The organism is Phenylobacterium sp., assembly GCF_031360265.1.
GTDB lineage: Bacteria > Pseudomonadota > Alphaproteobacteria > Caulobacterales > Caulobacteraceae > Phenylobacterium.
In genome coordinates, this window is record NZ_JANMBF010000142.1 from 1 (window position 1) to 57,671 (window position 57,671).

Here is a 57,671-nt window from a genome sequence, read left to right on the forward strand (position 1 = left end):
ATACTCGATCACCTGATCCAGCCGGCCCACGTCCTCGCGGAAGCGCCGCTCACGGATGTAGAGCAGGAGCCGACCGCCGGCCGGCGTCGGGCGGTCGAGAACCGGCACGGCGGGATTGGCCGGGCCGGGCCGGCGCATCACCTCGAGCAGCGGCAAGTGAAAAGCGGCCAGCCCGCCAGGACGCAGGTGTCGGGCTGCGGTGGCGAAGGTGTTCTTCCAGGCCGCGCCCCCCGGCACATGAGCCAGGGTGAAATAGGGACAGACGACCAGGTCGAAAACCTGCTTCAGGTCGATCGCCGTCATGTCGCCGCGGCGCAGGACCACCCGGCGGGCGACGTCGTCGGGAACCTCGCCTCGGCGGGCCTCGGCCTGCGCCAGCATGGCCGGGGCGATCTCGACCCCGGTGACCTGGTGACCGAGTGCGGCCAGGGCATAGGCGACGCGACCGGTTCCGGCGCCGAGTTCGAGGATGGCCCCCCCGGCCGGCGCCAGGCCCGCATAGATCTCGATATCGCCGGCCAGACGCTCGTCGGCCCCGGTCACCGTATCGTAGAACGCCGCGCTCAACCCCCTGTCGGCATAGTAGGGTCGCACCTGTCCCATCGAGGAACCTCCGCCGCCTAACAGAACTGTCATGCTGGGCGACATTGCGTTGGATCGACGCCGGGGCCAAATAGCGGCCACACCAAGCTCGACTTCGAGCCCTTGGGGCAGCCAGACTCACGTGACCATCGTCAAGAAGCGCTTCGCGCGCGTCGCCCTGATCCTGCTCGCGCCGCTGATCGTCGCCGGCTGCGGCGTCAACACCATCCCGACTAAGGAAGAAGCCGCCAAGGCCCAGTGGGCGGAGGTGCAGAACCAGTACCAGCGCCGCAGCGACCTGATCCCCAACCTGGTGTCGACCGTAAAGGGCTACGCCGCCCAGGAGAGCAAGGTGCTGATCGGGGTCTCCGAGGCCCGGTCCGGCGCCATGGCGGTGAAGTCGGACGCCTCGATCACCACCGACCCGGCGGCCTTCCAGCGCTACCAGTCGGCGCAGAACGGCGTGACCATGGCGCTGGCCCCGTTCCGGGTGCTGCAGGAAAACTATCCGGAGCTGAAGTCCAATACCAACTTCATGGCGCTGCAAAGCCAGCTCGAAGGCACGGAGAACCGGATCGCCATCGCGCGCCGCGACTACAACCTGAGCGTCCAGGATTTCAACACCACCCTGCGGACCTTCCCGCAGGTCTTCTACGCCAAGACTATGTACGCCAGCTCCAAGCCGATGGTGCTGTTCTCGGCCGCGCCACAGGCCCAGAACGCGCCCACGGTCAGCTTTGACGCGCCCGCCGCCCCGGCCGCGGCCGCCCTGCCGCCGGGCCAGGCGCCGGCGACCAAGTGACCCCTGCAGGCCTCAGCCCGCCCCGCCGTCGGGGAGGGTTCGCGGCGCTGATCGTGGCCTTAGTGGCGCTGGCCGGCGCCGCCCTGGCCGCGCCGAAGTTCCCGGCGCTGAGCGGGCGGGTGGTCGATGACGCTCACCTGCTGTCGCCGGCGACGGTGGAAAAACTGGACGGCGAACTCGCGGCGCTTGAGGCTCGGAGCGGCCATCAGGTCGTGGTCGCCACCGTGCCCGACCTGCAGGGCTATGCGATCGAGGACTACGGCTATCAGCTGGGCCGGGCCTGGGCGCTGGGCCGCAAGGGCGTCAATGACGGCGCGATCCTCCTGGTGGCGCCCAAGGAGCGCAAGGTGCGCATCGAGGTGGGCTACGGGTTGGAGCCGGTGCTGACCGACGCGCTGACCAGCGTCATCCTGCAGGAAAAGGTGCTGCCGAAGTTCAAGCAGGGCCGCATGGAAGACGGCGTCGTGGCTGGCGCGGAGGCGCTGATCGGCCAGCTTGGCCTGCCCGACGATCAGGCCAAGGCCAACGTCGCCCAGGCGGCCGCCCAACCGCAGGCCCACCCTGGCCGCAGCGCAGGTCCGCATGTCCCGGTCTTCCTGATCATCCTGGTGGTTTTTTGGGTCATCTCCGGTCTGCTTCGCGCCGCTGGCGGCGGCGGGCGCGGCCGGGGCCTTGGCGGTCTTTGGTGGCTTCCGTTCCTGTTCCTCGGTGGAGGACGTGGCGGCGGTGGCGGCGGTGGCGGCTGGGGCGGCGGCGGCGGCGGATTCTCCGGCGGCGGCGGCTCGTTCGGCGGCGGCGGATCTTCGGGGAGCTGGTGATGAAAACCCTGTCGCCAGCTGACCTGGCCGCCATCGAGGCCGCGGTGCGCGAGGCCGAGACCCGCACCACCGGTGAGATCTATTGCGTGGTCGCCGAGGCAAGCTCGACCTACGGCGAGACCCCGCTGGCCTGGGCCGCCGGTATCGCCCTGCTGGCGCCGGCGCTGCTGTTGCTCGGCGGCGTGCAGGTGACCATTTCCGACATCTTCTCCAGCTGGAGCGCGGCGCAGGTGGGGGCGGCCGTGGAAGGCTCGGTGCGCCGGGCGCTGGTCGGGACCATCGTCCTGCAAGGCGTTCTGTTCGCCGCCGCCGCGCTGGTCGTGGCGATCCCGGCGGTGCGCCGCGCCCTGACCCCGCGCGGACTGAAGCGCGACCGGGTGCGCAGGCGCGCGGCCGAACAGTTCCTGGGCAAGAACCTGCACCTGACCCGCGAGCGGACCGGGGTGCTGCTCTTCGTCTCTCTGGGCGAGCGTATGGCCGAGCTGATCGCCGACGAGGGGATCGCCGCCCGGGTGGACGCCCACGTCTGGGATCGCGCCATGGGGGCCCTGACAGACGGCCTTAAGCGAGGCGATCCGGGTGTGGGGTTCGCGGACGCGGTCCGGCTCTGCGCGGAGGTTCTGGCGAGAGATTTCCCGCCACGACCCGGAGACAATCCCAACGAATTGCCCGACGCGGTGGTGCTGCTGCCACGACCCTGAATCGCCGCCCGCTCGCGCCTTGAGGCGATTCGCCGCACACGGTACGCGAACTCTTAACGATACATCTTCTGGTATTGCGACGCTTGGCAAGCCGCGACAGATTGCGACCCGGTAGTGGCGGACGTGCGAAACCCGGTGAACCCTTCGGTTGAAATTCCGGGCGCTGAGGACCCCATCGTGCGCCCTTCGGCCGACGCGACGGCGCTGGGGATGGCCTTCGTCAGCGAGAGCCGACCGGACGGTTCGCGACGCTTCATCTTCGCGGGTCCGCGCTGCCTGGGCGTGAACGGCGTCGAGGGCGAGGCGGTGATGCGCGACGCCGCCCTGCTCTACGACATGATCCTGCCGGGACATCGCGCCGCCTTCGCCGCCGCCGAGGCCGATGCGCTGGCGAATATGCGCCCCTTCGACATAGAAGTCGCCATGCGCCGGCCCGACGGCGAGGTGCGCTGGCACCGCTTCGCCTCGCTGCCGCGGCCACAGCCCGACGGCAGCGTGCTGTGGGACGGACTGCAGATCGACGTCACCGACCGCCGGCGCATGGCCGCCGAACTGATTGAGCAGCGACGTCGCCTGGAAGTTGCTGCGGACGCGACGGGCCTGGGCTTCTGGGAGTGGGACGTGGAGGCCGACCGCGTCGTCTGGTCAGACCGTAACAAGCACCTGCACGGCCTGCCGGCCGACGCCGAGGTGACGGTCGAAAGCTATGTCGCGCTGGTCCATCCCGATGACGTCGCCGTCGTGCGGAACGCCTTCGAGGCGGCCCGGGACAGGCCTAGCGGCGGCGACTATTCGATTGAACACCGGATCGTCGCGCCGGACGGCGAGACCCGCTGGCTCTCGTCGCACGCCCGCGTCTCAAACGCCGCGGATGGCCAAGCGCGGCTTGTGGTCGGCACCACCCTGGACATTACCGAACGCAGGGCGGCCGAGGAACGGCGGGTTCTGGTGCTGGGTGAACTGGCGCACCGCGCCCGGAATTTCATGGCCGTGATCATGGCCATCGTCGGTCAGAGCGCCCGCGGCCAGCCCACGGTCGAGAGCTTTCGTCAGGTGCTGACCGCCCGGCTGCAGGCGATGGCTACGTCGCAGGATCTGGTCACCGCTGCCGGCGGCCAACCGGTGGTGCTGGCCGAGGTGATCGCGCGGTCTGTCACGGTCTTCGGCCTTGGCCGCTTCGATCTTGACGGGGCTCTCGCCGAGGTCACGGTGCGGGGCGACATGGCGGTGGGCATGGGCTTGCTGCTGCATGAACTGGGGACCAACGCGGTGAAGTACGGCGCACTCTCCAACGACACGGGTCGCGTGGCGGTGGCTCTGAAGCCGGCGGACGCGGGGCGGGCGGCTTTCGAATGGCGCGAGGCGGGCGGGCCGGCGGTGACGCCCTCGACCCGCCAGGGATTCGGCACGCGACTGTTGCAGCAGGCGCTGCGAAACCAAGGCGGCAAGGTTACGTTCGACTTCTCGCCGCGCGGCTTCAGCGCGCGCGTGGATTTCCCGGTCGCGCCCTGAAGCCTTTCCCTCGGCAGGGGGCGCTTGTGAGAAGGCCGCCGCCGCCTTACCCTTGGCGCACCACGAGGGAGCGGCGCCATGACCTTCAGGCTCAACGTCAACGGCAAGGTCCGCGAGGTGGATGTCGATCCGGACACCCCGCTGCTCTGGACCCTGCGCGATACGCTGGGGATCACCGGTCCCAAGTTCGGCTGCGGCGTGGGGGCCTGCGGGGCCTGCACCGTGCACATCGACGGTCAGGCGCGGCGCAGCTGCACCCTGCCGGTGTCCCGCGTCGGCGACGCCAGGATCACCACCATCGAGGCCATCGCCGGCGATCCCATCGGCAAGCGTGTGCAGGCCGCCTGGATGGAGCTGGACGTGGCCCAGTGCGGCTACTGCCAGCCAGGCCAGATCATGTCGGCCACCGCGCTTCTGGCCAAGACGCCAAAGCCCACCGACGCCGACATCGACGCGGCGATGAGCGGCAACCTCTGCCGCTGCGCCACCTACACGCGCATCCGCGCGGCGATCAAACAAGCCTCCGGCCAGAAGGCGTAGCGCCATGACCCTGCACCTGACCGGCGCTTCGCGCCGCGACCTCCTGAAGGCTTCCGTTGTCGGCGGCGGCCTGGTCCTTTCCTTCCGCATCGCCGCCAAGGCGGAGGCCGCCGAGACGGCCGGCGCTCAGGCGCTGAACGCCTATGTGCGCGTGGCGCCCAGCGGCATCGTCACCATCATGTCCAAGAACCCGGAGATCGGTCAGGGGGTGAAGACCTCGCTGCCGATGATGATCGCCGAAGAGCTGGACGTGGCCTGGGAGAACGTCCGCATCGAGCAGGCGGACAACGATCCCAAGCTCTATTCGCGCCAGTTCGCCGGCGGATCCCTGGCCACGCCGATGAACTACGAAGACCTGCGCCGGGTGGGCGCGGTGGCGCGCGCCATGCTGGTCAACGCCGCGGCTCTGGCCTGGAACTGCACCGCCGGCGACTGCAAGACGACCGAGGGCCAGGTGATCCACGTCGCGACGGGCCGCAAGGCGAGCTACGGCGCCCTGGCCGGCCAATGCGCGGGCCTGCCCACGCCCGACCCGAAGACCATCCCGCTGAAGGACCCCAAGACCTACAGGATCATCGGCCATCCCAAGGCCCAGTACGACGTCGCCAGGATCGTCACGGGCGAGCCGTTGTTCGGCATCGACGTGCGGGTTCCCGGGTTGCTCTATGCGACCTTCGAAAAGGCGCCCGTGTTCGGGGCCAAGGTGGCCAGCGCCGACCTGGACGCCGCCCGCGCCGTCAAGGGCGTCCGGAAGGCGTTTGTCGTCGACGGCGGGAGCGACCTTTCCGGCCTGTTGCCGGGCGTGGCGGTGGTCGCCGACAGCTGGTGGGCGGCGCGCAAGGGCCGCAATGCGCTGAAGACCCAGTGGGCGGACCATCCGACCGCCAGGCAGAGCACAGCCGGATTCGACAGGCGCGCCGCCGAACTGGCCGCCGGGACGCCGATGACCACCCTGCGCAACGACGGCGACGTGGCCGCCGCGCTGAAGGGCTCAGCCCATGTGGTCGAGGCGGCCTATGCCTATCCGTTCCTGGCGCACACGCCGCTGGAGCCGCAGAACACCACCGCCCATTTCAAGGACGGCAAGCTGGAGATCTGGGCGCCCAGCCAGAACCCTGAGCCCGGCCGCCAGCTGGTGGCTAAGACCCTGGGCTTGAAGCCGGACGACATCACCGTGCACATGACCCGCTGCGGCGGCGGGTTCGGGCGCCGGCTGTCCAACGACTACATGGTCGAGGCCGCCTGGATCGCGCGCGAAGCCGGCGTGCCGGTGAAGCTGCTGTGGACGCGCGAAGACGACATGCGTCACGACTTCTACCGCCCCGCCGGCTATCACTATCTGAAGGGCGGGGTGGACGCGGCGGGCAATATCAGCGCCTGGCACGACCACTTCGTGACCTTCGGCGAGGGCGCCCAGGTGGCGTCCAGCGCCGGCATGGGCGGCAACGAATTCCCCAGCCGCTTCCTGGCCAACTTCCGCGCCGACCAGTCGACCATGCCGGCCGGCGTGCCGATGGGGCCGTTGCGGGCGCCGGGCTCGAACGCCCTGGCCTTCGTCAACCAGAGCTTCATCGACGAACTGGCCCACGCGGCCGGCGCCGATCCGCTGGCCTTCCGCATGAAGCTCCTGGGCGACACCCCGGTGGTCGGCGACAAGAGCGCCGGCTACAACGCCGCGCGGATGAAGGGCGTGCTGGCCGCCGTCGAGAAGATGAGCGGCTGGAAGGATCGCGGCAAGCTGCCCAAGGGCTCGGGCCTGGGCGTGGCCTTCCACTACAGCCACATGGGCTATTTCGCCGAGGTGGTGAAGGCCAGCGTCGACGCCATGGGCGCGGTCAAGGTCCACAAGGTGTGGATCGCCGCCGACGTGGGTCGCCAGATCGTCAATCCCCTGGGGGCCATCAACCAGGTCCAGGGGGCGGCGATCGAGGGGCTCAGCCACGCGCTCTATCAGAAGATCACCATCGAGAACGGCGCAACCCGGCAGGGCAACTTCGGTGACTATCCGTTGATCCGCATGAAGGACTCTCCGCCGGTGGAGGTGAAGTTCGTGATCACCGACTATCCGCCGACAGGCCTGGGCGAACCGGCCCTGCCGCCGGTGATCCCGGCGCTGACCAACGCCATCTTCGCGGCGTGCGGAAAACGCGTCCGCGCGCTGCCGATCGATACGAGCCAGCTGAAAACGTGATCCGGAACCCTCCCTCCTTGCGGCGTCGGTGTTCGCCCATCTCGCAAGGACGCCTGGGATCCGCCGGCCGGCGGTAGCCTACCGCTCGATGTCCGCGCCGCGCATTTCCTTCAGGAACAGCAGGCCGACCACGAAGGTCACGGCGGCGACGGTCACCGGATACCAGAGGCCGTAGTAGATGTTGCCCGTGGCGGCGACCATGGCAAAGGCGGTGGTGGGCAGGAAGCCGCCGAACCAGCCGTTGCCCACGTGATAGGGCAGGCTCATCGAGGTGTAGCGGATCCTGGCCGGGAACATCTCCACCAGGGCCGCAGCGATCGGGCCATAGACCATGGTAACATAGACCACCAGCAGCCAGAGCAGGCCCACCAGCAGGGGCTTGTTCATCTTCGCCGCGTCGGCCTTGGCGGGGTAGCCGGCGGCCTTCAGCGCCGCGCCCAGGGTCTTGGTCCAGGCGGCCTTCTTCGCCTTCAGGTCGGCGGCCGCCAGCGCCTCACCCCGGAAGCTCGTGACCTCGACGGCCCCAATGCGCACCACCGCCAAGGCGCCGGCCGGCGCGGCCTGGTTCGCGTAGCTGACGCCGGCGTTGGCCAGCGCCGACTTGGCCAGGTCGCATGACGAAGCAAAAACCTGCTTGCCCACCGGGTCGAACTGGAAATTGCAGCCGGCGGGGTCGGCCACGACGGTCACCGGCGCCGAGGCGCTGGCCGCGGCCAGCTGCGGATTGGCCGCCACGGTGATGCCCTTGAAGATCGGAAAGTAGGTCAGGACCGCCAGCAGGCATCCGGCCAGGATGATCGGTTTGCGCCCGATCTTGTCCGACAGCCAGCCGAACACCACGAAGAACGGCGTCGCCAGCAACAGCGCCACCGCCACCAGCTCGTTGGTCAGGACGCCGTCCACCTTGAGCATCTTTTCGAGGAAGAACAGGCTGTAGAACTGGCCGGTGTACCAGACCACCGCCTGGCCGGCGGTAAGGCCGGCAAGGGCCAGGAGCACCAGTCTCAGGTTCGGCCAGCGCGCGAAGCTCTCGGTGAGCGGCGCCTTGGAGGTCGTGCCCTCGTCGACCATCTTCTGGAACACCGGGCTCTCGTTCAGCCGCAGGCGGATCCACAGCGAGACGATCAGCAGCAGGGCGGAGGCCAGGAATGGGATGCGCCAGCCCCAGGCCTTGAACGCGTCCTCGCCCAGCCGTGTGCGCACGACGATGATCACGATCAGACTGAGGAACAGGCCCAGGGTGGCCGTGGTCTGGATCCAGCTGGTGTAGAGTCCCCGCTTGCCGGGGGGCGCATGTTCGGCGACGTAGGTGGCCGCTCCGCCATATTCGCCGCCCAGCGCCAGGCCCTGGATCAGCCGCATGACGATCAGCGCCACGGGCGCAGCCACCCCGATCCGATCGTAGCCGGGCAGGAGGCCGACGACGAAAGTCGCCAGGCCCATCAGAGTCATGGTGACGAGGAAGGTGTTCTTGCGGCCCCAGAGATCCCCCAGGCGCCCAAAGACGATGGCCCCGAACGGGCGGACCGCGAAGCCCGCGGCGAAGGCCAGGAGCGCGAAAATGTAGCCAGTGGTGGCGTTGACGCCGGAGAAGAAGTGCTCGGTGATGAACCCGGCCAGCGAGCCGTAGAGATAGAAGTCGTACCACTCGAAAACCGTGCCGGCCGAGGCCCCGGCGATCACCCGCCGGTCCGACCCACGCGTCCGCGCCTCAGCGCCCGTCGCCGCCGTCATTGCTTCGCTCCCCGCCCTTGGTCTTGGGACGAGCCTAGGGCCAAGCCCCGCGCGCGCCTAGTGCAGGGACCGGTGGTCGGGATTCTTCCGCCAGAGTTCCTCGGTGAGCACGTTGGCGAAGCCGATCCAGCCCACATACGGCGCAACCATGTTGGCGGCGGGCGGATCGACCCGGCGGGCGCGCCAGACATAGGCGGCCGAGGCGCCGAGCGAGGCGATGGCGGCGGAGAGCTGGCCGCCAAGCCGGTTGGGACCCAGCGCCATCCAGATCGCGTTCAGCGCCTGCACCGCGCCCCACAGGGTCAGGGCCTGGGTGCGTTCAGCGCTTTTTGGCGCGTTCCAGACCCGAAGGCCCGACATGGTCAGCGCCATGAACAGCGGTGGCCAGACCAGGGCGAACACCCTGGGCGGCGGCTTGAAGGGTGGCTGAACCAGCTCCTCATAGTCGGAATAGACTTCCCAGTTGTCCTCCACCGGGGCGTTCATCCGCGCGATCAGGGCCGACAAAGCCACCGCGCCGACGGTCAGGCCGACACCGACGGCGATGTGCTGCGACGTGCGGCCGCGACTGTTGGCCAAGCGATCAATGGCGCCGCGGACGGGGTTTGCTGACATGGACGGGCCTCCCACGATCTGATGCAAATCCACGAAAGCCCGTGCAGGTTCCTGGCTGGGCCCGCGTGACGCTCATGCTCTGTGGCACAGTCGGCGGCCGGGCTGAAGTCTCCCCGAGCGAGATCCCGCTTCCGCGGCCCTTCGTCTTCGTGGCGCGGCGATGTATGAGCCGGCGATGGCCCCGCCGCTCTGCCGCCTCTACCTGATCACCCCGCCACGGCTCGACGACCTGGCGGGCTTTGGCCGCACGCTGGCCGACGCGCTGGACGCCGGTGACGTGGCGGCCCTGCAGGTCCGACTGAAGAATGTCCCCGACGCGGTGATCGCCGCGGCTGTCGATGTTGTGATGCCGATCGCCCAGGCGCGGGGCGTCGCGGTGATCCTCAACGACCGGCCGGACCTGGCGCGGACGCTGGGCTGCGACGGCGCGCATATCGGCCAGGGTGACATGCCGCTGGCCCAGGCGCGGGCGATCCTGGGCCAGGACGCGATGATCGGCGTCACCTGCCACGACAGCCTGCACCTGGCCATGGAAGCGGCCGAGGGCGGAGCCGACTATGTGGCCTTCGGAGCCTTCTTCCCGACCGCCACCAAGGACGCGCCGACGCGCGCAAACCCGGAGATCCTGCGCGGCTGGCAGGCCGACATGGTGATCCCCTGCGTGGCGATCGGCGGGATCACGGTCGAGACGGCGGCCGGCCTCGCCATGGCGGGCGCCGACTTCCTGGCGGTCTCGGCCGGCGTGTGGAGCTACGCCGACGGCGCCCCTGCGGCGGTCGCCGCCCTCGGCGCCGAGATCGCCAAGGGCCTGGCCGCCCGTCACTCCGGCGGAGGTCCCTCGTAGACCGGGATGCCCCGCGGCGAGGTCACGAAGGGGTGGCCGGTCCCGGTGTGCGTCATCCGGTGCGGGCCCGGCAGCGTCGGATCGGCGAAGGCGCCGCCCGCCACGCCAATGATGGGCTCGTCGTCGTCCAGTTCCCACAGCAGGCTGGACCCGCAGCGCGGGCAGAACTGGAAGATGGTCGAACCCGGGCGGTGGAACGTCGAGGCGGCCCCCTCGCGCCGCACCAGCTGCGCCGGCCGGAAATAGACCGTCACCCCGAAGAAGCTCCCCGTCCGCCGCTGACAGCGCGTGCAGCAGCAGGCTGAGACCAGGATCGGCTCGCCTTCCAGCGTCAACCGGAAGTCGCCGCACGCACAAGCCGCCTCTCGCATCGTCATGACCCTCTCCTTGCCTTCAAACCTATGGGCGACTAGGTATCGCGCCCTCTTCCCGCGACCGAGATCTTTCCCACCGTGAGCACCCAATCGGCCCTCCTGAAGGTCATGACCGACGCCGCGCGCAAGGCCGCGCGGGGTCTGAATCGCGACTTCGGCGAGCTCGCTGAGTTGCAGGTGGCCAAGAAGGCGCCGGCCGACTTCGTCTCGGCCGCCGATCTGAGGGCCGAGCAGACCATCTTCGAGATCCTGTCCAAGGCTCGCCCCGGCTACGGCTTTCTCGGCGAAGAGCGCGGGATGATCGAGGGCACCGACAAGACCCACACCTGGATCGTCGATCCCTTGGACGGCACCACCAACTTCCTGCACGCGATCCCGCACTTCGCCATCAACATCGCCCTGCAGCGCGAGGGGGCGGTGGTGGCGGCCCTAACCCTGAATCCCGTCGCCAACGAGCTGTTCTGGGCGGAAAAGGGCAAGGGCGCCTTCGTCAACGACAAGCGCCTGCGGGTGGCGGCGCGGACCAGGCTGGACGAGAGCGTGATCGCCACCGGTATCCCGTTCCTGGGCCACGGCCAGCACGCGACGTTCCTGAAGGAGCTGCATCAGATCAGCCAGCGGGTGGCCGGCGTTCGCCGGTTCGGCGCCGCGGCGCTGGACCTCGCCTGGGTCGCGGCCGGCCGCTACGACGGCTATTGGGAGCGCGACCTGAAGCCCTGGGACCTGGCCGCGGGCCTGCTGCTGGTGACAGAGGCCGGTGGGCGGGCGACCACCGCCGAGGGTGAGGACGACGTGCTGGCGGCGGGCTCGGTCTGCGCCGGCAACCTGGAGATCCAGCCGCAGATCCTCGAACGCCTGCGCCAGGCGGCGAAGTAGGACCTCCATTGGCTTGGTCCGCGAAACGGCGAGTCGGTCTTGGCGGTCAATTTTCACACTGACTGCCGCAGGGCTGTGCGGTTGACCTGCGCTATGACGGGTGACTGACTGTCATCAACGATGGGTAGGGGGAGGATCATGGACATCACACGCCGAACGCTCGCGACCACGGCCGGCGCGGCCGCCGCACTGGCCGCCCTGCCCGCCACCGCCCAGTTCAAGAAAAGACCGCTGATCATCGCCCACCGCGGCGCCAGCGGCGAGCGGCCGGAGAGCACCCTGATGGCCTTCCGTCTGGCCATTGCCGAGGGGGCCGACTTCATCGAGCCGGACCTGGTCTCGACCAAGGACGGCCACTTGGTGGTGCGCCACGAGAACAACGTCACCGAGACCACCGACGTCGCCGCCCGGCCGGAGTTCGCCACGCGCAAGGCCACCAAGGTGATCGACGGCGAGAGTCTCACCGGCTGGTTCAGCGAGGATTTCACCCTGGCCGAAATCAAGACCTTGCGCGCCCGCGAGCGGCTGCCGAGGCTGCGCCCCGGCAGCGCGAAATTCGACGGCCGCGAGGCCATCGCCACCTACCAGGAGGTCATCGACCTGGCCAGGGCCGAGAGTGCGCGCCTGCGGCGCACCATCGGCACCTATCCGGAGATGAAGCACCCGACCTATTTCGCCGGCCTGGGCCTGGCCCCGGAACGCCGGCTGGCCGATATGCTGAAGCGCAATGGCCTGGACAGCCCGACCGCGCCGGTCTTCGTCCAGTGCTTCGAAGTCGGGCCGCTGAAGACCTTCAAGACGCTCAGCCGGGCGCCGCGGATCCAGCTGGTCTCGGCCGAGGGCGGCCCCGCGGATGCAGCCCTGACCTACCGGGACATGGTCTCGGCGTCGGGCCTGAAGGCCGTCGCGGCCTACGCCAACGGGATCGGCCCCGACTGGTCGATGGTGATTCCGACGGTCGATGGGGGCCTGGGCCCTGCCACCCCCCTGGTGGCCGATGCGCACGCGGCGGGTCTGGCTGTGCATCCCTGGACGGTCCGCGCCGAGAACGTTTTCCTGCCGCCGAAGCTGCGCAAGGGGTCCAACCCGGCCGATTTCGGTGACGTGGACGCGGTCTATCGGGCGCTGTTCGCCGCCGGCGTCGATGGCCTGTTCAGCGATTTCCCGGCGCTGGCGGTCAAGGCCAGAGGTTACGCCGCCGCGCCGAACTGCAGAGCCGCCAGGCGGGCGTAAAGGCCATTCCTGGCCACCAGTTCGGGGTGCGTGCCCTGCTCGACCACGCGGCCCTCGTCCATGACCATGATGCGGTCGGCCTTGAGCACGGTGGCCAGGCGGTGGGCGATGACCAGCGTCGTGCGGCCGACCATGGCCGCGTCGAGCGCGCGCTGAACCAGCCGTTCGTTCTCGGCGTCGAGGGCGCTGGTGGCCTCGTCGAGCAGCAGGATCGGCGCGGAACGGACCAGGGCCCGCGCAATCGCCAGCCGCTGGCGCTGGCCGCCGGAGAGGCTGCGGGCGCGTTCGCCGATCTGGGTGTCGAGGCCCTGCGGCAGGGCGGCAAGGAAGCCCTCGGCCTGGGCGGCCCGGACGGCGGCCTGCACGTCCTCGAGGCTGGCGTCCTCGCGACCGAAGCGCACATTGTCCAGCGCCGAGCCGGAGAACAGCGGCGAGTCCTGAGCGACCAGGGCCATGCGGGCGCGAACCTGCACCGGATCTGCGTCCCGCACGTCGATCCCGTCCAGCAGCACCCGGCCCTCCTGTGGATCGTAGAAGCGCAGCAGCAGGCGGAACACCGTGCTCTTGCCGGCGCCTGACGGGCCGACCAGGGCCACCCGCTCGCCTGGCTTCACGCGGAGGGACAGGCCGCGGACCGCCGGCATGTCCGGGCGGCCGGGGTAGGCGAAGGTGACGTTCTCCAGCGACAGCTCGCCGCGCGGCGGCGCGGGCAGCGGACGCGGATGGGCCGGCGCGGCGATGCCGGGCCGGGCGTTGAGGATCTCGGAGACCCGCTCCATGGCGCCGGCGGCCTTCTGCACGTCGCCCCAGGTCTCGCCCAGCGCGCCCACGGAGCCGGCCGACATCACCGCCAGGACGCCGAACTGGATGAAGGTGCCCCAGCTCAGGTGACCGGCCAGGACGGCGTTGACCCCCAGCCACATGATCCAGACCACCCCCCCGAAGATCAGACCGATGGCCGCGCCGGTCATCATCGCCCGCGCGCGCATCCGGCGCAGGGACGTGCGGAAGGCGTTCTCCACCGCCTCGCCGAACCGCCGCGCGCCGGAGGCTTCGCGACCGAACGCCTGGACGATTTCCAGGGCATCCAGGGTCTCGCCGGCGTGGCCGACCGCCGAGGCGAACTGGTCCTGGGTCGAGGTTGTCAGCCTGCGCACCTGGCGGCCGAACAGGAACAGCGGGGCGATCACGAAGGGAAACGTCAGGAGGATCAGGCCGGTGAGCCTGGGGCTGACCACCAGCATGTAGGCCACGCCGCCCACCAGCATCAGCAGGTTGCGCAGCGCCATCGAGATCGAGGTGGTCAGCAGGTTCTCGACGATCTGGATGTCGGTGGTCAGGCGCGACAGCACTTCGCCCGTGCGGGTCATCAGGAAGAACGCCGGGTCCAGCGACAGGATATGGGCGTAGGTCGCCTTGCGAAGGTCGGCGACGATCCGCTCGCCAAGCTTGGTGACGAAGAAATAGCGCAGCGCCGAGGAGGCGGCCAGGGCCAGGGCAACCGCCCCCAGCAGCCGGAACCAGGGCGCGGCGCTGGCCGGGGTGGCGTGGTCGTTCAGGTGATCTGTGAGCAGGCGCAGCGCCCCGGTCAGGGCAAGGCTCGCGCCCGCCGCGGAGATCAGGAAGACGCCTGCCGCCGCGGCGTCCCGCCGGTGGCCGGCAGCGAACGGGATCAGCTGGCCAAGCGCGCGGATGTTGCGGCTCTTGGGGCGGCGTTCGGCGGCCTCGTCGAGGGATTGCGCCAACGCCTGGCCTGCGGTCGGGCGGCCTGCCGCAGCGGCGCCTGCGCCGGAGTCATTCATGGGACGCTCAAACCTTGCTTTTGGAGCGGCGTTTCTCTATACGCCCGGCTTCCTCGAACGGCCCCCGCTCTGGCGGTCGTGTGAAATCTTTCGACGCTCCAATACGTCAGGCGCCCGCGCGATGAAACAAGACACCCATCCGGACTATCACTTCATCACCGTTGTGATGACCGATGGCACCAGCTACCAGACCCGCTCGACCTACCAGAAGGAAGGCGCGACGCTGAACCTGGACATCGATCCGAAGACCCATCCGGCCTGGACCGGCGGCGGCCACCAGATGCTGGATCGCGGCGGCCGGGTGTCGCGATTCAACGCCAAGTTCGGCGGCTTCACCCGCAAGTGAGCGCGTAGCGACTCATCCCCGCGAGGGCGGGGATCCAAGGACCCGCGCAGGCGGGATTCTGGAAAGTTCAGAAAACGCCGCGGGGCGACCCTCCGCGGCGTTTTGCGTTCGCGACGCTCAGCCCCCGAAGGCGGTCTTCAAACGGTCCTGCTGGGAAAGCACCGGGTGAGGCGCCGCATCGGTATCGCCCTCGACATACATGCGCCGGTCGAGATGACGCACGCGCTCATAGAGCCGCTCGGAACGGTCAAGCAGCCCCGCCAGCACGGAGGGTAGACCCGCGGCGCCTTCTCCGGTGGCGCGACAGATGTCCTCGGCGGCCAGGCGGTAGCGATCCTCACAGGCCGCCGATGCGGCCATGTCGCCTTCGCGCACGGCGCGCTGCACCAGCAGCCAAGACGCCACCTGCATCAGGCGCGTGGTCAGGCGCATGCTTTCGGCGGCATAGGCAAGCGCCGCATCGCGAGAGAGCAGCTTGGAGGCCTGGCGACCGGCGCCGTCCAGATAGCCCGCCGTCTCCTCGACCAGGTCCATGCCCTCCTGGAAGGTGCGCTGGAACAGCTCGGACCGCGCGAAGTCCTGAATGACTTCCGCGCGCCAGGGCGTGGCGGGGGCGTTCAGTTCGCTCATCTGATCGTCAACTCTATAACACCGCCAGCCGTCGGCTGCACACTGAAGAACCCGGCCTGCAACCTGCGTGCCACGAAACCTGGCCCATTCTGCGCCGAATTGCCCGAATTCAGCCCGGATCGGTCCCGAAAAGCGCGTCCGCCGCGGCGCGTCCGGCCCGTTTTCGCTCAATCTGGGCCTGACAGCGGGCGATTTCCGTCTGCAAGACATCGATGCGGTCTTCCAGTTCCGCCACTCCGTAGAGTTCCAGGTCCTCGCGGACCGCCTCGACGAGACGCTGGCCACGACCGATCCGAACCTCCGCCGGCTCTTCCATGACTCGCCCTGCCTTTCCCGATTGCCGATGGGGCGCTATCCAACGCCGCGAGGCGCATTCGCGCAAGTTCGCCGCAACCGAGGCTTCCCATGACCGAGATGATGACCGCGATCGCCGTCGACGGCGGCAAGGGTCCCGCCGAGGCGCTGAAGCCCGTTGTGATCCCGCGGCCGATCCCGGCGGACGGCCAGATCCTGATCCGCGTGCGGGCGGCGGGGATAAATCGCCCTGACATCCTGCAGCGGCTGGGCGGCTATCCGCCGCCGCCTGGGGCGCCGGACACCCTGGGCCTGGAGGTCGCCGGCGAGGTGGTCACCGGCGCCGGGCGCTGGAAGGCCGGTGACCGGGTCTGCGCGCTGCTGGGCGGCGGCGGCTATGCCGACTACGCGGTCTGCGACGCGCGCCACGCCCTGCCGATCCCGGGCGGGCTCGACTTTGTCCAGGCCGCGGCCCTGCCCGAGACAGTGTTCACGGTGTTCGCCAACGTGTTCGAGCACGGATCGCTGCGGGCCGGTGAGACCCTGCTGGTGCATGGCGCGACCTCAGGCATCGGCACCACGGCGATCCAGATGGGCAGGGCGGCCGGCGCCCGCGTGATCGCCACGGCCCGGGGCGCCGACAAGGCTGCCGTCGCCCTGGCGCTGGGGGCCGATGTGGCGGTCGACACGACATCGGAGAACTTCGCCGAGGTCGCCCGCCGCGAGGGCGGCTGCGACGTGATCCTCGACATGGTCGGCGGCGACTATTTCGCCAAGGACCTGGACGCGCTGAACACTGGCGGGCGCATCGTGTTCATCGCCGCCCTGGGCGGCGGCGAGGTGAACCTGCCGATCTTCCGGCTCATGCAGAAGCGCGCGGTGGTCACCGGCTCGACGCTGCGCCCCCGCGGCGCCGACGAAAAGGCCCGGCTCGCGAGCGCCGTCGAGCAGCGGGTGTGGCCCTGGGTTGAGGCCGGCGAAATTAAACCCCAGGTTGAAGCGATCTTTCCCCTTGCCGACGCCGCGAGCGCACATGCCCGCCTCGAAGCCGGAGCTCACGTCGGCAAGATAATTTTGATGCCCACGTCAGGATAACGCCGTTATGAATGCTGATAACTGATCGATATTCAGTTAACCCCTGTGGGCTTCGCACCACAACGTCAGAAATCCCATCGCGCTCGGAGCCGCGGCCGGTTGACGGCTACCTAGGGCTGCGTCAATGACCTCCGAAATTCGACGAGTCATGACGGGCCGATAGGGCCTTCGGGAGGTTATTTTGCATACCAGAGTTCGCTTGTTTGCCTCGGGCGCATTGCTGCTCGCAGCCGCGTTCGGAACGGCCGCTCAGGCCCAGACGCGGCCCGCCGCCGCCCCCGCGGCCAGCAACACCATCGAGGAACTGGTGGTCACCGCCGAGAAGCGCGAACAGAGCCTGCAGGACGTGCCGGTGGCGATCACCGCGTTCTCGTCGCAGACCCGCGACCTGCTGGGCATCAACTCCGTCCAGGACATGACCAACTTCACGCCGGGCCTGACCTACAACAACTCCGGCGACCGGATCAGCCTGCGCGGCGTGGGCCGGGTGACCAACGTGCAGGCCGCCGACGGCGCCGTGGCGATCTATTCCGACGGGGTGTTCACCTCTTCGACCTTTGAAGCGTCAAAGCAGCCGCTGTTCATCGACCGGGTGGAAGTGCTGCGCGGCCCGCAGGGCACGCTCTATGGCCGCAACTCGATCGGCGGCGCGATCAATGTGATCTCGAAACGGCCGAGCAATGACTTCTCCGCCGAGGTCCGCGCGACCATCGGCAACTATAACTACAGCGCCCTTCAGGCCACCATCTCTGGCCCGATCACCGAGGGCCTGCGGTTCCGGCTGAACGCCAGCCGCGAGAAGCAGGACAAGGGCTACTACACCAACGTCGTTCCCGGCCAGCCCAGCGCCGGCAATGTGATCGACCAGACCTATTTCGAGCTGCAGGTCGCGGCCGATTTCGGCGAGCACGCCGACGGCTGGATCAAGGTGTCGAATTTCGGCTGGAACAATGGCGACGGCGGCCTCGGCGGCCGCGCCGGCTATACGCCGTTCCCCTACAACACGACCCAGGAGAACAGCACCAACTTCTACCTGAACCAAGGCTTCGGCTGCAGCGGCTTCACCACCAATGTGGTCAACGCCGCCAGCACCGGCTGCGTCAATCCGGCGATCAACGACCCGCGCAAGTTCGCCACCAACACCGCCTCGACCGTCAGCCTCGACGAGACCTACGTTGTCGCCGCGCAGTACAACTATCACTTCGACGGTTTCGACGCCCGCTACATCGGCGGCGGCACCAACTATCACTACACCCTGACCCAGGATAACGACGGCGGCCCGGTCAGCGCCTACACGATCCCGCTGAACGCCTTCAATCCGGCCTTGCCGATCGCCGCCCAGCCCTGCGCGGCGACCAACCTCTTCGGGGGCAACTGCCCGGCGCTGCGGATCTTCCCGACAGCGATCACCACTTACCAGGAGAGAAAGCAGTGGATCAGCCACGAGGTGAACCTCGCCTCGACCGGCGATGGCGCCCTGCAATGGCTGGCCGGCGCCTACTACTACCATGAGGCCTACCGCCAGCCGGTCTCGGTGCAACTGCCGAACCAGCCGCAATTCGCCGCTCCGATCAACGGGCCGCGCAACAGCAACCTCTATTGGTACGATACGCGCCCGCAGTTTCAGGACGAATCCTACGCCGGCTTCGGCCAGATCGACTGGAAGTTCGCCGACGCCTTCAAGCTGACCGTCGGCCTGCGCTATTCGCATGACCACAAGTTCGGCCAGGAAGAGGCGCGGCTGATCTGCTTCGCCCTGATCGGCTGCGGCACCAGTCCCGAAGTGCTGGGCAGCTTCACCCCGGCGGTCGACATCACCTCCGCGGCGGTGGGCTCGGGTATCGACCCGAAGACCGGCAAACTGCTGCGGGGCGTCTCCGCCGCCACGGTGATCGATCCCGCCACCGGCCTAGCCAAGCGTCTGCTCGACGCCAGCTGGGAAGCCACCACCGGCACTGCCGGCCTCGAATGGCAGCCGGATCGCGACACGCTGGCCTTTGTGAAATTCAGCCGCGGCTACAAGGCGGGTGGATTCAACTCCGGCATCACCGCGCCGCTGGTGACCAACCCGTTCACCGACGCCGAGCACAACAACGCCTATGAGATCGGCTTGAAGAGGTCGTTCGGCCGCACCCTGCAGGTCAATCTGGCGGCCTACTACTACGACTATTCGAACTTCCAGGCGCCGGTGACGATCATCCCGACCGGCGGCGGTGTCGCCACCGCCCAGACGGTGTTCTTCAACGTGCCCAAGGCGATCTCCAAGGGTTTCGAGGCGGAAGTCACCTGGGCGCCGATCGACAACCTCCGCCTCCAGGCCAGCTATTCCTACACCGACGCCTACATCGACCAGGCGAGCGGGCTGGTCGACCCCACCGACCCGACCGCGATCAACGCCAAGGCCAGGCCGGTGGGTCTGACCCAGGCTCAGTGCGTCGCCACGCCGGCGGCCTGCAGCCTCGACATCTACACCGGCCAGTACCAGCGCGGGCAGGACCTCAGCGGTAACGCTCTGCCGCAGGCGCCGAAGAACAAGGTGGCGTTCAACGCGCTCTACACCTGGAACTTCACGCCCGGCAGCCTGACCGGGTCGGTCAGCTATTTCTGGCGCGACGAACAGTACGGTTCGATCTTCCAGCGCGACTACAACAAGTCGCCCTCGTGGGATCAGGTGGACCTGCGCCTGACCTGGAAGGACGCCAAGGACCGCTACAGCATCATCGCCTACGGCAAGAACGTCCTGGACAACCTCGGCTACTACGAAGGCGCCACGTCGACCCGCGTGGTTGGCCGCCTGCCCTCGGGCCAGCCGACGGTCCAAGGCATCGCGATCACCTATCCGCTGACCCCGCCCCGCACCTACGGCGTGGAACTGCAGTACCGATTCTAGAAACCCAACCGCGTAACCGGTTCGGAGGGCGCGCCTGCAAGGGCGCGCCCTTTGTTTTTGGCGCGGCGTGCGGCGCCGAACATGCCGCTTTTTCGAAAATGACCAGGCCGCGGGATCAAAACCGTTGACGCCTCTCCGAGCCTCCCGCACGGTCGGCCGATCATGAGCGGGCGACGGCGGCGGCGACGTCCTCGGAACGGCCGACGGGAACGGGACGACGCGGCGGGAGGACATCATGGGCCAGGGCCTTTCCGCGTTCCGGACCGAGCCGGCGTGACCGCGCTCACGCCGCCGCCCCTGGGGTTCCCGCTCAAGCTCACCTACGGACTGGGCTCGGTGGCCAACGGGGTTTCGGCCGCGGTGATGGCGGCCTCCGTCCTTCAGCTCTATTTCAACCAGGTGATCGGCGTCCCCGCCGTCTGGGTGGGCGCGGCGATCATGCTTTCGCTGCTGGCCGATGTGGTGCTCGATCCGCTGATCGGCCGCTGGTCTGACCACCTGCGCTCCGCCTGGGGGCGGCGCCATCCATTCATGTACGCCTCGGCCCTGCCCACGGCGATCTTCTTCTATCTGCTCTGGCATGCGCCCAAGGGGCTCGAGCCCGCCCAGACCATGGGATTGGCCGTGCTGATGATGATCGGCGTGCGGGTGTCGGTGGCCAGCTATGAAATCACCTCGACGGCGCTGTCGCCGGAACTGGCGCCGGACTACGACCAGCGCACCTCGCTGTTGGCTTTCCGCTGGTTCTTCGCCATCGGTGCGCTCGCGCTGATCACCATTGTTCTCTACACCGTCTATCTTCGCCAGGACGCGGCCAACCCGCTGGGCGTGCTCAACCGCGAGCGCTATTCCCAATTCGGGGCCATGGCCGCGGGCGTGATGTTTGTCTGTATCCTGGCCTCCAGCCTGGCCACCCACAGCCGCATCCCCTATCTGCACAAGCCGCCGGTGACCCGGGCGACGCCCATCGAGGTGTTCCGGGAAATCGCCTCTGCGGCCACCCACCCGGGGTTGATGGTGGTGATGGCCGCCAACCTGTTGGGCGGCACCGGGGTTGGCGTGACGTCGGCGCTTTCAAACTATTTCTATCTGCATCTGTGGGGTCTCAAGTCGCAGGCGATCGGGCCGCTGGCGTCCGGCGGCCTGCTCGCTTCGATCATCGGCATCGTGCTGGCCCCGTTGATTTCCCGCAAATTCGGCAAGAAGCGGTCGATGCTGGGCCTGCTCAGCGTCTCGGTGCTGACCTCGATGATCCCCATTGGGGGCTGGCTCATCGGCCTGATTCCCGCCAACGGTTCGCCGCTGATCTACGGCTTGCTGTTCACCGACGTGATGGTGAGCGCCGCGCTGGGGTTGATGGGCGTGGTGATCCTGACCTCAATGGTGGCCGACGTCGCCGACGACCATTCGGCGCGGCGCGGCGCGCGCTCCGAGGCTCTGCTGTTCGCGGCCAACGGGCTGGTTCCCAAGTTCACCCTGGGATTCGGGGCCTTCGTCGGTGGCGCGCTGATCACCTATGTGAAGTTCCCAACCCATGCGCTGCAGGGGACCGTCGATCCGGCCATCGTGCGTCATCTTGCGGAGCTCTATCTGCCGTGCGTGGCGATCTTCAACGGCGGCTCGGTGTTGGCGCTGACCTTCTACAAGCTCGACCGGGCGGCGCAGACGCACAACCTGGAGCGGCTGGCCGAAGCCGCGGCCCTGGCCGAGCAGGCGCAGGTCTCCGTCGGGACGAGCCCCGCGCCGCAACAGCTGAGTTAGACGTCAGGCCGGAGAGACACGATGACCCCGCAGGCCGCGATCCATCCCGGCGTTCGGCGTCTGGGGCTGCCGACCCGGTTCTTCTACGGCTTCGGCTCCGTGGCCTTCGGCGTGAAGGACAATGGCTTCTCCTACTTCCTGGCCTTCTTCTACACCCAGGTGGTCGGCCTGCCCGCGGCCACCGTGGGGCTGGCGATCATGTTCGCCCTGGTGATCGATGCCTTCATCGACCCGGTGATCGGCCAGTTGTCGGACAACACCCGATCGCGTTGGGGGCGGCGCCACCCCTTCATGTATTTCTCCGCCCTGCCGGTGGCGGCCTCCTATCTGTTGCTCTGGAACCCGCCGAAGGGTTGGGAGCGGGGCGCGCTGATCGCCTATCTGGTCTCGACCGCCGTGCTGATCCGCAGCTTCATCAGCTGCTACGAGATCCCCTCGTCGGCGCTCGCCGCCGAGCTCACCACCGACTACGACGAGCGCACCCGGCTCCTGTCATGGCGCTTCCTGTTCGGCTGGGTGGGCGGGCTGGCTATGTACGGCCTGGCGCTGGCCGTCTTCCTGCGGCCCGACGCGGCCCATCCGGTCGGCCAGCTCAACCCGGCCGGCTATGCACACTACGGTCTGTTCGCCGCTGGGCTGATGATGGTGGCCATCCTGACCACCTCGATTGGCACCCACAGGGAGATCCCCAACCTGCGGGCGCCGCCGCACGCCCGGGTGACCCTGGGCCGGCTGGCGGGCGAGATGGTGGCCACCCTGGCCAACCGCCCGTTCCTGATGATCCTGACCTCGAGCTTCTTCTACGCCATGGGCATCGGCCTGGGTTTCTCCATCAACCTCTATTTCTCGACCTATTTCTGGGAATTCTCCTCCGGCCAGATCGCCGGCTTCACCTTCTCCAGCCTGGCCGCCGCGATCCTGGCCTTCTCGATCGCGCCGCGCATCGCCCAGAGGTTCGACAAGAAGCCGGCGGCGATGATCCTGATCCCGGCGGGCCTGGCGATCTCGGTCGCTCCGATCGTCCTGCGCCTGCTGGGGGCTTTCCCCGCGAACGGCGCGGAGGTGCTCTATCCGGCGATCTTCATCACCAACATCTTCGGCGTCGGCCTGGGGATCACGGGCTCGATCCTGTTCACCTCGATGATCGCCGACGTGGTCGAGGATTCCGAGCTGAAGACTGGCCGGCGGCAGGAGGGCCTGTTCTTCGCCGCCGCCGCTTTCATCAACAAGGCGGTCTCGGGGATGGGCATTTTCACCTCCGGCATGATCATCGCCGCCATCCACTTCCCGCATGACATCAAGCCCGGCGACGTTGCGCCCGAGATCGTCCGCAACCTGGGCCTGACCTATGTGCCGGTGCAGATGGCGCTCTATGGGATCGCCGTGCTGCTGCTGGTCGGCTATCGGATCAGTCGCAAGACCCATGCCGAGACCTTGCGCAAACTGGCGGCCGCCGCCGACCTCGTGGCCGAAGGCGAGCCTGCCGCCTCGACAGACCGACTGAGCTAACGCGAGAAGACGCCCATCAGCAGGGGGCGCGCGAACACCGCCGGGGCGGCCTTCTGGCTGACGCCTGGGACCCAGACGCCCAGGTCGGCGCCGGCGTTCAGGGTGGCGTTCAGCATCTGGGCGGCGATGGACGCATCCACCGCGCGAAGCGACCCCTCGGTGATGCCGTCGGAAATCATCGCGGCGAACCGCTCGGAGACACGGTCGGAATGTCGCACCATCTCGCGCCGGATTGGCTCGGGCAGGGCCGCCAGGGCCGAGGTGCGCAGCAACGGGCCGTGCTCGCAGAGCTGGTATTCGGCCAGGGCGGCGGCGGCGCTGGAGAGCCGCGTCCATTGGTCACCCGGCAAGGCCTGGGCCAGGCGCTGGGCCTGGGTCATCACCTCGAAGGTTCGATCGAAGCAGGCCACCACCAGATCGTCCTTGGCCGGGTTGTGGTGATAGAAACTGCCCTTGGTGACGCTCAGCGCGGCGGAAATCTTGGCGACCGAAGCGCCGCGATAGCCGCGTGCGTTGATCAGCCGGGTGGCGGCCAGCAGGAAGGTCTCGCGGCCCAGGTCGGGGCCGTTGCGCGCGGCGAGCCGACCCAGCGGGATCGCCAGCGGGCTCCAGATCGCGCCCGGCGCGGCCAGCCCTGACGCCAGGATGTCATACATGCGTGCGTGGACGCGGCCATAGTCTTCGGGATCGTAGCGCGGCAGCCAGGCCGAGGCCCAGAACAGCTGCTCGAACAGCATCTGGGTGCGCGCCGTGCGCCGGCCGCGCGATAGCCAGGCGAGCTCAGGGGCCTCGAACAGCGTCCGCAGCCTGCGGAACAGTTTCATATAGGCGTCCGACACCTCGCCCCGCCGGGGCATGTTCAAGGCGCGGATGTCGGCCAGCACCGGCAGCGCCGGAGCCTCGCCAAGCACGGCGCGCCGGGTGCGGTCGAGATAGAGTCGCAGCAGGGTGTGCAGCGCCGCCTGGGGCGTGGGCTCCGACAGCGCCAACCCGACGATCTGCGTCAGGCCCTCGATTCCGCGCAGCATGCAGGCGGCGGCGAGGTCGTCCTTGCGGCGGAAATAGTAGGTGACGCTGGTGGTCGACAGGTCGACCGCGGCGGCGGCTACGGCCAGCGTCAGCCCCTTGACGCCTCGGGCGTTGAGGATGTCTGTCGCCGCGTCAAGGATCGCCTCGCGCTTGCGCTCGAACCGGTGCGTCGCCTGAACCGCGGGACGTGGCGCCATCGGTGTGTCCGTCCTGCCTGGGACGCGAAGTTGCGCATGGAACCCGCCGCCGCGCCACCCCGGCTCAACGGTCGGAGAAGCCGAACGGCAGACTCGTGCGGCGGATGTCGTCGGGCAGGATCTGGCGGCCGATCGGCGGCTCTGAGCGCGCGGCGCATTCGGTGCGCTGGCACAGCCGGCAGGTGACACCGATCGGGGTCGGGGACTGGGCGCCCGGATCGGGCTGGGCCTGGGTATAGACCAGGCGTCCAGCATGTTCGGCCGCGCAGCCCAAGGCGATGGCGCGCTCGACCCGCGTCGCGCCGAACGCGCCGCCGCCGGCGGTGACGGTGCGCGCGATCGAGAAGAACCGCTGACCGTCGGGTAGTTCCAGCCACTGGGTGACGATCTCGCGCGGCGTGCGGAAGGCGTGGTGCAGCGACCACAAGGGGCAGCCGCCGCCATGTCGCGCGAAGGGAAAGCCCGCGCCGTCCAGCCGCTTGGAAACATTGCCGGCCGGATCGACGCGGATGAAGAAGAACGGCACCCGCTCCTGGCCGGGTTTCTGCAGGGTTGTCAGGCGGTGGGCGGTCTGTTCGAAGCTGGCGCCGAACTGGCGGGCCAGGGCCTCGACGTCATAGTGGCGCGCCTCGACCGCCCGGGCGAAGGCGGCATAGGGCATCAGCAGCGCGGCGGCCGCATAACTGGCCAGCGCGCGCCGGGTCAGGCGCTCGCCGCTCTCGCTGGCGAAACCGCCATCGCCCAGCACCGCGTCGACCTCGCCGCCCAGTTCCAGATAGGCCAGTTGCAGGGCCAGCTGGAACGCCTGGCTGGCGGCGTCCAGCCCGTCGTCCAGCAGCACCTCGCGGCGGTGCCGGTCCAGCCGGCGGGTGGAGCCGACCATGACGCTCGATGGCAGTCGTCGCACGCGTAGGCCATGACGGACCTTGAGGTAGCCGACCAGATTGTCGTGGCTGGACACCGCCTGAGCCAGGCGTTCGGCAGCGTCGTCCAGGGCCGGGAAACAGTTGCGCCGCGCGGCCAGGAAGCGGCGGGATTCCGCCACCGGGTCGGAGACCTCAGATGCCCCGTCGTCGCCGGCCGCCCGCGATTCCGCGCCCCGGTCGGCCAGCGCCAGCTGCTCTTCCTGGTAGGTGGTGTAGAGCCGCAGCAGGGCCTCCGTGACGCCGGGGAAATTGGCGGCGACCTCGGCGATCTCCAGCGCCGCGCGGTCGATGCCGGCGAACACCGGGTCCTTCAGAACCGTCTGCAGGCGCGCGGCCTCCTCGGCGCCGCCGTCGCCGGCCAGCGCGGCCATGTCGACCTTGTAGGTCTGGGCCAGACGCACCAGCAGGTCGGCGGTGAGCGGGCGGTTGTTGCGTTCGAGCAGCGCAATGTAGGAGGCCGAGACCTCCAGGTCGGCGGCCATGTCGGCCTGGGTGAGGCCAAGGTCGCGGCGAAGCCGCCTTAACCTCGGTCCGATATAGAGGCGGCGATCGCGGGCGCGAAGGTCGGGTGGGCGAAGGTTGGGGGGCATGTCAGGCTCGCGATCGGCGCCGGTATCAACTTTACAACATTACAATCATTCTTTGTAAAGTCTTACAACTGGACCCTGTGGCGACTCCCGTCGGGACGGGATCGCGGGCAAGGCGACGGCACGTTTCGGCGCGCGCGCGCCGGCAGATCGCGGAAGAGACAGATGGCATATCAGGACCACATCATCGAGATGGGCCAGCTCATCAGGAGCAAGGCCGGCGCATGGGACGGCATCGATGCCGAAGCCGTGGCGCGGATGCGGGTGCAGAACCGCTTCAAGACCGGCCTGGAGATCGCCCGCTACACCGCCGACATCATGCGCCGCGACATGGCCGCCTATGACGCCGATCCCGCCAACTACACCCAGTCGCTGGGCTGCTGGCACGGCTTCGTCGCCCAGCAGAAGATGATCTCCATCAAGAAGCATTTCGGAACGACGCAGGGGCGTTACATCTACCTGTCCGGCTGGATGGTGGCGGCGCTGCGTTCCGACTTCGGGCCACTGCCCGACCAGTCGATGCATGAGAAGACCTCGGTTCCGGCGCTGATCGAGGAGATCTATACCTTCCTCAAGCAGGCTGACGCCCGCGAGCTGGGGATGGTGTTCCGCGACCTCGACGCGGCGCGCGCCGTCGGCGACAAGGCCCGCGAACAGACCCTGCTCGACGCCATCGACGGCTTCCAGACCCATGTCGTGCCGATCATCGCCGACATCGACGCGGGATTCGGCAATGCCGAGGCCACCTATCTGCTGGCCAAGAAGATGATCGAGGCCGGGGCCTGCGCCCTGCAGATCGAGAACCAGGTTTCCGACGAAAAGCAGTGCGGCCACCAGGACGGCAAGGTCACGGTGCCGCACGAGGACTTCCTGGCCAAGGTCCGCGCCTGCCGCTACGCCTTCCTGGAGCTGGGCATCGACAACGGTATCATCGTCACCCGCACCGACAGCCTGGGCGCGGGCCTGACCAAGCAGATCGCCGTCAGCAACGCTCCAGGCGATCTGGGCGACCAGTACAATTCCTTCCTCGACTGCGAGGAAATCTCGCAGGCCGACATGAAGAACGGCGATGTGGTGCTGAACCGCGGCGGCAAACTGCTGCGGCCCAAGCGCCTGCCGTCCAACCTGTTCCAGTTCCGCGCCGGCACCGGCGAGGACCGCTGCGTTCTGGACTCCATCACCTCGCTGCAGAACGGCGCGGACCTTCTGTGGATCGAGACCGAGAAGCCGCACATCGCCCAGATCGCCGGCATGGTCGATCGCATCCGCGAAGTCGTTCCCAACGCCAAGCTCGCCTACAACAACTCGCCGTCGTTCAACTGGACGCTGAATTTCCGCCAGCAGGTGTTCGACGCCATGCTGGCGGCGGGCAAGGACGTCGCCGCCTACGATCGCGAGAAGCTGATGAGCGTCGACTACGACAGCACAGCGCTGGCCATCGAGGCCGACGAGAAGATCCGCACCTTCCAGGCGGACGCCGCCAAGCGGGCCGGCATCTTCCACCACTTGATCACCTTGCCGACCTACCACACCGCGGCGCTCAGCACCGACAATCTGGCCCGCGACTATTTCGGCAGCCAGGGCATGCTGGGCTACGTCGCCGGCGTGCAGCGCAAGGAGATCCGGGAGGGCATCGCCTGCGTCCGGCACCAGAACATGTCGGGTTCCGACATCGGCGACGACCACAAGGAGTATTTCGCCGGCGAAGCCGCCCTGAAGGCTGGCGGCGTGCACAACACCATGGGCCAGTTCGCCTAGGGGCGAGACGTCCCAGAGAGACTCCAGGCTCCCGCCCTGTGGCGGGGGCCTTTCTTTTTCCGGGTCACCCCGCATCCTGCCCGACGGGACACCCCCCAACGCCCGGTCACGCCCATGGAAATCACCCGCAGTCTTTCCGTTGACCCTCGCCTGCACGCCTTCGTCGAGGACGAACTGTTGCCCGGCGCAGGGGTCGCCGCCAAGGCGTTCTGGGCGGCGCTGGAGACCATCCTGGCCGACTTCACGCCACGCAACGCCGCCCTGCTGGCCCGCCGCGACGACCTCCAGGCGCGGATCGATAGCTGGTGGCTGGCGCGTCGCGGCAGGGTCTTCGACGTGGCCCAGGAAACTGAATTTCTGCGTGAGATCGGCTATCTGCTCCCCGAGCCCGCGCCCTTCGAGATCGCCACCCGCAACGTCGATCCGGAGATCGCCAGCCTGGCCGGGCCTCAGCTGGTGGTCCCGGTGTCTAACGGCCGTTTCGCGCTGAACGCCGCCAACGCCCGCTGGGGCAGCCTCTATGACGCGCTCTACGGCGCCGACGTCCTGGAGCCCCCGACCGGCGCAAAGGGCTACGACCCGGTGCGCGGCGGCAAGGTCGTGGCCTATGCCCGCCAACTTCTTGATCGCATCGCGCCGCTGTCGACCGGTTCGCACGCCGACGCCGTGGGCTATTTCGTCGGCCAGGGCGGCCTCATCGTGCGCCTGAGCGGCGGCCAGGAGAGCGTACTGGCGAATCCGCACGAGTTCGTCGGGTGGCGCGGCGAGCCCGGCGTCCCGCAGGCCGTGCTGCTGGTCCACAACAGCCTGCACCTGGAGATCCAGATCGACCGCGACCATCCGATCGGCAAGGACGACCCGGCCGGGGTCGCCGATGTGCTGGTGGAGGCCGCGCTGACCACCATCCAGGACTGCGAGGACTCCGTCGCCGCCGTGGACGCCGAGGACAAGGTCGGCGTCTACCGCAACTGGCTGGGCCTGATGCGCGGCGATCTGTCGGCCAGCTTCGCCAAGGGCGGACGCTCCGAGACCCGGCGGCTGGACGACGACCGGCGCTACGCCACCACCCACGGTGGCGGGGTGACGCTGCGCGGGCGCAGCCTGATGCTGGTGCGCAACGTCGGCCACCACATGACCACCGAGGCGGTCCGCTACGCCGGCCAACCGGTGTTCGAGACCGTCCTCGACGCCCTGATCACCGTCACCGCCGCCCTGCACGACCTGAACGGCGCGCGCCGCAACAGTCCGGCGGGGTCGGTCTATGTGGTCAAGCCAAAGCTGCACGGATCCGAGGAGGTTGCGCTGGCCGTACGCCTGTTCGACCTCGTCGAGGACGCCCTGGGTCTGGCGCGCAACACCGTCAAGCTCGGCATCATGGACGAGGAGCGACGCACCAGCGCCAACCTGGCGGCCTGCATCCATGCCGCCCGCGACCGCGTGGTGTTCATCAACACCGGCTTCCTCGATCGCACCGGCGATGAGATCCACACCGCCATGGAGGCCGGGCCGGTGGTGCGCAAGGACGCCATCAAGGCCGAACCCTGGCTGCCGGCCTATGAGCAGCGCAACGTGGAGATCGGCCTGGCCGCGGGCTTCCCGGGTCGCGCCCAGATCGGCAAGGGCATGTGGGCCGCGCCGGACATGATGCGGGCGATGCTGGCCGCTAAGATCGGCCACCCAAGGGCCGGGGCCAGCACCGCCTGGGTGCCGTCCCCCATGGCCGCCGTACTGCACGCCCTGCACTATCACGAGGTCGATGTGCCGGCGGTGCAGGCGACGATGCAGGCCGCCGCCCAGACCACAGGACTCGACGACCTGCTGACGCCGCCCTTGGCTCACTCCAACTGGAACGCCGCCGACGTGGCCGAGGAACTGGACAACAACGTCCAGGGCATCCTGGGCTATGTGGTGCGCTGGATCGACCAGGGCATCGGCTGCTCCAAGGTGCCCGACATCCATGACGTGGGACTGATGGAGGACCGCGCGACCCTGCGCATCTCCAGCCAGCACATCGCCAACTGGCTGCATCACGGCGTCTGCACGCAGGCCCAGGTGCGCGAGACCCTGGCGCGGATGGCCAAGGTGGTCGACGCCCAGAACGCCGGCGATCCGCTCTACCGGCCGATGAGTCCCGATCCGGCGGCCAGTATCGCCTTCCAGGCGGCTGTCGACCTGATCTTCCAAGGCCGCCGCCAGCCCAATGGCTACACCGAACACATCCTCCATGCCCGTCGCCGCGAGCGGAAGGCGCAGATCGCCGGGTAGCCGGCTGGATTGTGGTCTACAGCGCCTCGCCCTTCAGCAGTCTCGGCAGGTCCCCCACCGCGCCGCCGGCTTCGGTCATGAAGAACCGGCGGGCCGGACCGATGCGGTTGACCGCGGCCATGCCGACGCCGCGCGCCAGGCGCAGCAGCGGATTGTCGTTGGAGAACAGGCGGACGAACAGGTCCGTCCCGGCCGCCAGCGTGGCGGTGTCGAAGCGCCGCCAGGCCGCGTAGCGCTCCAGCACCACCGGCGAGCCGATGTCTTCGCCCAGACGGGCCGCCTCGACCAGGATCTGCGCCAGGGCCGCGACGCTCTTGAGGCCCAGGTTGAGGCCCTGGCCGGCGATCGGGTGAATGCCATGGGCGGCGTCGCCCAGCAGGGCCGCGCGGGGCGCGACCAGCCGCTCGGCGAGATTCAGGCTCAGCGGATAGGTGAACACCGGGCCCTCGACGGTCACCTCGCCCAGGAAGTCGCCGAAGCGGCGTTGCAGATGGGTGTGGAAGATCTCTGGTTGCGCCGTCTTCAGCGCCGCGCCGCGCGCGGTGGTCTCGGTCCAGACCAGGCTCGCCCGGTCGCCGGTCAGCGGCAGGATGGCGAAGGGGCCGCCGGGCAGGAAGTACTCGTGCGCCACGCCCTCGTGCGGGCGTTCCAGGCGCACCGTCGCCACGACGCCGGTCTGGGGATAGTCCCAGCCCACTGCGCCGATCCCGGCCTCGGTGCGAATCACCGAGCCCTTGCCGTCCGCGCCGACCGCCAGGGGCGCGCGTCGGGTCCGTCCGTCGGTCAGGGTTATCATCGCCGCGCGGGGCCCGAACCGGGCGGCGGCGACGCGGGCCGGGGCCAGCACCTCGATGCCGGCGTCGAGGACCGCCTGGGCCAGGGCGGCGCGGATGTGGCGGTTCTCGATCAGATAGCCCAGCGGCTCGCCGTCGGAGCGGTCGGCGATCTCGGCGGAGTCGAAGCGCAGGAAGAAGGGCTGGGGTCCGCCGGTCGCCGCGCCCGGGGTCTGGCCGTCGGTGACCAGGATCTGCTCGATGCGCTGGGCGTGCGGCGCCAAGGCCGAGCCGACGCCGAGCACGCGCCACTGGCGGAAAGCGGCATAGGCGATGGCCGAGGCGCGGCCGTCGAAGGTGGGTGCGACCTGGGCGTCGAAGACCACCGGGTCGATCAGCACCGGCGTCAGTCCGGCCTGGTTCAGCGCCAGGGCCAGGGTCGCCCCGGCGATGCCGGCGCCGGCGATGATCACGTCTGTTTCGGTCTCGCTCATCGGCGGCGATACGCCCACGAAGCGGCCCGTCCGTCCAGTATCTCTGGGAGCGGGCGGAGGTTTCTTGGACGCGAGGGTCCATTTTTGCCTTGCCGGGCCGGCCGCCCGAGCCTACATCCGTTGCTGGATGGACCGGCGGGTCCAAGTTTGGTTTTTGCGCGTTGCGGGATGACAGGCATGGCGGGGTTGCCCAAGGTGGGTCTGGTTCCGGCGCTGGTCAGCGGCGCGGTCGCCATGGCGCTGATCGCCGGCGGGGCGCTGTGGTGGAGCAACAAGCAGCACTACGAGGCCACCGACAACGCCTTTATCGCCGCCGACAAGGTCTCCATCGCCCCGCTGGTCGATGGCTATGTGAGTGAAGTGCTGGTCGACGACAACCAGCCGGTGCAGCCCGGCCAGTTGCTGGTCAGGATCGACCCGGTCAGCATCAAGGCTCGCCTGGCCCAGGCGCAGGCCAACGCCCAGGCGCTGGACGCCGGCGTCCGCGCGGTGGACGACAAGGCCAAGCTGGAGCAGGCGATGATCGCCCAGAAGTCCGCCGGCGTCGCCAGCGCCCGGGCCCAGGCGGACCTGGCCGGCGCGGAGCTCAGCCGCTATGGCCAGCTTGCCTCGGCCGGCTGGTCCTCCACGCAACGCGTGCAGACCGCGCGCGCGGCCCAGTCGCAGGCGTCCGCCGCGGTCGATCAGGCGCAGGCGACGCTCGCCGCCGAACGCCAGGCCGCGGCTTCCCTGGGCTCCGCCCGCGACCAGACCCAGGCCCAGGCCGCCGCCGCCCGCGCAGCCGTGGACTCCGCCCGCATCGACCTGTCGCGCACCGAGATCCGCAGCCCCACGGCCGGCGTCGTCGGCGCCAAGGGCGTGCGGCCCGGCCAGTACGTCCGTCCCGGCGGGACGTTGATGACCATCGTGCCGCTGGCCGAGGCCTATGTGGTGGCCAACTTCAAGGAGACCCAGGTCTCGCGCCTGCGTATAGGACAGTCGGTGGAGATCCGCGCCGACGCCTTCGGCAAGCAGACGATCAGGGGCCGGATCGACAGCTTCGCGCCGGCCACCGGCGCCGAGTTCGCGCTGATCCCGGTGGAGAACGCCGTCGGCAACTTCACCAAGATCGCCCAGCGCCTGCCGGTGAAGATCGCCGTCGATCCCGGCCAGCGGCTGGCCGGCGCGCTTCGGCCCGGCCTGTCGGTCGAGGTCAAGGTCGACGTGACCCAGCAGACCGGCGCCAGCTTCGCCGACGCCGCGGCGCCGGCCGCCCAGTATGCCCGCCGCGGCCTGGCGCGCTGACCGGTGACCGACAACGCGGTCAAGCTGGAGGGTCTGGCCCCCGTCCGCGCGGCTCCCTCGCCGGCGCCGCCTTCGCCGAGTCCGTCGACGGTGCTGGGCGCCGACGGCCAGGCGGTCAACTGGACCAAGGTGTTCCTGGGTTTCGGCGGGATGATCGTCGGCCAGTTCATGGCCATGCTCGACATCCAGATCGTCGCCTCCTCGCTGGTGCAGATCCAGGCCGGCATCGGCGCCACCGCCGACGAGATCAGCTGGGTGCAGACCATCTATCTGCTGGCCGAGGTGGTGATCATGCCGCTCACCGCCTACCTGACCAAAATGTGGGGCACCCAGCGGTTCTATGTCATCGCCTCCATCGCCTTCATCCTGACCTCGATCGCCACCGGCCTGGCCTCCAGCGTCGACATGATGATCCTGACGCGGGCGCTGCAGGGGCTGGCCGCCGGCGCGATGATCCCGCCGATCTTCGCCACAGCCATGACCATCTTCCCGCCTGAGCGGCGGACCACGGCCAACGTCCTGGTGGGCCTGATCGTGACGCTTGCGCCGACCATCGGGCCGACCCTGGGCGGCCACATTACCGAGGCGCTCAGCTGGCGCTGGCTGTTCTTCATCAATGTGCCGGTGGGTGCGCTGGTGGTCTTCCTGGTGAGCCGCTACGGCGATTTCGACAAGCCGGATCCCAGGCTGGCCAAGGGTATCGACTGGTGGGGCCTGGGCCTGATGACCGTCTTCCTGCTGGCCATGCAGTATGTGCTTGAGGAGGGCGCCAAGAACAGCTGGCTGCAGGACGACGCGATCCTGTGGCTGACCGTCCTGGCGGCGGTGACCGGCGCGGCCTTTATCTGGCGGCAGCTGACCTATCGCCAGCCGATCGTCTCGCTGAAGCCGTTCGGCGACCGCAACTTCACGCTGGGAATCGTGATGACGTTTGTCACCGGCATGAGCCTGTTCGGCGGCACCTTCATCCTGCCGCTCTACCTTGGCCAGGTGCGCGGCTACTCCTCCGCCGAGGTCGGGACCACCATGCTGGTCTCCGGCCTGACGATGTTCCTGAGCGCCCCCATCGCCGGCCGCGTGGTCAGCCGGATCGACGCCCGGGTGGCCATGGTGATCGGCTTTTCGCTCACCGCCTGGGCCATTGGCCTGGGCGCGCGGATTACCGACGACTGGGGGTTCAAGGAGTTCCTGACCCTGCAGGTGGTCCGCGGGCTGGGCTCGATGATCGCCATGATCGCGGCCCAGATGATGACCATCTCGACCCTGCCGGTGACCCTGATGAAGGACGCCTCGGGATTGATCAACCTGATCCGCAATGTCGCCGGCGCTATCGGCCTGGCGGTGATCGCCACCATCCTGACCCACCAGACGGTGGCCCACTACACCGACATCGCCGCGGCGGTCTCCACCGCCAACGCCGTCAGCCAGGAGATGCTGAGCGGGCTTACCGCGATGATGAGCGGGGCGGGCATGGCCGACCCGGACGGCGGGGCGCACAAGGCGTTCTCGATGCTGATCCGCCGCCAGGCCGCGGTGCTGAGCTTTGGCGACGCTTTCATGTTCCTGTCGCTCGGCTGCTGGATGGCCGCCTTCCTGGCGCTGTTCGCCAGGCCCGGCGCGGCGACGGCCAACCTCGCCGCGGCCCGGGCCGGAGGCGCGCACTGATGTCGCGGGTGGCCGGCCAGATCGACGTCGCCAAGAACGAGGCGATCCTCGACGCCGCGGTCGACGTATGGGCCGAGCGCGGCATCCAGGCGCCGATGGAGGAGATCGCCCGGCGGGCCGGGGTCTCCAAACAGACCATCTACAATCACTACGGTTGCAAGGCCGACCTGGTGCAGGCGTTGTGCGCGCGACGGGTCCACGAGATCGTCGCGCCCCTGGAGGCGCCCGGCGCCATCGAGCAGCCGGCCCAGGCGCTGGCGGCGTTTGGCCGGGTGTTGCTGACGGCCCTGCTGACGCCGCGCTATACGACCCTGATGCGCACCGCCATGGCCAATGTGGCGACCTTGCCGGAGGTGGCGCGCGCGCTCTATGAGGCCGGTCCGCGCGCCAGCCGCCGGGGGCTGGCGGATTTCCTGGAAACCGAGACCGCCGCGGGCCGCCTGGCCTGTCCGGACCCCGTCGAAGCCGCGGAGTTCTTCGCCGGCATGGTCATCTCCAGCCGCCAGACCGCCTATCTGCTGGGCGTGCCGCTCGGCCTGACCGACGCCAACATCGACAGGATCGCCCGCGAGGCGGCGACCCGGTTCATGCGCGCCTACGCGGTTTAGCCGGCCTCCGCCGCATCCTCCGCGAAGCCCATGATATGGAAGCCGGCGTCGACGTGGACAACTTCGCCGGTGGTGGACATGCCGAGGTCGGAGAGCAACCACAGGGAACAGCCCGCAACGCCTTCCATCGAGGCGTTCTGCTTCATGGCCGACAGCGAGCGTCCTTTGGCCAGCATGCCGCGACCGCCCGTGATGCCCGCGAGCGAAAGGGTTCTCACGGCGCCCGGCGATACGGCGTTCACCCGGATGCCGCGAGGGCCGAGGTCACGCGCGGCATAGCGCACCGCCGCCTCGAGCGCCGCCTTGGCGACCCCCATCGTGTTGTAGTTCGGGAACGCGCGCTCCGAGCCCATGAAGGTCATCGTGATGATCGAGCCGCCCGTCTCCGGCATCAGAGCCGCGGCCCGGCGCGCGCAATCCACGAAGCTGAAGGCTGAGATGTCCATGGCCCGTAGGAACCCCTCGCGGGTGGTGTTGTCGACGAAGGAACCCTTGAGCTCATCCTTGTTGGCGAAGGCGATCGAGTGGACGAAGAAGTCGATCTGGCCAAACGCGCGTTTCACCGTCTCGAAGGCGGCGTCCATGGAGGCGTCGTCCGTGACGTCGGCGGGCGCCAGGACCTTGACGCCCAGGCTCTCGGCCAACGGCTCGACGCGGCGTTCCATGCCCGGCAGGTGCAGGAAGGCCATCTCCGCGCCCTGGGCGGCCAGCTGGCTGGCGATGCCCCAGGCGATGGACTGGTGGTTGGCCACCCCGGTGACGATCCCGCGCTTGCCGGCCATGAGCGCGCCCTTGGGCATCTGAAAGTCTTCGGCCACCTGGCGTCTCCCTCTGGTCTGGCAAGGGTTGTGGCGGGGCCGGCGGCGCAGGGCAAGACCTGCTGAAGCGTCCCGGTATCAGCGCTTCAACGCCATGAGCTGAATGGACCCTGGGGTCGAGGACCGCAGCGTGATCACGGACCCTGGACCCTATCGACCCAGGTGTCTCCCACGGTCATCCGCATCGGCCTGCCGGCGACTTCCGCAAAACTGACAATCTCACCGATCGCGCTGCCGCCTGTCGGCGCCCCGTAGCGAAAGCGGCCTTCGCCCACCGGATCGAGCGTCACCGGATTGTCCAGATTGGGGGCGTTCGGCGCGATGATCGCCAGCCGGTCGTTCAACAGGACGACCTGCTGATCTCCCCAACGGCCGCGATAGAGTCCGGCAAACCGCGCCCACGCCGGGTTCCAGGCCACCGGGGCGGTCTTGGGCTTGGACGCGGTCGCAACCACCTGGCCAACGGTTGCCATCAACTGGTTGGCGATATCGCTTGGATTTGAGTCGTTCGTGTTCGTCAGCACGATCACGCCTACCTTGTCATCGAGCTGAATGAGCGTCTGGGTCGTGTTCCCCAGGTAGCCGCCCCCATGACCAATGTACGTCCGATCCTTGACCCGCTTGACGTCGAACCCGAGCCCAGAGCCGCTCGTCCAGGTCTCATCGACGGACCGAACGCGCAGCATCTCGCGCCAGGACCCGCTGCTGACGATCTGCGATCCGCCCCGTGGGCCCCGCCGGAATTGCGCCGACATGAACTTGGCCATGTCGTTCACATCCGATGTCAGACCCGTAGCCGCGGCCATCCCACGGGAGTCGATAAAGGGGAGAATCTCGCGGGTCCCGTCCGGCATGCGGCGGCCGTAAGGCGCCGTCAGCTCCGGGACGTTCTTATCCACGCTGGACTCAGTCATGCCGAGCGGATCGAAGATATGCTTCTGAAGATAGTCCGCCCAGGTCTCCCCGCTGACCGTCTCCACCACACGCCCGGCGACGGTGAACGCAAGGTTGGAGTATTTCCAGCGCGTGGCCGGGGCGAAGGCCGCCTGCCGTTCCGGGTAGAGATGCTCAACTTCCGAGGCTGTCGGGAAACTAAGGGACTCCCAGTGGTCGCCGGCTTCACGTTGAAGCCCGGAGCTGTGGGACAGCAGTTGTTCAATCGTAATCGGGCCGTCGTCGCTCCCTGCGGTCCTGGCCTTGAACCAGGGCAAGTACTTCACAACCGGGTCGTCGAGCCGGAGTTTTCCGTCTTCCCTAAGCTGCATGATGGCAATGGCCGTGAACAGCTTGCTGTTGGACGCCATGCGAAAGCGGGTCGAGGCCGTCACCGGTCGATTGGCCTTGATGTCGGCGTAGCCAAAGCCCTTGAACCAGACCAGTTGCTGGTCGCTTACGACGCCGACCGCCACGCCGGGAAGGCCCCGGTACGCGATCTGACCCTCCATCCAGGCTGAAAACAGGCGTTCGGCCGCCAGCACGTCCGGAGCGGCGGCGATGCTTGTGGGTCCGACCGCCGGCGCGACTGGCTGGGCGCGCAACGGGAACCCCGCGAAAGCCAGGAAGATCGCCCCGGCGCCACATGCCAAAAGATATGCGCCCCTTGACATTCGCCCGCCCCCTGCCCGCAACACCGGACATCATGTGATGGGATCGCAGCCTGGGCGTCAACGCCCGTCCCGCGAACGCTCGCGGGGGCGGGAGTCGATGTTCGCATTGCGGCGAATGGCCGACAGCTGCCTCGGTCCGTCAGCCCACGCGCAACGCCGAGGCTTCGCGCGCCAGGGCGGTGATGCGGCCCCAGTCGCCGGCGCGGACGGCCTCGGCGGGGGCGACCCAGCTGCCGCCGACGCAGACCACATTGGCCAGCGCCAGGTAGTCGGCGGCGTTGTGGACGCTGATCCCGCCGGTCGGGCAGAACCTGGCCTGGGGAAAGGGGCTGGCGAAGGCTTTCAGCGCGTCGATCCCGCCGACGATATTGGCCGGGAACAGCTTGAAGCGCGTGAAGCCGGCGGCCAGGCCGGCCATCAGTTCGGTGGCGGTGGCGACGCCGGGCAGCAGCGGGATCGGGCCCTCCGGCCCCTCGCCCTCGATCAGGCCCGGGCTGACGGCGAACCGCGCGCCGATGTCGGCCACGGCCTGGCGCTGGGACGGCGTCAGCACGGTGCCCGCGCCCACCACCGCGCCCTCGATCTCGCCGGCCATGCGTTCGATACAGGCGAGCGCGACAGGGGTCCGAAGGGTGATCTCCAGCACCGGCAGGCCGCCTAAGACCAGGGCGCGGCCGAGCGGAACGGCGTGGGCCAGGTCCTCGATGACCAGCACGGGGATCACCGGGGCCAGCTGGAGGATGTTCTCCAAAATCATAGCCGCTCCAGCATCTCCAGCTGGCGCGCGGCGCCGATGATCGCCGGGTAGGGATGCACCACCAGCGAGGTGGGGATCTCGGCGACATAGGCCGACAGCCGGCCCTTGTCCTCGAACCGTGCGCGGAAGGCGCCCGCGGCCAGCCGCTCGGCCATCCTGGGCGCGATGCCGCCGGAGATGAACACCCCGCCCCGGGCGCCGAAGCTCAGCGCCAGGTCGCCGGCGACGGCGCCCAGGATCGCGCAGAAGCGGTCGAGGGTCTCCCCGGCCAGGGCGTCGCCTGTGGCGGCGGCGTCCATCACCGCCTTCTCGTCGACCAGCGCCGCCTCGACCTGCCGCAGGCCTGCCAGCACGCCGTAGAGTTCGAAGAGGCCGCGGCCGGACATCAGCCGCTCGATGGAGACCCGGCCGTGGCGGGCGCGGAACTGGCTCCAGATCTCGACCTCGACATCGTCGCTGGGGGCGAAGGCCGCGTGCCCGCCCTCGGTAGCGACCGCGATGTCGCCGCGCTCGCTGCGCGCCAGACCCGCCACACCAAAGCCGGTGCCCGCGCCCATCACCACCATTGGGCAATCGGCGGCGCCGCGCAGGGCGGGTCCCAGGGTCCTGAGGTCGGCCGGCGCCAGCAGCGGGCAGGCCAGGGCCTGGGCCGCGAAATCGTTGATCAGCTCGACGGCCTCGAAGGCGAACTGCGCCAGAAGGTCGCCCTCGGAGATCTGCCAGTCGAGGTTGGTGAACTCGATCTGGCCGTCGAGCACCGGACCGGCGACGGCCACCACCGCGCGCGGCGGCTGCTTGTGGTTGAGGGTGCGGCCCAGATAGTCGGCGATCACCTCGGCCAGCGAGCCATAGTTGGCGGCGGTATAGACGTGCAGGTTGCGCACGTGGCCTTGCGTATCCACCAGAGCGAAGCGGGCATTGGTGCCGCCGACATCGCCCACCAGACCGGCGTATTGCGGCTTCATCGGGCGACCTCGAACAGGGCGCAGGCGCCGGCGTCGGCGGGGCCGGCTGCGCGGCGCATCCAGCCGAACAGCTCGCGGCCATAGCCTGAGCCGCCGGGTGGACAGGCGGCGGGGCCGCGGGACTACAGCTCGGCGGGGTCCAGCTTGATCTCCAGCGTTCAGGCGTGCGCATCGACCCGGATCAGGTCGCCGGTCCGCACATAGGCCAGCGGCCCGCCGTTGGCGGCCTCCGGCGTCACATGGATGGCGGCGGGAACCTTGCCCGAGGCGCCCGACATCCGTCCGTCGGTGACCAGCGCCACCTTGAAGCCCTTGTCCAGCAGGACGCCCAGTGGCGGGGTCAGGTTGTGCAGTTCCGGCATGCCGTTGGCGCGCGGACCCTGGAAACGCACCACGGCGACGAAGTCCCGGTTGAGCTCGCCGCGCTGATAGGCCGCCAGCAGGGCGTCTTGGTCCTCGAAGACAATCGCGGGCGCCTCGATCACCAGATGCTCGGGCTTCACCGCCGAGGTCTTCATCACCGCGCGGCCCAGCGGACCTTTCATCAGCCGCAGCCCGCCGTGCGCCTCGAACGGGTCGGAGACCGGCCGCAGGATGTCGAGGTTGAGCGACGTCGCCGTCCCCTCGCGCCAGACCAGCTTGCCGTCGTCGAGGACCGGCTCGGTCTGGTAGCGGCGCAGGCCCGGGCCGGCGACGGTCATCACCTCGTCGTGGGCCAGGCCGGCGTCGAGCAGCTGGCGGATCACAAAGCCCATGCCGCCGGCGGCCTGAAAGGCGTTCACGTCCTGGCTGCCGTTCGGATAGACGCGCGCGATCAGCGGGGTGACGGCCGACAGGTCGTCGAAGTCCTCCCAGGTTATCCGGACGCCGGCGGCGCGGCCCATGGCGATCAGGTGCAGGGTGTGATTGGTCGATCCGCCGGTGGCTAGCAGGCCCGCCAGAGCGTTCACCAGGCTGCGCGCGTCCACCACCGCCGACATCGGCGTATAGGCGTTGGCGCCGTCGCGGATTTCCACCGCCCGCTTCGGGGCCGCGGCCACCAGGGCGTCACGGAGCGGCGTGTTGGGATGCACGAAGGCCGAGCCCGGCAGGTGCAGGCCGGTCATCTCCATCATCATCTGGTTGGAGTTGGCGGTGCCATAGAAGGTGCAGGTGCCAGGGCCGTGGTAGGCGGCCATCTCGGAGTCGAGCAACTCCTCACGGGTCACCTTGCCTTGCGCGTAAAGGGCGCGGACGCGGGCCTTCTCGACGTTGGAGATCCCGGAGGTCATCGGCCCGCCGGGCACGAAAATCACCGGCAGGTGGCCGAAGCTGAGCGCGCCGATGGTCAGGCCGGGCACGATCTTGTCGCAGACGCCCAGCATCAGGGCCGCGTCGAAGGCGTCGTGGGTCAGGGCCACGGCCGTCGACATGGCGATCACATCGCGGGAAAACAGCGACAGCTCCATCCCCGGCCGGCCTTGCGTCACCCCGTCGCACATGGCCGGCACGCCGCCGGCGAACTGGGCCGTCGCGCCGACCTCGCGCGCGGCGTGCTTGATGATCGCCGGGAACCGCTCCAGCGGCTGATGGGCCGAAAGCATGTCGTTGTAGGCGCTGACGATGGCGATGTTGGGGGCGGAGGGGTCGCGCATCCGCAGCTTGTCGCCAGCGCTTTCGGCGGCGAAGGCATGGGCCCAGTTGGCGCAGGACAGCTTGGCGCGGCCAGGGCCGGCATGGCGGGCGGCCTGCATGCGGGCCAGGTAGTCGGCGCGGCTGTCGCGGCTGCGCGCGACGATCCGTTCGGTGACGGCCGCGGTGACCGGATGCATGGGGTCGGTCCTCTCAGTTCAGGGTCCAGAAGATCCTCACCGGGGCGACACCCTGGTCGAGGAGCGCGCGCACCGGCAGATCGGCTCCGGCCTGGGCGTCGGCGATCACCTGCCGCTTAGCCTCCCCGGCGATCAAGAGGAAGAGGGCGCGCGATTGTAACAACGCCGCCAGCGTCAGGGTGATCCGCGCCACCGGCGGCGATCCCCAGCCGGCCGGAGACTCCGCCAGCAGCCGTTCGCCGGCCGGGTCCATGGCCTCGTCGAGCACCGGGCTGCCGGGGATCAGGGAGGCGACGTGGCCGTCTTCCCCCATGCCCAGGATCACGGCGTCGAACGGCAGGAGCTGTCTGAGCGCCGGCTCGGCATAGTCGGTGAGCGGCAGGAAACGGGCCATTGCGGCGCGGCCGACCAGAAGCCGCTCGCGCAGCAGCCGGGCGTTCGAGGCCGGCGAGGCGGCGTCCACCTGCCGCTCGTCGGAAAGGGTGACGGCGACCTTACGCCAGTTGAGGTCGGCGCGGCTCAGGCGGTCGTAGACCGGCCCCGGCGATCGCCCTCCCGTGGCGACAAGGCTGGCGCGTCCGCGGGCGTCCAACGCGCCTTGCAGCGCCGCTTCGATCGCATCGGCCGCCGCGTCGGCGAGGTTGGCGCTCGAGGCGTAGGTCTCGATCATCGCATCGCTAACGCCGCGGCGGCATATGGGCCAGGCGCAGGATGTTGGCGGCCCCGGGGGAGCCCATCGGCAGGCCGGCGAGGATCAGCACCCGCTGGCCGGGCTCGGCGAGGCCGCTCAGGCCCGCCTGTTCCAGGGCGATGCGGGCCAGGTCCTCGGGGTCGAACAGTTCCGACGCCACGCGGGCCTCCGCGCCCCACAGGATCGCCAGCTTGCGCGCGGTGTTGAGCGAGGGGGTCAACGCCAGGGTCGGCTGCAAGGGGCGTTCGCGGGCCAGCCGCAGCGCCGTCTGGCCGGTGGTGGTGAAGGTGACCAGGCAGGCGGTGGAGGCGGCCTCGGCGGCGCGGCGGGCGGCGGCCACCAGGGCGTCGGCGTCGGCGTCCTCGACCGGATATTCGGCGCGCATCAGCTCGGGCCAGCGCGGGTCCTGTTCCACCCGGGTGATGATTCGATCCATGGTGGTGACGGCTTCAACAGGATAGTCGCCGACCGCACTTTCGGCCGAGAGCATCAGGGCGTCGGCGCCCTCATAGACCGCCCCGGCCACGTCGGAGGCCTCGGCCCGGGTGGGGGTCGGCGAATGGGTCATGCTTTCCAGCATCTGAGTCGCCACCACCACGGGGATGCCGCGCAGGCGGGCGGCGCGGATCAGCTGCTTCTGGACGACGGGCACTTCCTCGGGCGCGAGCTCGACGCCGAGATCGCCGCGCGCCACCATGATCGCCTGGGACAGATCGAGGATCTCGTCCAGCGCCTCCAGCGCCGAGGGCTTTTCGATCTTGGCGAGCACGCTGGCGCGGCCCTGCACCAGACTGCGCAGTTCGGCCATGTCGGAGCCGCGCTGGACAAACGACAGGGCCACCCAGTCGACGCCTTCCTGCAGAGCGAACGCCAGGTCGGCGCGATCCTTGACCGTCAGCGCGGGGATGGGGATCGCCAGGCCCGGCAGGTTCAGGCCCTTGTGATCGGAGAGCGCCTCGCCGGCCTCGACCACCGTCTCGGCGAAGTCGGGACCGTGGCGGATCACCCGCAGCCGCACCTTGCCGTCGTCCAGCAGCACCAGGGCGCCGGTGCGCAGCGCGGCGAACACCTCGGGATGGGGGACCCCGATGCGGGCCGTGTCGCCGGGCTGCGCACTGAGATCCAGCCGCAGCGCCTGGCCGGCCCGAAGGCGGATCGCACCGCCGGCGAACGCGCCCAGCCGCAGTTTCGGCCCTTGCAGATCGGCCAGCACCGCCAGGGGCCGACCGACGGCCGCCTCGGCCTGGCGCACCGCGCGAATGGCGCGCGCGTGCTCGGCGTGGGCGCCGTGGCTGAAGTTGACCCGGAAGACGTCGGCGCCGGCGATGGCAAGTTCGCGGATCTTCTCCACGCCGCGGCTGGCGGGGCCGAGCGTGGCCACGATGCGGGCTCTGCGGGCGCGGATCATGTCTTGGCTCATCTCGCGGGGTTTCGGAGCCAAGCTTATCGGAGCACGTCCGGTCCGCGTCGAGCGGAAACCGGGCGCCGTCGTGGCGGTCTGCCCCCTCGATCCCGGCGCCCGCGACCGTGGCGCTCGGCGCGTGCGATGGATTGTGGCCTTGACCGCATCGGCAGGGCCGCCGCCTACTGGCGGTCCGGGGGTGCTGGGATGAGACGGCGACGGCTCTGGATAGCGATGTGGCTGGGCCTGGCCTGCGCAACCGGCGTGCGGGCGATGGACATTGTCGGCGTCGACAAGGCCCGGCTGCATGTCACGCCGCCGGAGGGCTATTGCCTGATCGGTCCGTCGGACGTTCGCTACGCGCGGCTGCGCGACGGCTACGATCAGGTGACGGACTGGGGCCAGTTGCAGGCGATCTTCGCGGCCTGCACGCCGCCTGGGCGCGTCCGGCCGGTAAAGCCCGACCGCGCGGGCTTCATCAGCACCCTGCCGCAAAACCCCGCCCTTCGCGCGTCGGACTTGCGCCGGTCCGAGTGGCTGAAACAGGTTGCCCTGCCCCGCGTCACGCCGCTGACCGAGGTTGGCGAAGACCTCAGCGACGGCGCGGCGCGCTACTTCCATGTGATCCGCACGCCGCGCGACAACGCCTCGGCCGACACCCGGATCGAGGCGACCGCGGACACCATCATCAAGAACACGCCCGTGGAGATCACCGTCGTCAGGTATGTCGCCTACGACGACGTGGCGGGCGGCGCCACGGCGCTGGAGGAGGCGCGCGCGCTGCTGCGCGCCACGATGACCCGGTTCGGCGGGCAAAACGGCGTGGATTTCGAACATGTGGTCACCGACGCGCAGGCGCGATCGGCCCTGGCGCTGGAAGTCGCCGCGTTCGTGGATGTGGCCGGCGCGATCCTGATGATCACCCTGGCGGTGCGGAGCCTCTGGATCCAGGTTGCGGTTGGCCCCGCGCTGGCGATCGCCGGCGTGCTGATCTATCGCGCCGCGCCGGGGGCCGGAACCCTGTTCAAGGCGCCCGCCCTGGACCTGGCCCTGTGGGCCGGGGCGGCGGTGCTGTTTGTCGGGCTGGCCAACGGGGTCTGGCTGATCCTCGACCTGATTCCGATCCGCGGCGTCGGCCTGACCCGCAGGCTGAGAGCCGCCATCTCCGCCCGGAGCTGGGGCGGCGCGGAGGACGCCACGGCGGATTTCACCAAGCGCTGGTTCGTCTGCGTGGCGGCCGCGACCGGCGGCGTGGTCTTCGCCATGCTTGGCCGGGAGGGCTTCCTCGAGGAACTTGGCGCGGCCTTCGGTCCGAGCCGGATCGTCTTCACGCTGCTGATCACCGTCGTCTCGGTGACCCTGATCGGGCCGGTGGAGGATTTCATCTTCGGCTCGAGGATCGCCACGCGCCGAGCTGCGGCGACACCGGCCCCGGCCGCCCATGCTGAGGAGGCAAGCCGCTTCGAGCAGCTGTTGGGGCTGGCCTCGCCCCGCGCGCTGGGGCGCTTCGCCCTGGTGATGGCGTTCATGCTGATGATCACCGTCATGCACGGGGCCATCGAGGCGCGGGTTCACGACAGCAAGGGCGAGGATATCACCACCATGCTGGTCGCCAGCGTCGGCCCGGCGATCATCACCTACTACTGGTGCGCGGCCCTGCAGCATGGCGTGGCGTCGGTGGCCCGCCGCGCGGGCGTCGCCGCCGCCCTGGCCGGCGTCCTGACCCTGGGCATCCCCGGCGCGATGGTCACCATCGCCGACGCCGCGAGCCTGATGATGGCGCCGATGAGCTGGTGGGAGGGAAACCACACGGTCCAGGCGTGGGGCATGCTGCTTGTGGGGGCGCCGCTGGACCTGGCGATCGGTCTTGTCAGCTTCGGGGTGCTGGCCTTCGGCGGCGGCGCGGTCATCGACGTCGCCCGGCGCCGCCATCTATCGCCCATGGTGACGGTCGCGGTGATTGGCGCGGCGTTGATCGGGCTGGTGGCGCTTTTCCAACTGATCGCCGTCGGCGTTGTCGCGGCCCTGGGCGAGGGGGTTGGAGCGGAGCGATATGCCGCCGCGAAAAGTGAGCTGCTGGGGGTCGCGGGCTGGGTGGTCGGGCTGATCGTCAGCGGTTTTCCGACCGTTCTGCGGTCCGGCGCACAGCATGCGCGCGGCGTGGCGCAAGCCCCGGCGGCGGATCGATCCGGGGGCGGCTGACGCCGCCCTACGCCCCCCAGGGCCGACTCAGCCAGGCCTGCAAGTCGCGCAGGGTCGCCGGGCCGCATCCGCGCAGCTCCAGGGCGCGCCCTCGCAGGCCCGGGTCGCCGGGCCGGTCGTCCCAGCGCGCGCCGAACAGCTCGACCGGCGACAGATAGCCCAGCGCCTGCAGCACCCGGGTCCCGCGCGCCGAAAGACCCTGGGCTCGGTACGCCGCCCGGCCGTCGAGAACCCGCGCAGCAAGCTCAAGAAACGCCGGCGAGGTCACGCGCGGCGGCGCGGCGTCGGCAGCCTGGGGCGAAGCGCCGGGCTTGCGGGGGGTCATGAAGGGCTCGCGTAGGACAGGCCGGTCACATGGGGTCTCGCCTCGCCCGGCATTAGTCCAGCCAGGCCCGGCCGGAGCGTTCGATCAGCGCGAAGGCGCCGGCGGGGCCCCAGCTGCCGGCGGGGTAGGGCTTGGGCTTCATGCCGGCTTCGGCCCACGCATCGGCGACGCCGTCGATCCAACGCCAGGCCTCCTCCACCTCGTCGCGCCGGACGAAGAGCGTCGAATCGCCGTGCATGACGTCCAGCAACAGCCGCTCATAAGCGATCCGTCGGCGCGACCCCGGCCCCTCGTAGGAGCGCAGCAGCGACAGCGACAGCGGCAGGGACTGCAGGCGCATGCCGCCCTGGCTGAGACCGGGCGACTTGTTCATCAGCAAAAGTTCGATGTCCTCGTCCGGCTGCAGGTCGATGACCAGCCGGTTGGCGATCAGGTCATCATTGGCCGCGGCGCCGAAGATCGAGTGCGGCACCGGCTTGAACTGGATGGCGATCTGGGTGCGCCGCTCGGGCAGCCGCTTGCCGGTGCGCAGGAAGAACGGCACGCCGGCCCAGCGCCAGTTGTCAATGTCGACGCGCAGCGCGACGAAGGTCTCGGTCCCGGTGGGCTGGCCGCGCTCGGCCTCGTAGCCCGTCGCTTCCTTGCCGCCGACCACGCCCTTTGTGTACTGCCCGCGGATCGAGGCGGCCTGGACGTCGGCGCGGGTGAAGCGGCGGAGCGAGCGCAGCACCTTGACCTTCTCGTTCCGGACCGAGCGCGGGTCCATGTCGGCCGGCGGCTCCATCGCCACGAAGCAGAGCAGCTGCAGCATGTGGTTCTGCAGCATGTCGCGCAGCGCGCCGTACTCGTCGTAGTAGGGCCAGCGGTCGCCCACACCCTCGGTCTCGGCCACGGTGATCTGCACGTGGTCGATGGTCAGGTTGTTCCACAGCGGCTCGAACAAGGTGTTGGCGAAGCGCAGGGCGATCAGGTTCTGCACCGTCTCCTTGCCGAGGTAGTGGTCGATGCGGAAGGTCCGCTCCTCGCTGAAGGCCGCGCCCACGGCGGCGTTGACCTCGCGCGAGGTCTCCAGGTCGCGGCCGACGGGTTTTTCCAGCACGATGCGGCTGTCGCCGGTGGCCAGGCCGGCGGCGGCCAGCGCCGCGCAGACCCCGCCATAGAGGCTGGGCGAGATCGCCAGGAAGAATATCGGCCGCACGCAGCCCGCCAGGTGCGGCGCGAGCTTCGCTGCGCCCTCCGCGCGGGTGGCGTCGCAGGCCACATAGTCGAGACGGTCGGCAAATCGCGTCCAGATCGCCGCGTCGAGGGCCTCGGGGCGGGCCTCGAGGATCGCGCGGACCTGCTCGACGAAGGCCTCGCGGGTGAGCTGGGCGCGGGCGGTGGCCAGGACCTTGAAGCCCGTCGCCAGCAGGCCGTCGGCGTCGAGGTGATAGAGCGACGGCAGCAGCATGCGCCGCGAAAGGTCGCCGGTGGCGCCGAACAGCACGATCGCGTCGGCCAGCAGCGTCTGGTCGCGTGGCGTTTTGGCCATCGGGCGTCACCTTGCCTTCTGTTGGTCGGGGCTGATGCGGATCGTCTGCATAGCGCGGAGTGCGGGGTGAATCGTCAAGCCGTCGGATGGCGATTCCGCCGCCGGTCACGCCCGCCCCCGGGGATCGAATGGCCCCGCTCGCGCGTTGAGGCCCGAGTTGCAAGGGGCGTGGAGGTATGGATGTCGACCAAGGATCTTGCCGTCGCGCTGCCCCCGCCAAGGCCCCTGGTGCTGTCGGCGACCGCCCTGTTCCTCGCCCTGGACGGCGCCTTGGCGCCGATCGTCGGGCGGATGGTCAATCCTAACAGTCCCGAGGAGATCGCCGACGCCCTGAAACGAGCGCTGGCCATGGACAGGACCGAGCGCGTCCACCGCTGGCAGGCGCTGTTCGAAGGGGTGTCGCGTCATGACGTCACCGCCTGGCGCGCCGCCTTCGTCGGGACGCTGGAGGGGGTGGGCGAACGCGCCGTCGCCCTGGCCAGCTGAGGCGCCGCGTCGATGGCCGACAGCAAGCTCACCCGCTATCGCGCGATGCGCGACTTCAGCAAGACCGCCGAGCCGAGCGGTGCGGAGGCGGCCACGCCGTCCGAGCGCTATCGTTTCGTGATCCAGAAGCACGCGGCGACCCGGCTGCACTACGACTTTCGCCTGGAGCTGGACGGGACGTTCAAGTCCTGGGCTGTGACCCGGGGGCCGTCGATGGACCCGGCCCAGCGCCGGCTGGCGGTGGAGGTCGAGGACCATCCGCTGGACTACGGCGACTTCGAAGGGACCATCCCCAGGGGCCAGTATGGCGGCGGGACGGTGATGTTGTGGGATCGCGGGTACTGGGAGCCGGAACCCGGGACCGATCCGCGCGAGGGCCTGAAGACCGGCGACCTGAAGATCGTCATGGACGGCGAGCGGCTGAAGGGCGGGTTCGTCCTGGTGCGGATGAAGCGCCGCGCGAAGGAGCGCCACGACAATTGGCTGCTGATCAAGCATCGCGACGCGTACGCGGTTGAGGGCGACGGCGCGGCGCTGGTGGAGCAGGCGACAACCTCGGTCGCATCCGGACGTAGCCTGGACGAGATCGCCGCCGGCATGGGCAAGGGGCCGACGCGGTTCATGACCGGCAAGGCCCGCGCGGCGGCCAAGCGCGTCTGGCAGTCCCAGGGCGGCGAAGCCGAGACCGCCGCCCTGGGGCGCTCCGCCGCGCCCACACTGCCGGGTTTCGTGCCGCCACAGCTGGCCAGGTCGGTGGACCGGCCGCCGTCGGGCGCTGGCTGGGCGCATGAGATCAAGTTCGACGGCTACCGGCTGCAGCTGCGGGTGCAGGCCGGCAAGGCGACGCTGAAGACCCGCGCCGGGCTCGACTGGACGGCGAGGTTCGCGGTGATCGGCAAGGCCGCGCGGTCGCTGCCCAACAGCCTGATCGACGGCGAGGCCTGCGCGCTGGATGACAGCGGATCGCCCGACTTCGCGGCGCTGCAGACGGCGCTGTCGGATGGAAAGACGGGGGATCTGATCTTCTTTGCGTTCGACCTCCTGTTCGCCGATGGCGCTGACCTGCGGAGCCTGCCGCTGAGTGCGCGCAAGGCCCGGCTGAAGGAGCTTGTGGACGGATTGCCGGCGCCGCATCCGCGCATCCGCTACGTCGACCACTTCGAGACCGGCGGCGAGGCCGTGCTGCAATCGGCCTGCCGGATGTCGTTTGAAGGGATCGTCTCCAAGCGCCTGGACGCTCCCTATCGCTCCGACCGGTCGGAGACCTGGCTGAAATCCAAATGCCGCGCCGGCCACGAGGTGGTGATCGGTGGCTGGACCGGCGAGGCGGGGCAGCTTCGTTCGCTGTTGGTCGGGGTCAACCGCGGCGACCGGCTGGTCTATGTCGGCCGCGTCGGCACGGGATTCGGCCGCGACAAGGTCGCCCGCGTGCTGCCCCGGCTGGCGGCGCTGGAGGCCGAGAGCAGCCCCTTCTCCGGCGCCGGCGCGCCGCGCAAGGCGGCCGGCGTCCATTGGGCGAGGCCGGAGCTGGTGGCGGAGATCGAGTTCGCCGGGTTCACCGGCGCGGGCAGGGTGCGGCAGGGGGCGTTCAAAGCCTTGCGCGACGACAAGCCCGCCCGCGAGGTCGAGGCCGAGACGCCGGCGCCGGTGGACGCTGCCGCCCTTGCCGAGCCGGCGCCGACGACCAAGGCTGAGCCGGCGAAGAAGGCCGGATCCCCCGTGGTCATGGGGGTGACGCTCTCCAGTCCGGACAAGGCGCTGTGGCCGGACGGCGGCGATGGCGATCCGGTGACCAAGCTCGATCTCGCGCGCTATCTGGAGGCTGTCGGCCCCTGGATGATGCCGCACCTGAAGGGGCGGCCCTGCTCGGTCGTCCGCACGCCGGACGGGATCTTCGGCGACCAGCGGTTCTTCCAGCGCCACCTGGGCAAGGGGGCCTCCGCTCTGATTTCCGAAGTGGCGGTGTCGGGTGACGCCAAGCCCTATATGCAGATCGACCGTATCGAGGCGCTGGCGGCGCTGGCGCAGAGCGGGGCTGTGGAATTCCATCCCTGGAACTGCCAGCCCTTCGCCCCGGAGACGCCGGGGCGGCTGGTCTTCGATCTCGATCCCGACGAGGATCTGCCGTTCGCCCGGGTGATCGAGGCGGCGCTGGAGGTTAAGGTCCGGCTGGAAACCCTGGGCCTGGCCGCTTTCTGCAAGACCACCGGCGGCAAGGGACTCCATGTGGTGACCCCGCTGAAGGACGAGGCGGGCAAGATCGACTGGCCGATGGCGAAGCAGTTCGCCCGCGACGTCTGCCTGGCGATCGCCGGCGACCAGCCCGACCGCTATGTGGTCAACATGGCCAAGGCCCGTCGCAAGGGGCGGATCTTCCTCGACTACCTGCGCAACGACCGGATGGCCACGGCGGCGGCGGTTCTGTCACCCCGCGCACGGCCCGGCGCCCCGGTGTCGTTTCCGCTGACCTGGCGCGAGGTCAAACCTGGGCTCGACCCCAAGGTCTTCACGATCCGCACCGCGCCGGCGCTGTTGAAGAAGACCAAGGCCTGGGGGGACTATGACGATGCCGAGGCCCCGCTGGCCGAGGCGATCAGGCGGTTGAGAGGACTTCGGTAGCCTCAAATAGGGCGCCCGTCAGGCGCGTCGTTTCGCCGGTTTCCGCCTGAGCGCCGACGCCTTGGCGTTCGCAGCCGCCGGCGTGGCCTTGCGCCGCTCGCCGGAGGCGCCCAGGCTGCGCTTGAGCGCCTCCATCAGGTCGATGACCTCGGCTTCTTTCGGCTCCTCGGCGACCTTCACCGTGTGGCCCTTCTGTTTTTCCGCGATCAGGGCCCGCAGCGCGTCTTCGTAGCGGTCGGTGAACTGGGTGGGGTCGAAGGGGCCCTCCTGCTGTTCGATGATCCGGGCGGCGATGGCGACCATCTCGGGCGGGGGCTTGACCGCCTTGATGTGGCCGAACACCTCCTCGGCCTGGCGCACCTCGCCGCGGGTGCGCAGGGTGTAGGCGACGATCCCCTTGCCATGCACCTCCAGCGCCATCAGCCGCTCGCGCTGGTGCATGACCAGTCGCCCCAGCGCCACCTTGCCGGCCTTTTTCATGGCCTCGCGGATGACGCTGAAGGCTTCCACGGCGATGTCGCCATCGGGGGCCAGGAAATAGGGGTCGTTCCAATAGAGTCGGTCGATGTCGGCGTCGTCGACGAAGCGTTCGATGTCCAGCGTCCGGGTGGTCTCCAGCCGGACATTGTCCAGCTCCTCGCCGGTGATGACCACATACTGGCCCTTCTCGATCTCATAGCCCTTGACGATGTCGGCGCGGTCGACGGGGCCCGTCTCGGGATCGGTGGGGATCATCCGGATGCGGTTGTGGGTGTCCTTCGACAGCATGTTGAAGTGCACCTCGCCGCCGCGCGAGGTGGCGGTGTAGAGCGACACCGGGCAGCTCACGAGCGAAAGCCGCAGGTAGCCCTGCCAGGTGGGACGCGCGGCCATGAGTGTCGGATCCCCGTTGTTGCGACTCCTGAAACGCCGCTAAGAGGATTCCGTTCGGCTACTTCGCGCCCAGCATGAGGGTGGGCAGGACCTGGGCCTCCTGGGCGTCCAGCTGCGCCTTGCGGAAGTGGGCGCGCACCCCGCTCGACACGCCGAACTCCATCAGCTGGTCATTGGCCGGGGTGTAGGCAGGCCAGGAAGAGGTTCCGCAGTTCGGCGTCCCGGACTTGGCGAAGCTGACCCAGCAGGCGTGCATCAGCATCGCCATCGCCTTGTCTTCATCGGTGACCTCGCTCATCGGCGTGCGGCGGCCCCAGTATTCCCAGACGTACTGGATTTCCGCGGCATGGCCCGCCCGGGTCATCGCCGGGCGGAAGCGCGACCCGACGTAGGAGAAATAATAGAGCCACGCGGGCTGGCCGCCGGACGCCTTGGCCGCCACCCAGCGGGCGGGGCCGCCCATCACCCGGTCGGTGAACACCGCGCGCGCCAACGCGTCGTCGCCGGCGGCGGCCTCGGCTGCGTAGGCCGGCTTCACGGCGGCGGGGATCCTGGCGACGGCCGCCGCGCCCAGGGTCATCGGACCCATCAGCGAATCCTCGCCGGAATTCGAGCCGATGATCAGCGGCACGTCGGGGACGTGACCTCGGGCCAGAGCCTGGGAGGCGGTCTCGGTCATCAGCCGCCCGTCGATGAAGGGGCCATAGTTGCCGTCGATTCCGGCCAGCTTGTCGGCCGAAAGCGCACGCAGGTCGGCGGCCGTGGCGGCGGCCGGGACGCCGATCTTCAGCAGGGCCGCCGCGCCGGCTTTTTCCGCGTCGGCGAGCGTCCTTGGCTCGAACCAGCCCAGGCCGGATTCGACGATGGCCTTCTGATAGAGCCCCGTGGCCGAGGGCGTGGCCAACAGGGCCAGGGTGCTCATGCCCCCGGCGCTTTCGCCGAACACGGTGACGTTCTTGGGGTCTCCGCCGAAGGCCGAGATGTTGCGCCGCACCCACTTGAGCGCGGCGATCTTGTCCATCAGGCCGTAGTTGCCGAGCGGCTCGCCGGTCCTGGCCGCCTTGGTCAGGGCGGGGTGGGCGAAATAGCCGAGCGCGCCCAGGCGGTAGTTGATGCTGACCACCACCACCCCGTCGCGGGCGAAGTTCTGGCCATCATAGATCCAGCCGGCGCCGGTGCGATGGCCGCCGCCGTGGATCCAGACCATCACCGGCGCGCCCTTGGCGGGGGCGCCCGCGTCTCTGGGGGCGAAGACGTTGAGCTGCAGGCAGTCTTCCGAGGTCGGGCCGTTGGCGCCGCCGGAGTTGGGGGCGCCGCTGGCGGTCATCGGCTGCGGGCAGGAGGGTCCGGCCAGGGCGGCGGCGCGCGGCGCGGTCCAGGCTTTCACCGGTTGCGGCGGCGCCCAGCGCAGGGCGCCCACGGGGGCCGCGGCGAAGGGAATGTCGCGGAAGACGCTGGCCTTGCCCTCGACCACGCCGGCCACGGGGCCGGAGTCGATCCGCACGATGACCGGGGCCGCCGGCTGAGCCTGGGCGGCGCCCGTCGCCATCACGATGGCGAGCAGAAGGGTCGAAACGCGGATCATGGAAAACCTCCCCGCCGGCGTGACGCCGGTCTTGGGCGGGACCATCCGGCGGCGGACCGGCCGGGTCAAGACGGCCGGCGCCGACGGCTTGACTCCCAATCCCCGAGGACTAGAACAAAAATAGAACGAAAGGAGTCCGCAAGGTCATGTCCGATTTCCGCGCAAGGCAACTTGACGCCATGCGGGCGAAGATCGCGGCGATCGAGGCCGGCGGACGGGCGCAGGCTGAATCCCTGCCGTTTGGCGACCCGCGGATCGACGACCAGCTGCCCGGCGGCGGCCTGCCGCTGGGGCGCTGGCATGAGGTCGTCGGGACGGGCATGGAGATCGAGACGGCCGCCGCGGCCGCGGCCTTCACCGCCCTGCTGACCGCGCCGCTGACCAGGCGCGGCGAGGTGGTCTGGGTGCTGCGGCGCGACGATCTCTGCGCGCCGGGCCTGCTCGGTCTGGGCTTTCCGCCGGAAAAGCTGATCCAGGTCTGCGCCCGCGACGAAGCCGAGGCGCTTTCGGTGATGGAGGACGCGCTGGCCACCGTCGGCGTCGCCGCCGTGGTGGGCGAGGTCGAGGCCTGTGACCTCACGGCCGGACGGCGCCTGCAGTTGGCCTGCGAGAAGCGCGGCGCCACCGGTTTTCTGATCCGCCGCCGGCCCTATGGCGGCCAGGCGCGGCGCGATGCGGGCGGTTCGGCCGCGGCCACCCGCTGGACGGTGGCCTCGGCGCCGTCCGAACCCGAAGCCGGCGCGTTCGGGCTGGGCGCGCCCAGGTTCCGGGCGGAGCTCGCGCGCTGCCGGGGCGGACGCACCGGAGCGTGGCTGTTGGAGGCGACCGGGGCCTATAGCTGGGAGACAACCGATGTCGCGCATCCTCTGCGCCTGGTCGCCGAGCTGGGCGATTTGCAACTGGCGCCGGCGCAACCCTTCAAGCTCGCCAGCTAGCCCCTTCGCCCTGCTGGAGACGGTGCGCGCCGTTCGCCGCCTGTCCGCCGTCAACGTCGAGGCGGCCAGACTCGGGCTCCATCCCGGCCAGAAGGCCGCCGACGCCTTTGCCCTGGTCCCCGAACTGGCTGCCGCCGAGGCCGAGCCTGGGGCCGACGCGGCGGCGCTGACCGCGCTGGCGGACTGGTGCGTGCGGTTCTCGCCCGCCGTGGCGCCCGATACGCCGGACGGCCTGTTCCTGGATGTCAGCGGGGTCGATCACCTGTGGGGCGGGGAGGCCGCGATGCTGGCCGATTTCCAGATGCGGCTGTTCGCCAATGGCCTGGCCTTCCGCTGCGCTATCGCCGACACGCCGGGCGCGGCCTGGGCGCTGGCGCGGTTCGGCCAGGACGGCGCCATCGCTCCGCCGGGCGGGCAGGCCGCGCTGCTGGCCCCCCTGCCGCCGGCGGCCCTGCGGCTGGAGACGCAGACCTGGACGCAGGTCGAACGGCTGGGCCTGCGCCGGGTCGGCCAGCTGCTGGAGATTCCCCGCGCGCCCTTCGCCCGACGCTTCGGCCAGGCCGCGCTGACCCGCCTGGACCAGGCGCTGGGGCGTGCGGAGGAGGCGCTCACCTTCCGCCGCCCGCCCACCCCCTGGTTCGCCCGTCTGGCCTTCGCCGAGCCGATCAGCGCGCCCGAAGACCTGGCCCGGGTCACCTTCGACGTGTGCGCCCGGCTCTGCGCCCGGCTGGAGGCGCAGGGGTTCGGCGCGCGACAGTTCGAGATCTGCTTCCACCGGCTGGACGGCAAGGCCCTGCCGCTCGCCATCGGCCTGGCGCTGCCGGGCCGTGACGCCGCGCGGATCGCCAAGCTGTTCGCCCCCCGGCTGGACACCGTCGACCCGGGCTTCGGCATCGAGGTGGTGACCCTGACGGCGCAGGCCGCGGAGGCGACGTCGGGGCGGCAGGCGCGGCTGGATTCCGGTCGCGAGACCACGGTCGAGGAGGGCCTCGCGCCGCTGATCGACCGGCTGACCAACCGCCTGGGCGAGGATCGCGTCTGGCGCGCCGCCCCGGTGGAAAGCCATGTCCCGGAGCTGGCGGTCGGTCGCATCGCGCCGCTGGCCAGGCCACCGCCCGCGCGGGCCTGGAACCGCGAGGCCCCGCGCCCGACCCGGCTGTTCCGCCGGCCCGAGCCGGTGGAGGCGGTGCTGGCGCTGACCCCCGATGACCCGCCGACCCAGTTCCGCTGGCGCGGCCAGCTGCATCGCGTGCGCCGCGCCGAAGGTCCGGAGCGGATCGGCGAGGAATGGTGGAAGGCCGCCATCGACGACGTCCGCGTGGGCCATGTGCGCGATTATTACCGTGTCGAGGACGAGGCCGGGGCCCGCTTCTGGCTGTTCCGCGCCGGTCTCTATGGCGACCCTGAAATTCCGCCGAAGTGGTGGCTGCACGGACTGTTCGGATGACCCGCTACGCCGAGCTGCAGGCGGCCAGCAACTTCTCCTTCCTGCGCGGGGCGTCGCACCCGGGCGAGCTGGTGACCGGCGCCGCGGCGCTGGGTCTGGAGGCCATCGGGGTGTGTGACCGCAATTCGCTGGCCGGCGTGGTGCGCGCCTGGTCGGCGATGCGGACGCTGCGGGACGGCGGGGGGAGGGTCCGCGCGCTGACCGGCTGCCGCCTGGACTTCGCCGACGGGACGCCGAGCCTGCTGGTCTATCCCTCCGATCGCGAGGCCTATGGCCGGCTGACCCGCCTGCTGACCGTGGGCCAGCGTCGTGAGAAGAAGGGCGGCTGCGATCTGCGCTGGGCGGACTTCGCCGACCATGCGCAGGGCCAGCTTGTGCTGGTCGTGCCGCCGGACCGGCTGGACGAGGTCTTCGAGCGCGACCTGGGCCGCATCGCCGGCGCCCTGTCCGGCGCCGTCTGGCTGGCGGCCTCGCGGCGCTATGGGGGGCGCGACCTGGACCGGCTGTCGCGGCTGGCGGCCCTGGCTCAAGCGAGCGGCGCTGCGATGGTCGCCACCAACGACGTGCTCTACCACGGCCCCGAACGCCGGCCCCTGCAGGACGTGCTGACCTGCATCCGCGAGGGCTGCACGATCCACCAGGCGGGACTGCGGCTGGCCGCCAACGCCGAGCGCCACCTGAAATCGCCTGACGAGATGGCGCGGCTGTTCGCCCGGTTTCCCGGCGCGGTGGAGCGCAGTGTCGAGATCGCCGGGCGGGTCGGCTTCGACCTGTCGGATTTATCCTATGAATATCCCGACGAGCCGGTGCCGCGCGGCAAGACCGCCATCCAGCATCTGCACGACCTGAGCTGGGAAGGCGCCCGATGGCGCTATCCGGACGGCGTGCCGGAGAAGGTCTCCAAGCTGGTCGCCCACGAACTGGCCCTGATCGAGAAACTGAAGTTCCCGAACTATTTCCTGACGGTCCACGACATCGTGCGCTGGGCGCGGGAGGAACGGGGGATTCTCTGCCAGGGCCGGGGATCGGCGGCCAATTCCTGCGTCTGTTTCTGCCTGGGGATCACCGCGGTCGATCCCACCAAGGAAGACCAGGACCTGCTGTTTTCCCGCTTCATCTCCGAGAACCGGGGAGAGCCCCCGGACATCGACGTCGACTTCGAGCACGAGCGGCGCGAGGAGGTGATGCAGTACGTCTACGCCCGCTATGGACGCGACCGCGCAGCTATCGTCGCCACCGTCATCCACTACCGTCCGCGCATGGCGATCCGTCAGGTGGGCAAGGCGCTGGGGCTGACCGAGGACATCACCGCGGCGCTGGCGGGCACCGTCTGGGGCAGCTGGGGCGACAGCGTGCCGGACGACCACATCCGCCAGGCGGGGCTGGATCCGCAAGCGCCGGAAATCCGCCGGGCGGTGAGCCTGGCCCAGGACCTGTTGGGCTTCCCGCGCCACCTGTCGCAGCACGTCGGCGGCTATGTGCTGACGCAACGCCGGCTGGACGAGACCGTGCCGATCGGCAACGCGGCCATGAAGGACCGGACCTTCATCGAGTGGGACAAGGACGACATCGACGCGCTGGGCCTGATGAAGGTCGATGTGCTGGCGCTGGGCATGCTGACCGCGCTGAAGCGCAGTTTCGACATGCTGCCGCCGCTGCCGGACGGCCGCCGGATCACCGACATCGCCCACATTCCGCAGGAGGATCCGGCGGTCTACGACATGCTGTGCAAAGCCGATTCCGTCGGCGTCTTCCAGGTCGAGAGCCGGGCGCAGATGTCGATGCTGCCCCGGCTGAAGCCGCGCAGGTTCTACGACCTGGTGATCGAGGTGGCGATCGTCCGGCCGGGGCCGATCCAGGGCGACATGGTGCATCCCTATCTCAAGCGACGGGCCAACCCCGCGGCGGTCACCTATCCAAGGCCCGGTCCGGAGCACCCGCAGGACGAGCTGGAAGGCATATTGAAGAAGACGCTCGGCGTGCCGCTGTTCCAGGAACAGGCGATGCGCATCGCCATCGACGCAGCCAAGTTCACGCCCGACGAGTCCGACGGTCTGCGCCGCTCGATGGCGACCTTCCGGCACTATGGCTCGGTGGGCGAGTTCGGGGTGAAGTTCGTCGAGGGGATGGTCGGCCGGGGCTACGATCCCGAATTCGCCCAGCGCTGCTTCAAGCAGATCGAGGGCTTCGGCTCCTACGGCTTTCCAGAGAGCCACGCGATCAGCTTCGCGCTGCTGGTCTACGCCTCGGCATGGGTGAAGCGCCATCACCCCGAGGCGTTCTGCGCCAGCCTGCTGAACAGCCAGCCCATGGGCTTCTACCAGCCGGCGCAGCTGGTCCGCGACGCCCGCGAGCACGGCGTGGAGGTGCGGCCCCCCGACATCCGCGACAGCGACTGGGACTGCACGCTGGAGCCGCCCGACGATCCTCGCGCGCCTCATCGCGCGCTGCGCCTGGGCCTGCGCCAGGTGCGCGGCCTCAAGGGCGAGGAGGTCAGGGCCTTCGTGGCGGCCCGGGCGCGGGGTTTGTCCACCCTGGAGGACTATGTGCTGCGCGGCGGCCTGTCGCGGCGCGGGCTTGAGCTGCTGGCCGAGGCCGACGCCTTCGGTTCCCTGGGGCTGAACCGGCGCCAGGCGCTGTGGGCGGTGAAAGGTCTGGCCGGCGATCTCAACGCCGAACGCGACGCGCCCCTGCTGGCCCGCCAGAGCCTGAAGGAGGCGCAGGTTCTTCTGCCCTTCATGAGCCCGCCGAAGGAGGTCGCCGAGGATTACCGCACCACCAGCCTGTCGCTGAAGGCCCACCCGGTGAGCTTCTTCTGCGCGGACCTGGCGCGCATGCAGGCGGTCGCCTGCGCCGCGCTGGCGACGATGGGCGACGGCCGG

The 57,671-nt window shown here is 69.5% G+C and carries 45 protein-coding genes and 1 pseudogene (1 of these 46 running past the window's edge); 25 read left to right on the forward strand and 21 right to left on the reverse strand.

The window, feature by feature from the left end; genetic code table 11:
- Nucleotides 1-603 (reverse strand): class I SAM-dependent methyltransferase (locus RMN86_RS13120; protein ID WP_309606296.1); only part of this gene is annotated, 603 nt, incomplete at its 3' end.
- Nucleotides 604-724: 121 nt separating this feature from the next.
- Between RMN86_RS13120 and RMN86_RS13125 the strand changes: the two genes are divergently transcribed.
- The 6 genes from RMN86_RS13125 (at nt 725) to RMN86_RS13150 (ending at nt 7,146) form a co-directional block, all read left to right on the forward strand.
- Nucleotides 725-1,384, forward strand: coding sequence for a LemA family protein (locus tag RMN86_RS13125; RefSeq protein WP_309606297.1), 660 nt, complete (start codon nt 725-727; stop codon nt 1,382-1,384).
- A 53-nt stretch (nt 1,385-1,437) separates the two neighbouring features.
- Complete coding sequence (locus tag RMN86_RS13130; RefSeq protein WP_309606298.1) at nt 1,438-2,202, forward strand: TPM domain-containing protein; 765 nt, start codon at nt 1,438-1,440, stop codon at nt 2,200-2,202.
- Nucleotides 2,202-2,903 carry a TPM domain-containing protein gene (locus tag RMN86_RS13135; RefSeq protein WP_309606299.1) on the forward strand — a complete coding sequence of 234 codons (702 nt, stop codon included), beginning with the start codon at nt 2,202-2,204 and terminating at the stop codon, nt 2,901-2,903. The genes RMN86_RS13130 and RMN86_RS13135 overlap by 1 nt, the downstream gene beginning before the upstream one ends.
- A gap of 177 nt (nt 2,904-3,080) precedes the next feature.
- On the forward strand, nt 3,081-4,415 hold the full coding sequence (locus tag RMN86_RS13140; protein WP_309606300.1) for a PAS domain-containing protein: 1,335 nt from the start codon (nt 3,081-3,083) through the stop codon (nt 4,413-4,415).
- A 78-nt stretch (nt 4,416-4,493) separates the two neighbouring features.
- Nucleotides 4,494-4,955 (forward strand): 2Fe-2S iron-sulfur cluster-binding protein, encoded by a 462-nt coding sequence (locus RMN86_RS13145; RefSeq protein WP_309606301.1) that lies wholly within the window; start codon nt 4,494-4,496, stop codon nt 4,953-4,955.
- A 4-nt stretch (nt 4,956-4,959) separates the two neighbouring features.
- Entirely contained in the window at nt 4,960-7,146 is a 2,187-nt protein-coding gene (locus RMN86_RS13150) for a xanthine dehydrogenase family protein molybdopterin-binding subunit (RefSeq protein ID WP_309606302.1), read from the forward strand.
- 78 nt (nt 7,147-7,224) lie between these two features.
- Here RMN86_RS13150 and RMN86_RS13155 read toward each other — a convergent pair whose 3' ends face one another.
- Nucleotides 7,225-8,880, reverse strand: a complete 1,656-nt coding sequence (locus tag RMN86_RS13155) for an MFS transporter (protein ID WP_309606303.1) — start codon at nt 8,878-8,880, stop codon at nt 7,225-7,227.
- Nucleotides 8,881-8,937: 57 nt separating this feature from the next.
- Complete coding sequence (locus RMN86_RS13160) at nt 8,938-9,495, reverse strand: TspO/MBR family protein (RefSeq protein WP_309606304.1); 558 nt, start codon at nt 9,493-9,495, stop codon at nt 8,938-8,940.
- 175 nt (nt 9,496-9,670) lie between these two features.
- Here RMN86_RS13160 and thiE point away from each other — a divergent pair, with 175 nt between their 5' ends.
- Nucleotides 9,671-10,339: a thiamine phosphate synthase gene (gene thiE / locus RMN86_RS13165; protein WP_309606305.1), complete on the forward strand. Its 669-nt coding sequence runs from the start codon at nt 9,671-9,673 to the stop codon at nt 10,337-10,339.
- Here thiE and RMN86_RS13170 read toward each other — a convergent pair.
- Nucleotides 10,315-10,716, reverse strand: a complete 402-nt coding sequence (locus RMN86_RS13170) for a GFA family protein (protein ID WP_309606306.1) — start codon at nt 10,714-10,716, stop codon at nt 10,315-10,317. The genes thiE and RMN86_RS13170 overlap by 25 nt on opposite strands.
- A 75-nt stretch (nt 10,717-10,791) precedes the next feature.
- Between RMN86_RS13170 and RMN86_RS13175 the strand changes: the two genes are divergently transcribed.
- Both RMN86_RS13175 and RMN86_RS13180 read left to right on the forward strand, forming a co-directional pair.
- The gene (locus RMN86_RS13175) at nt 10,792-11,589 is read left to right on the forward strand and encodes an inositol monophosphatase family protein (RefSeq protein ID WP_309606307.1); all 798 of its coding nucleotides are present in this window, start codon (nt 10,792-10,794) and stop codon (nt 11,587-11,589) included.
- A gap of 138 nt (nt 11,590-11,727) precedes the next feature.
- A complete protein-coding gene (locus RMN86_RS13180) occupies nt 11,728-12,822 on the forward strand; it encodes a glycerophosphodiester phosphodiesterase (protein WP_309606308.1) in 1,095 nt (364 codons plus the stop codon).
- Here RMN86_RS13180 and RMN86_RS13185 read toward each other — a convergent pair.
- Nucleotides 12,780-14,624 (reverse strand): ABC transporter transmembrane domain-containing protein, encoded by a 1,845-nt coding sequence (locus RMN86_RS13185; RefSeq protein WP_309606309.1) that lies wholly within the window; start codon nt 14,622-14,624, stop codon nt 12,780-12,782. The two genes, RMN86_RS13180 and RMN86_RS13185, sit on opposite strands and share 43 nt — an antisense overlap.
- Before the next feature lie 121 nt (nt 14,625-14,745).
- Between RMN86_RS13185 and rpmE the strand changes: the two genes are divergently transcribed.
- Complete coding sequence (gene rpmE / locus RMN86_RS13190) at nt 14,746-14,970, forward strand: 50S ribosomal protein L31 (protein WP_309606310.1); 225 nt, start codon at nt 14,746-14,748, stop codon at nt 14,968-14,970.
- Between the two features lie 117 nt (nt 14,971-15,087).
- On the opposite strand, the gene RMN86_RS13195 is transcribed toward rpmE, so the two are convergent.
- The gene (locus tag RMN86_RS13195; protein ID WP_309606311.1) at nt 15,088-15,600 is read right to left on the reverse strand and encodes a DUF1465 family protein; all 513 of its coding nucleotides are present in this window, start codon (nt 15,598-15,600) and stop codon (nt 15,088-15,090) included.
- Nucleotides 15,601-15,709: 109 nt separating this feature from the next.
- Nucleotides 15,710-15,916, reverse strand: coding sequence for a DUF1192 domain-containing protein (locus RMN86_RS13200; RefSeq protein WP_309606312.1), 207 nt, complete (start codon nt 15,914-15,916; stop codon nt 15,710-15,712).
- An 89-nt stretch (nt 15,917-16,005) separates the two neighbouring features.
- Between RMN86_RS13200 and RMN86_RS13205 the strand changes: the two genes are divergently transcribed.
- The 4 genes from RMN86_RS13205 (at nt 16,006) to RMN86_RS13220 (ending at nt 23,149) form a co-directional block, all read left to right on the forward strand.
- Nucleotides 16,006-16,989 (forward strand): NAD(P)H-quinone oxidoreductase, encoded by a 984-nt coding sequence (locus tag RMN86_RS13205; protein WP_309606313.1) that lies wholly within the window; start codon nt 16,006-16,008, stop codon nt 16,987-16,989.
- A 199-nt stretch (nt 16,990-17,188) separates the two neighbouring features.
- Nucleotides 17,189-19,879 carry a TonB-dependent receptor gene (locus tag RMN86_RS13210; RefSeq protein WP_309606314.1) on the forward strand — a complete coding sequence of 897 codons (2,691 nt, stop codon included), beginning with the start codon at nt 17,189-17,191 and terminating at the stop codon, nt 19,877-19,879.
- A gap of 273 nt (nt 19,880-20,152) precedes the next feature.
- Nucleotides 20,153-21,640, forward strand: a complete 1,488-nt coding sequence (locus tag RMN86_RS13215; RefSeq protein WP_309606315.1) for an MFS transporter — start codon at nt 20,153-20,155, stop codon at nt 21,638-21,640.
- A gap of 21 nt (nt 21,641-21,661) precedes the next feature.
- Nucleotides 21,662-23,149 (forward strand): MFS transporter, encoded by a 1,488-nt coding sequence (locus RMN86_RS13220; protein ID WP_309606316.1) that lies wholly within the window; start codon nt 21,662-21,664, stop codon nt 23,147-23,149.
- Here RMN86_RS13220 and RMN86_RS13225 read toward each other — a convergent pair.
- Both RMN86_RS13225 and RMN86_RS13230 read right to left on the reverse strand, forming a co-directional pair.
- Complete coding sequence (locus tag RMN86_RS13225) at nt 23,146-24,375, reverse strand: TetR/AcrR family transcriptional regulator (RefSeq protein ID WP_309606317.1); 1,230 nt, start codon at nt 24,373-24,375, stop codon at nt 23,146-23,148. The two genes, RMN86_RS13220 and RMN86_RS13225, sit on opposite strands and share 4 nt — an antisense overlap.
- Nucleotides 24,376-24,439: 64 nt before the next feature.
- The gene (locus tag RMN86_RS13230; protein WP_309606318.1) at nt 24,440-25,891 is read right to left on the reverse strand and encodes a short-chain fatty acyl-CoA regulator family protein; all 1,452 of its coding nucleotides are present in this window, start codon (nt 25,889-25,891) and stop codon (nt 24,440-24,442) included.
- Between the two features lie 162 nt (nt 25,892-26,053).
- Between RMN86_RS13230 and RMN86_RS13235 the strand changes: the two genes are divergently transcribed.
- Together RMN86_RS13235 and RMN86_RS13240 are read left to right on the forward strand one after the other, a co-directional pair.
- Nucleotides 26,054-27,646 carry an isocitrate lyase gene (locus RMN86_RS13235; RefSeq protein ID WP_309606319.1) on the forward strand — a complete coding sequence of 531 codons (1,593 nt, stop codon included), beginning with the start codon at nt 26,054-26,056 and terminating at the stop codon, nt 27,644-27,646.
- Nucleotides 27,647-27,760: 114 nt separating this feature from the next.
- The gene (locus tag RMN86_RS13240; RefSeq protein ID WP_309606320.1) at nt 27,761-29,911 is read left to right on the forward strand and encodes a malate synthase G; all 2,151 of its coding nucleotides are present in this window, start codon (nt 27,761-27,763) and stop codon (nt 29,909-29,911) included.
- Between the two features lie 16 nt (nt 29,912-29,927).
- Here RMN86_RS13240 and RMN86_RS13245 read toward each other — a convergent pair whose 3' ends face one another.
- Nucleotides 29,928-31,178, reverse strand: a complete 1,251-nt coding sequence (locus tag RMN86_RS13245) for a UbiH/UbiF/VisC/COQ6 family ubiquinone biosynthesis hydroxylase (protein ID WP_309606321.1) — start codon at nt 31,176-31,178, stop codon at nt 29,928-29,930.
- Nucleotides 31,179-31,355: 177 nt separating this feature from the next.
- On the opposite strand from RMN86_RS13245, the gene RMN86_RS13250 reads away from it, so the two are divergent.
- From RMN86_RS13250 to RMN86_RS13260, 3 genes are read left to right on the forward strand one after another with little or no spacing between them, the layout of a single operon-like run.
- Nucleotides 31,356-32,462: an HlyD family secretion protein gene (locus tag RMN86_RS13250; RefSeq protein WP_309606322.1), complete on the forward strand. Its 1,107-nt coding sequence runs from the start codon at nt 31,356-31,358 to the stop codon at nt 32,460-32,462.
- Nucleotides 32,463-32,465: 3 nt separating this feature from the next.
- Nucleotides 32,466-34,127 (forward strand): DHA2 family efflux MFS transporter permease subunit, encoded by a 1,662-nt coding sequence (locus RMN86_RS13255; protein WP_309606323.1) that lies wholly within the window; start codon nt 32,466-32,468, stop codon nt 34,125-34,127.
- The gene (locus tag RMN86_RS13260; protein ID WP_309606324.1) at nt 34,127-34,735 is read left to right on the forward strand and encodes a TetR/AcrR family transcriptional regulator; all 609 of its coding nucleotides are present in this window, start codon (nt 34,127-34,129) and stop codon (nt 34,733-34,735) included. The genes RMN86_RS13255 and RMN86_RS13260 overlap by 1 nt, the downstream gene beginning before the upstream one ends.
- Here RMN86_RS13260 and RMN86_RS13265 read toward each other — a convergent pair.
- The 7 genes and pseudogenes from RMN86_RS13265 to pyk all read right to left on the reverse strand — a co-directional run bounded on the left by RMN86_RS13265 (nt 34,732) and on the right by pyk (nt 42,792).
- Nucleotides 34,732-35,535, reverse strand: coding sequence for an enoyl-ACP reductase (locus RMN86_RS13265; RefSeq protein WP_405041350.1), 804 nt, complete (start codon nt 35,533-35,535; stop codon nt 34,732-34,734). The two genes, RMN86_RS13260 and RMN86_RS13265, sit on opposite strands and share 4 nt — an antisense overlap.
- Before the next feature lie 152 nt (nt 35,536-35,687).
- Entirely contained in the window at nt 35,688-37,091 is a 1,404-nt protein-coding gene (locus tag RMN86_RS13270; RefSeq protein WP_309606326.1) for a serine hydrolase domain-containing protein, read from the reverse strand.
- 208 nt (nt 37,092-37,299) lie between these two features.
- Nucleotides 37,300-37,917: a bifunctional 4-hydroxy-2-oxoglutarate aldolase/2-dehydro-3-deoxy-phosphogluconate aldolase gene (eda, locus tag RMN86_RS13275; RefSeq protein ID WP_309606327.1), complete on the reverse strand. Its 618-nt coding sequence runs from the start codon at nt 37,915-37,917 to the stop codon at nt 37,300-37,302.
- Nucleotides 37,914-38,882, reverse strand: coding sequence for a glucokinase (gene glk, locus RMN86_RS13280; protein WP_309606328.1), 969 nt, complete (start codon nt 38,880-38,882; stop codon nt 37,914-37,916). Before glk ends, eda begins: the two co-directional genes overlap by 4 nt.
- A 161-nt stretch (nt 38,883-39,043) precedes the next feature.
- A pseudogene (gene edd, locus RMN86_RS13285) lies at nt 39,044-40,693 on the reverse strand (phosphogluconate dehydratase); the annotation flags it as partial.
- A gap of 13 nt (nt 40,694-40,706) precedes the next feature.
- The gene (gene pgl, locus RMN86_RS13290; protein ID WP_309606329.1) at nt 40,707-41,363 is read right to left on the reverse strand and encodes a 6-phosphogluconolactonase; all 657 of its coding nucleotides are present in this window, start codon (nt 41,361-41,363) and stop codon (nt 40,707-40,709) included.
- A 7-nt stretch (nt 41,364-41,370) separates the two neighbouring features.
- On the reverse strand, nt 41,371-42,792 hold the full coding sequence (pyk, locus tag RMN86_RS13295) for a pyruvate kinase (RefSeq protein ID WP_309606370.1): 1,422 nt from the start codon (nt 42,790-42,792) through the stop codon (nt 41,371-41,373).
- A gap of 201 nt (nt 42,793-42,993) precedes the next feature.
- Here pyk and RMN86_RS13300 point away from each other — a divergent pair, with 201 nt between their 5' ends.
- A complete protein-coding gene (locus RMN86_RS13300; protein ID WP_309606330.1) occupies nt 42,994-44,988 on the forward strand; it encodes a hypothetical protein in 1,995 nt (664 codons plus the stop codon).
- 7 nt (nt 44,989-44,995) lie between these two features.
- Here RMN86_RS13300 and RMN86_RS13305 read toward each other — a convergent pair whose 3' ends face one another.
- Both RMN86_RS13305 and zwf read right to left on the reverse strand, forming a co-directional pair.
- Nucleotides 44,996-45,313 carry a hypothetical protein gene (locus tag RMN86_RS13305; protein WP_309606331.1) on the reverse strand — a complete coding sequence of 106 codons (318 nt, stop codon included), beginning with the start codon at nt 45,311-45,313 and terminating at the stop codon, nt 44,996-44,998.
- 52 nt (nt 45,314-45,365) lie between these two features.
- The gene (zwf, locus tag RMN86_RS13310; RefSeq protein WP_309606332.1) at nt 45,366-46,844 is read right to left on the reverse strand and encodes a glucose-6-phosphate dehydrogenase; all 1,479 of its coding nucleotides are present in this window, start codon (nt 46,842-46,844) and stop codon (nt 45,366-45,368) included.
- A 180-nt stretch (nt 46,845-47,024) separates the two neighbouring features.
- Here zwf and RMN86_RS13315 point away from each other — a divergent pair, with 180 nt between their 5' ends.
- Both RMN86_RS13315 and ligD read left to right on the forward strand, forming a co-directional pair.
- On the forward strand, nt 47,025-47,330 hold the full coding sequence (locus RMN86_RS13315) for a trehalose-6-phosphate synthase (RefSeq protein WP_309606333.1): 306 nt from the start codon (nt 47,025-47,027) through the stop codon (nt 47,328-47,330).
- 12 nt (nt 47,331-47,342) lie between these two features.
- Nucleotides 47,343-49,949: a DNA ligase D gene (ligD, locus tag RMN86_RS13320; RefSeq protein ID WP_309606334.1), complete on the forward strand. Its 2,607-nt coding sequence runs from the start codon at nt 47,343-47,345 to the stop codon at nt 49,947-49,949.
- Nucleotides 49,950-49,967: 18 nt separating this feature from the next.
- Here ligD and RMN86_RS13325 read toward each other — a convergent pair whose 3' ends face one another.
- Nucleotides 49,968-50,822, reverse strand: coding sequence for a Ku protein (locus RMN86_RS13325; RefSeq protein WP_309606335.1), 855 nt, complete (start codon nt 50,820-50,822; stop codon nt 49,968-49,970).
- A gap of 58 nt (nt 50,823-50,880) precedes the next feature.
- Nucleotides 50,881-52,407: a carboxylesterase family protein gene (locus RMN86_RS13330; RefSeq protein ID WP_309606336.1), complete on the reverse strand. Its 1,527-nt coding sequence runs from the start codon at nt 52,405-52,407 to the stop codon at nt 50,881-50,883.
- A 146-nt stretch (nt 52,408-52,553) separates the two neighbouring features.
- Here RMN86_RS13330 and RMN86_RS13335 point away from each other — a divergent pair, with 146 nt between their 5' ends.
- The 3 genes in view from RMN86_RS13335 to RMN86_RS13345 are tightly spaced (each overlapping or abutting the next) and all read left to right on the forward strand, a layout consistent with a single transcriptional unit that may run on beyond the window.
- The gene (locus RMN86_RS13335) at nt 52,554-53,342 is read left to right on the forward strand and encodes a protein imuA (RefSeq protein ID WP_309606337.1); all 789 of its coding nucleotides are present in this window, start codon (nt 52,554-52,556) and stop codon (nt 53,340-53,342) included.
- The gene (locus RMN86_RS13340) at nt 53,260-54,789 is read left to right on the forward strand and encodes a DNA polymerase Y family protein (RefSeq protein ID WP_309606338.1); all 1,530 of its coding nucleotides are present in this window, start codon (nt 53,260-53,262) and stop codon (nt 54,787-54,789) included. Before RMN86_RS13335 ends, RMN86_RS13340 begins: the two co-directional genes overlap by 83 nt.
- Nucleotides 54,786-57,671: the 5' portion of an error-prone DNA polymerase gene (locus tag RMN86_RS13345; RefSeq protein WP_309606339.1), read on the forward strand. 342 nt of this gene lie beyond the right edge of the window; only the first 2,886 of its 3,228 coding nucleotides appear in the window; its start codon is at nt 54,786-54,788; the stop codon falls past the right edge of the window. Before RMN86_RS13340 ends, RMN86_RS13345 begins: the two co-directional genes overlap by 4 nt.

Bases quoted from the DNA above. Each gene is read 5' to 3' on its own strand.
- RMN86_RS13135 (WP_309606299.1), top strand. From the start codon at position 2,202: ATGAAAACCCTGTCGCCAGCTGACCTGGCCGCCATCGAGGCCGCGGTG.
- RMN86_RS13145 (WP_309606301.1), top strand. From the start codon at position 4,494: ATGACCTTCAGGCTCAACGTCAACGGCAAGGTCCGCGAGGTGGATGTC.
- RMN86_RS13150 (WP_309606302.1), top strand. From the start codon at position 4,960: ATGACCCTGCACCTGACCGGCGCTTCGCGCCGCGACCTCCTGAAGGCT.
- RMN86_RS13155 (WP_309606303.1), bottom strand. From the start codon at position 8,880: ATGACGGCGGCGACGGGCGCTGAGGCGCGGACGCGTGGGTCGGACCGG.
- RMN86_RS13160 (WP_309606304.1), bottom strand. From the start codon at position 9,495: ATGTCAGCAAACCCCGTCCGCGGCGCCATTGATCGCTTGGCCAACAGT.
- thiE (WP_309606305.1), top strand. From the start codon at position 9,671: ATGGCCCCGCCGCTCTGCCGCCTCTACCTGATCACCCCGCCACGGCTC.
- RMN86_RS13170 (WP_309606306.1), bottom strand. From the start codon at position 10,716: ATGACGATGCGAGAGGCGGCTTGTGCGTGCGGCGACTTCCGGTTGACG.
- RMN86_RS13180 (WP_309606308.1), top strand. From the start codon at position 11,728: ATGGACATCACACGCCGAACGCTCGCGACCACGGCCGGCGCGGCCGCC.
- RMN86_RS13185 (WP_309606309.1), bottom strand. From the start codon at position 14,624: ATGAATGACTCCGGCGCAGGCGCCGCTGCGGCAGGCCGCCCGACCGCA.
- rpmE (WP_309606310.1), top strand. From the start codon at position 14,746: ATGAAACAAGACACCCATCCGGACTATCACTTCATCACCGTTGTGATG.
- RMN86_RS13195 (WP_309606311.1), bottom strand. From the start codon at position 15,600: ATGAGCGAACTGAACGCCCCCGCCACGCCCTGGCGCGCGGAAGTCATT.
- RMN86_RS13200 (WP_309606312.1), bottom strand. From the start codon at position 15,916: ATGGAAGAGCCGGCGGAGGTTCGGATCGGTCGTGGCCAGCGTCTCGTC.
- RMN86_RS13205 (WP_309606313.1), top strand. From the start codon at position 16,006: ATGACCGAGATGATGACCGCGATCGCCGTCGACGGCGGCAAGGGTCCC.
- RMN86_RS13220 (WP_309606316.1), top strand. From the start codon at position 21,662: ATGACCCCGCAGGCCGCGATCCATCCCGGCGTTCGGCGTCTGGGGCTG.
- RMN86_RS13225 (WP_309606317.1), bottom strand. From the start codon at position 24,375: ATGGCGCCACGTCCCGCGGTTCAGGCGACGCACCGGTTCGAGCGCAAG.
- RMN86_RS13230 (WP_309606318.1), bottom strand. From the start codon at position 25,891: ATGCCCCCCAACCTTCGCCCACCCGACCTTCGCGCCCGCGATCGCCGC.
- RMN86_RS13235 (WP_309606319.1), top strand. From the start codon at position 26,054: ATGGCATATCAGGACCACATCATCGAGATGGGCCAGCTCATCAGGAGC.
- RMN86_RS13240 (WP_309606320.1), top strand. From the start codon at position 27,761: ATGGAAATCACCCGCAGTCTTTCCGTTGACCCTCGCCTGCACGCCTTC.
- RMN86_RS13245 (WP_309606321.1), bottom strand. From the start codon at position 31,178: ATGAGCGAGACCGAAACAGACGTGATCATCGCCGGCGCCGGCATCGCC.
- RMN86_RS13250 (WP_309606322.1), top strand. From the start codon at position 31,356: ATGGCGGGGTTGCCCAAGGTGGGTCTGGTTCCGGCGCTGGTCAGCGGC.
- RMN86_RS13260 (WP_309606324.1), top strand. From the start codon at position 34,127: ATGTCGCGGGTGGCCGGCCAGATCGACGTCGCCAAGAACGAGGCGATC.
- RMN86_RS13265 (WP_405041350.1), bottom strand. From the start codon at position 35,535: ATGCCCAAGGGCGCGCTCATGGCCGGCAAGCGCGGGATCGTCACCGGG.
- eda (WP_309606327.1), bottom strand. From the start codon at position 37,917: ATGATTTTGGAGAACATCCTCCAGCTGGCCCCGGTGATCCCCGTGCTG.
- glk (WP_309606328.1), bottom strand. From the start codon at position 38,882: ATGAAGCCGCAATACGCCGGTCTGGTGGGCGATGTCGGCGGCACCAAT.
- pgl (WP_309606329.1), bottom strand. From the start codon at position 41,363: ATGATCGAGACCTACGCCTCGAGCGCCAACCTCGCCGACGCGGCGGCC.
- pyk (WP_309606370.1), bottom strand. From the start codon at position 42,792: ATGATCCGCGCCCGCAGAGCCCGCATCGTGGCCACGCTCGGCCCCGCC.
- RMN86_RS13300 (WP_309606330.1), top strand. From the start codon at position 42,994: ATGAGACGGCGACGGCTCTGGATAGCGATGTGGCTGGGCCTGGCCTGC.
- RMN86_RS13305 (WP_309606331.1), bottom strand. From the start codon at position 45,313: ATGACCCCCCGCAAGCCCGGCGCTTCGCCCCAGGCTGCCGACGCCGCG.
- zwf (WP_309606332.1), bottom strand. From the start codon at position 46,844: ATGGCCAAAACGCCACGCGACCAGACGCTGCTGGCCGACGCGATCGTG.
- RMN86_RS13315 (WP_309606333.1), top strand. From the start codon at position 47,025: ATGTCGACCAAGGATCTTGCCGTCGCGCTGCCCCCGCCAAGGCCCCTG.
- ligD (WP_309606334.1), top strand. From the start codon at position 47,343: ATGGCCGACAGCAAGCTCACCCGCTATCGCGCGATGCGCGACTTCAGC.
- RMN86_RS13325 (WP_309606335.1), bottom strand. From the start codon at position 50,822: ATGGCCGCGCGTCCCACCTGGCAGGGCTACCTGCGGCTTTCGCTCGTG.
- RMN86_RS13330 (WP_309606336.1), bottom strand. From the start codon at position 52,407: ATGATCCGCGTTTCGACCCTTCTGCTCGCCATCGTGATGGCGACGGGC.
- RMN86_RS13335 (WP_309606337.1), top strand. From the start codon at position 52,554: ATGTCCGATTTCCGCGCAAGGCAACTTGACGCCATGCGGGCGAAGATC.
- RMN86_RS13340 (WP_309606338.1), top strand. From the start codon at position 53,260: ATGTCGCGCATCCTCTGCGCCTGGTCGCCGAGCTGGGCGATTTGCAAC.